This is a genomic window from Endozoicomonas acroporae, from assembly GCF_002864045.1.
Taxonomy (GTDB): domain Bacteria; phylum Pseudomonadota; class Gammaproteobacteria; order Pseudomonadales; family Endozoicomonadaceae; genus Endozoicomonas; species Endozoicomonas acroporae.
This window is the reverse complement of record NZ_PJPV01000097.1, coordinates 1-42,013: the sequence shown is the minus strand read 5'-3', so window position 1 is coordinate 42,013 and position 42,013 is coordinate 1. Positions and strand designations below refer to the sequence as shown.

The following is a 42,013-nucleotide window of genomic DNA, read 5'->3' as shown; positions in this document are numbered from 1 at the left end:
GGCTATGCTCCCTACGTTGCGCCTTGCATAGCAACTGCCCACTTAGCCAGAAATATACGATTCCATTTGGCCAACTACTTAAATGATCGGCTGATTCTCAGCCGATCACTATTCCTTTCTATAAGAATACAAATCCAAGCAGCACCACACCCAGAACCATCCGGTAGATGACAAATGGCATAAGCCCGATACGGTTGATAAATGCCAGGAAGAAATGCACACAGAGCCAGGCACTGACAGCCGACACCAGGGTTCCAAGGGACAGTGTCGGCCAGTCCACCGGCACCGTGCTTTCTGCCAGATCCAGCATCAGCAGGCTACCCGCCCCCAGAATCACAGGAATGGACAGCAGGAACGAGAACCGGGCAGCCGCATCACGGGTAAAGCCCATCATTAACGCGGCCGTCATGGTAATACCAGAACGGGATGTGCCCGGAATCAGCGCCAGCGCCTGGGCAAAGCCAATCAGCATCGCCTGCCTGAAAGACATCTGCTCCAGGGGTTGAATACGCTTGCCTTGCAGATCTGCCCAGCCCAGCAGGGCACCAAAAATCAGGGTGGTACCGGCAATAACCGCAACGGTCCGCATCGCCTCATCCAGCCCCATTTTTTTCAGGGCCAGACCAAATACCACGGCCGGCAATGTGGCAAAAATCAGATACCAGCCAAGACGGCTGTTAACGGTAGCGCCCTTCCCCACCAGAGAGCCCAGCCAGTCACGGGCAATGGCAAAGAGGTCTTGCCAGAAATAGGCAATGACGGCAGCCAGCGTACCAATGTGCACAGCGACATCAAATGCCAGCCCCTGGTCCGTCCAGCCAAGCAACTGAGCGGGCAAAATCAGGTGGCCCGAGCTGGAGATAGGAAGAAATTCGGTAATGCCCTGGATCAGCGCCAGGATAATGGTCTGTAGAGTGTCCATAACGATCCGTCCTTGCTTAACGTTCTGATTTTTTCAGAGCTACCTTATCCCGAAGATACACCGGCATGGCCTGCTCCGCAGGCAGCCCTTTACCCCGTTTAAAGTCGGCAGCAGCCAGCAGGGCTATATCATGGGCCCTGGGCCAGGCTTCAATCTGACAATCAACCACGGTGGCCGACAGTCGATGCCTGAATGCCCAACCAGTGCCCATCCCGAACCAGTACCCATCCATAACCGGTACTACAACGTTTTCTGGCAGGGTCACTATTTCCGCAGCAACCGGCACCATTAAGCCATCCGACTCGGAAAACGCCCCCCAGTAGACCTCATCCATTCTGGCATCAATGGCACTCAACACTTTTGCTGCCTGGTGCTCCCTGAGCCCCTGCTGAGCCAGAGCCGCCAGCGTCGAGACCGGAACCACCGGCAGATCAACCGCAAACGCCAACCCCTGAACCATGGCGGTCGCCACCCTGAGGCCGGTAAATGCCCCTGGCCCCCGACCAAAAGCCAGGGCATCCAGCTGCTTAAGGCTTAAGCCGGCCTGAGCCAGAACGTCTTCAACCATTGGCAGCAGATCACGGCTGTGTCGGCGGGGAGTCAGCTCAAAGCGTTCAATCACATCGCCATCAAGGTTAAGGGCAACAGAACAGGCTTCCGTTGCGGTATCAAGAGCAAGCAGTTTCATGGGGAGTCTTTACTGTTTTGGTGAGTCAGCAACAAGGCCAGGGGGCTATTTTGATAAGACTGGCAGTTCATTACAACCGTATTTTCAGTCATTACAAAAAAGCCGGTGGCGCTTTCTCACACCCCCGACTTTTGTTTTGATCAACAGTCATTGCCGAGGCAACAACATCAGGCAACTATCTCACTCAGGCGAGAACAGGCTTCAGCGCGTCCAGCACCTGCTGTTTGATGTCATCAACAGAGCCGACACCTTCAATGCGGCTGTAACGGGTATCGCCACCCACTTGCTGATAGAACTCAACCAATGGCGCAGTCTGGTCATGGTAGACCCCAAGACGCTTGCGTACCGTCTCTTCTTCATCGTCTGCACGCTGCACCAGGGCTTCACCGGTCACATCATCCTTACCCTCTTCTCTGGGTGGATTAAAGACCACATGGTAAGTACGACCACTTTCCGGGTGCACGCGACGGCCACTCATGCGCTTGACGATTTCTTCATCATCAACCGCGATTTCCACAACGTGATCAATGGCAACACCGGCATCACGCAGGGCTTCTGCCTGGGGAATGGTGCGCGGGAAGCCATCAAACAGGAAACCGTTGGCGCAATCACTTTCAACAATACGCTCTTTGACCAGGGCAATGATGATGTCGTCAGAAACCAGCGCCCCGGAATCCATGACGGCCTTGACCTTGTTGCCCAGTTCAGTACCGTTTTTGATCGCAGCCCGCAGCATATCCCCGGTAGAGATCTGGGGGATACCATACTCTTCCATGATAAATTGAGCCTGAGTCCCTTTACCGGCGCCCGGTGCACCCAGCAGAATAACGCGCATGAAAAGCTCCTGTTGCCAGCCATCCGTTCTCTGCTGCAAGAGATCGTATTATAGAGACATCGTCTGGCTTGGAATGTGACAAATTTATTGACGTATTCAATAAAAAGCGGACAAGCATATACAGCCGGAAGCCCGGTGACAAGTTTGGACTTATCACTGGAACTTGGTACATGGTTTCAATGAGTTTGACGTGTACAATCTCCGTTCACCCTGAGCGTCCTTCGGCTCCGCTCAGGATGCTCGGACGAAGGGTGCTTGGCACGATCTATCAAAGTCCGGAGTTTCCGGCCTTCGACAAGCTCAGGACGAACGGAGTACGGAGGCACTACAGCCCGTCAAACTCATTGTAACCATGTACCAGGAACCAATATTAAAATTACTGCTTTTCAACCACCACGCTACCGATGGAGTAACCTGCCCCGAAAGAGCAAATGACACCTTTATCCCCCGATGTCAGATCCAGCGAGTGTTTATGAAAGGCAATGATCGAACCGGCTGAACTGGTATTAGCGTACTCATTGAGAATCACCGGCGCTTCCCGGGGCTCTGGCTCACGGCCCAGCAGCTTGCGCGCCACCAATTGGTTCATATTCAAGTTTGCCTGATGCAGCCATAAACGGCTCAAATCACCGGGGGTAAGCGCAAGAGACTCAAGGTGATCAGAAATATGCTTCACCACCTGGGGGCAAACTTCTTTAAAGACTTTCCGGCCATTCTGGACAAACAGTTTGTCGGGCTTGCCGACACCGGTTTCATCCGCACGATTCAGAAAGCCAAAGTTGTTACGGATATTATTGGAGAACTGAGTCCACAGGTGACAGCCGAGTACCCGGTAGCCATCTTTCCGTCTGGCAATGTCTTCACTCTCCAGCAATACGGCAGTACAGGCATCACCAAAAATAAAGTGACTGTCCCGGTCACGGAAGTTCAGATGACCTGAACAAATTTCCGGGTTCACCATCAATACCCGTTTTGCAGACCCGCTGCGAATAGCGTCGACGCCAGCCTGGATACCAAAGGTAGCCGAAGAACAGGCGACATTCATGTCATAACCATAACCACCGCCACCGAGAAACTGCTGGATCTCAACGGCAATGGCCGGGTAAGGGCGCTGCATATTGGAACAGGCGACAATAATCATATCCACGCCGGATGGCTCTACCCGGGCCTGGGCAAGAGCCCCTCTGGCGGCATGGAGTGCCATTTCGCACTGGACAGAGATGTCCTCATTGCCACGCTCGGGAATTCGTGGAACCATTCTCTGCGGATCAAGAACGCCTTCCCGATTAACCACGTAGCGGCTAACAATTCCGGAGGCTTTTTCAATAAACTCACTACTGCTTCTGGCCAGCGGTTCCAATTCGCCGGCGGCTATGGCCTCTTTGTTGTTTTCATTCTGCTGGTCGACCCAGGCATTGAATGCATTGACCAGCTCATCATTACTGATGGCCCCCGGCGGGGTATATAACCCGGTACCACTGATCACGACTTCCGGCACAATCACTCCATCACATGCTTATTGTCTTTTATTTTTTGCATCTTATAGCAGGGTAATTACCAAGGGAACTAATAAGTAACCAACCTTATGAAATTATCGTTTCTGGCGTCAGGGCTTACCGGTTCCCCGCTTTTGTCTTGATGCCTCCAGCTCCGGGCTATTCCCCCCAAGACTCCAGTTTCCGGGCTCCTCCTCTTCAATGACCACCCAGACCGCCTGCTGAAAACGATCTTCACCACCTGCTGCAACCTCCACCAGCAGCTTAGAGATTCCATCCATCACTTCCTGTTTCTGGATTTCATTAAACAGCCCCTTGACCGTTTTCACAGAGACAAACGGCATAAGCACTTACCTCACAATAAATATCGACCTTCACAGATTAGCTGAAAAAGGAATAGGGGGAAGATTTCAGAGCCCGTAAAAAAGCACAGAAAGAATGCTCAAATTAAACGAGACCTGCCCAGTATAGTTCGACCGGTTTTAAATCACCTGAAACAACACTGAAAAAGCATCCAGACGATTAAAATCAAGGGGGGGAGGGGGAACTCTTTGAGGTTTATCGAATCAAACCACTGGGGATAACTGACCATATAATGAGAGAATTAGAAAATCTTATGATCTCAATTGCCACAGTTGACCATCCAACGCCCGGTGTGCGCACTGCTCCTGACCCCACCAGCTTATTTAACCATGGCAGATTAATGTTAAGGGCTGTTGATGCTTGCAAGGGCAAATGGCACGGCTGGGAAACAAAACCAGTTACGCTGTTGAGTCCCCATTGCAAAAACCCTTTATCTGAAAATTTGGGAAGACCGGTATTCAGGGCCGCACCATGGGTAGTCACCATGTTGCAACCAGTGGATGCTATCAAGTTAATATGGGCCTATAAAAGAGATGCTTTTTCAGATAGTACCGGCAATTGTCAGCCTTCAGACACACACAGCGAGCGGTTAAAAAAAATCACTGACCTGGCAACGCTTGATACAAAATTAGAAGAAATATATTGCCAGAATAAAACGCTCTTTCCGGACACCACCTCCGGACACATCGGCTGGAAGGGTTATTTGTTCCATCAGTCGTCCCGCAGAAAAAATGCCGACACAACCTACCCGGAGGTTATTTGCCACCTTAATTTTGGCCTGATGCACTGCGGGTATCTTCTCGATTTTACCAGAGAATCAACCTTTGCCCGGGTTGCCAGGATGATGCAGAACATTTTGCTGCTTGAACTGGAAAACAATGCCAGCGCCCTTGAGGAATTTCGTCAACCTGTGCAGCTGTCGGTCTTCGATAGAGAACGGGGTGCGCTATTCCAGCCGGTGAAACTGCAGCGTCATGAAGTGGAGGCGATTTCGGCGAACGCCAGGGCATTCTCTAAATATGCGCATTCCATGGGTTGGGACAGCACACTGTTCAAGGTGCTGTCCAAGTCCGGTGGTGATCGCTTTCTGCAGCTACTGACCAATATTCCGGAAAGTGTCAAAGCCGTGGCAGAGACAGATAAAAATCCGGAACTCATAAAAATATTAACAACTCCGGGTCTATTGGAGTCACATAGCCTGCCTGAATTACTGGCAGCCATAGAACATGCCCGACTACTTAACGTCAATATACCGGTACAGTTCCTGAAAAATATCGTGAACACGACAACTATCTACCTTGGTGAAATAACATATTTCAGAAACCAGGATAAATATCTCTACCTGGAGATGGATTTACTCCCTAGGGATCGCATAAAGGAGCTGAAATCGATGTTTGCCAAGCAAGCGGTGCTCTGCAGAAAGGCATTAACGAACAGATTGTTTGTCCCAATATTATTTAACGGTAATACCAGCGCCGACTACAATCCATTAGTCACCTGTCTTCTGATTGCCCATGGTACCAGGATCAGCTTTCAAAACACCCCCCGTCAAACAATTAATATTCTCTGGCTGTTAATGGCAGCCCGGTATTTCTGTAGAAAGCATTGGTTGACAATGGATGAACTCAGGATCCTCCGCCACGAGCTACTGTGGCAGCTTCTCTGCAGCGAGATGACTCATACGAAAAATTACTTCACCAGTATAAATCCGGGGCAAGTGGCTCCCCCTGAGAAAACACTGAATAACCTTGATACGCTTATGGACAATCTGGAAACGCTGTTAGCCAGACAATCACTAACTACCGACGACAGCTGGGTTGAAGATCAGTGCCGGGAACTGATCGGAGAAGAAATATATGACCAATTCTATCTGGACGACCAGGTCGATGAGCGCAAACTGCAGGACTATCTGCAAAGTGGCCTATCACCGCTGCGATTTAATGATGAACAGTTAATGGACCATATTCGCTACATGAGCACCATACCGCTGAAAGAGTATGAAGCCGGCAGCCATATAGAGATTTCTCACAAAATACGACGGGTACATAATTTCTGTGTTATCCGGTTGCCAGACAAAGAAGTTGGCCCGGGCGAATGGCTGGATGAATTTCTGGCCGCCCCGCCGGACTTTGCGCCAGGTGAACTCCGGGATGTTGATTACTATCCTGCAATCACACGGATAGCGGGTCGGCATTACTACCAGAACATCCATCCCACCAAAGCCAAATTCATACTGGCCGGGAGCGCAGGCTTAAAAACCGGTTTCCGCAAAGTTCATGGTCTGGATCACGCCCTGCGTACACAGCTGGCGACCGAGTTTCTTGTGGAGGTATTGCCTCACGTTCATGCTCCATTTGCGGAGCTACTGAAAAACCAGCCCCTGCTACTGGAATTACTGCCCATTGCCGAGCTGTACCACGATGCGGTTGCCGAAGATGAACATAAAGAGTTAGAAGAGCGTCGTGCTGCTGAACTGTTCCAGCGTGATATGCAGGGTTTGCATCATTACCCGGATGAACTGATCGGGTTAGTAACCAGTGCCCTGAAAAATAAAAACAGTAACAAGATGCAGCCGGTCAGGGCTCCCTTCACCAGTGACCAGCAATGCCCGGCGAGGGAATTACTGCTTCGTCAGGTGCTGCGCTTTGGTGATATCGTCGATATTGTCCGGGTCATCCCCTGCCGGGACGATTTTCCCGCGATCCGACTGACACCAGGTTCTGCAGAGCCCGTAGAGAACCGCCACTTTAACCCGGAAGCCATTGAGTTACTCCGCGTGGTCAATAAACCAGAGTTTACCCTGCTGATCCAGGCAGCACTGCTGAGCTTCAGGCATCTGGCCTGCATTACCGGAGGCTGGCACCACAAAGACGCCAATCCGTTCACCACGCAATACCATTTGCCGGTGGATAACCATCAACGGCGGTTGCTGATTGAACAGGCGTCTGATCCGCAGCAGTGCTTGCGTGATAATCTGGATGATCTGGTCCGGTTGGTGATGGCCGAAAAAGTCGGCATCAAACCCTGCCTGACCGATCACCCCAAACGCTCGGACAACCCGCCCCTCCCCGATTGCTGGGACCCACAAACCGGCTCAGCCGGTGCTTACCGAAGGCTGCACAATGAACAGGAACTGCGACAGATTGAATTACCTGAAAACATGACCCTGACAGAAAAAATTATCGTTGCCGCGGATAAACTGAACAATGAACAGAACCACACAGTGTTCAGGCTATCGTCTGCCACCCGCAATGGTATGCAGTCAGAAATGATGCGGTTGCAGCAGAAGGGCATCCTGCCAGCCATCGGTACACCGCCGCAGTCTGAGCTTGAGCAAATATTCCGGCAACCGGACTGTGTCGGTGCCCGAATACTGCATGAACGAGGGCTTATGGTGGTGTCTGATGAACATGAAGGAAGGATCGTTTATCGAATGCAGCCTAACGGCCAACGACAACAAAGAAAGAGGCGGCACGATGAGCTTAACCATGACGCCTGCTTCCACGATAACGGCCCTGCCCCTAAACAGGCTGCCGTTATGCATTGACAGTTCCCTGCCAGCGGATTTTCAGACCCGTTTGTCGCCGCCGCACAACTGCATGGATGCAGGAGCCATGTGCAGTTGCTGCGCAGGGCAGTCTATTCCCGGTCAGCCTCCCAGACCACTGCATAACTACTAAAAAAGCGGTGTAGAGTGTCAAATCACGGAGCAGAGGAGGAACTATTTGATAGTTATTGAATCAAAAGTACTGAATAAACAGAAATTAATAATCACCTTATGACTATATCTTCAGTTGATCAGACTCCTGCGCCCGGTTCTCGCCCGGCTGATGATATTGTCAGCTTATTCAAGGATGGCAGATTAATGGTTCGGGCTGTTGATGCACGCAAAGGCAAATGGCTCGGCTGGGAAACAAAGCCGGTTACCCGATTAAGTCCTCAATGCAACAACCCCTTAACTAAACATGGTGAAGAGCAGGTATTCAGTGGGGAGTCATGGGTAGTGACCATGTTAGGACCAATAGAGAGGAATGAGGTTGAGCTGGCATGGGCCTATAAGCATGATGCCTTTACCGATGCTCAAGGAGATTTTCAGCCGGACAAAACACATTCCAAACCGATAAAAAAAATCACGGATTACGTCACCCTTAACATCAAGATGGAAGAAAAATATTGGCAGAGCAAAACCATCTTCCCTGATACCATAACCTCCGGGCGTATTGACAGCACAGGTTACCTGCTGCATCAGTTATCCAGCAGGAAAAACATCGAAAAAACCTACCCGGAAATTATTTGCCGCATCAATTTGGGTCTGATGCACTGCGGATATCTTCTCGACTTTAACCGGGAAGCTACGTTTGACCGGGTCGCAGATATGATGCAAAACATTTTACGGCTGGAACTGGGAGATGCCGCCAGTGCCCCTGGGGAATTTCGCCAACCTTTACGGCTGTCGGTATACGATAGCGAGCGGGGTGTGCTATTCCCACCGGTAAAACTGCAGCGCCATGAAATAGAGGCGATTTCGGCAAACGCCAGAACATTCTCGAAATATGCTCAAACCATGGGCCAGGCTATCACGCTGTTTAACGTACTGGTGCAGTCCGGTGTTGATCGTTTTTTGCAGCTGCTGATCAATATTCCGGAAAGTATCAAACCCCTGGCAGAGGCAGAAAAAAATCCGAACCTGATAAAAGTATTATCGACCGAGGACATATTAAGTAGCTTACCCGAATTACTGGAAGCGATAGAAAATGCCCGGTTGCTTAATATCAATCTACCTGTGCAGGTATTGGAAAGATTAATTGATACGTCCCTTTTCCCTGCAAGTGATTTAAGAGACTTCAAAAAACAGGGAAACTGCATTTTCCTGGATAGGGATTTATACAGGGATCGTTGGCAGGAGACAAAACCGACGCTTGGCAAGCAAGCGCAGATTTGCAGGAAGGCACTGATTAACAGGTTATTTGTCCCAATATTGTTGCAAGGTCATTGTGATTATTACTCTGCGCACAACCCATTAGTCGTCTGTCTTCTGATTGCCCATGGGACCAGGATTGACTTTCAAAAGCGCAATGTTGACGTAGCCGATAGCCTGTGGCTGTTACTGGCAGCCAGGTATTTCTGTCTGGAGAATTTGTTGACCCTTGATGAATTCAGGATTATCCGCCACGAGATTCTTTGGCAGATTAGCTGCAACAAGATGGTTTATACGAATGGCTTCATCACAGAGATTCAGCCGGGGAACATGGCGTCCCCTGAGGGAATCCCGAATACTCTGGCTACGTTTATAGACAATCTGAAAAAAGTTTTGGCCCGTCAATCGGTATCCACCGGAGCCGACTGGGTTGAAAATCTGTGCCGGAAACTGATCGGCAAAAAAATATACCAACAGTTTTATCTGAACAAAAATGCTAATGGGCAAAAATTGCTGGATTACCTGCAAAATGGCTTATCGCCGCAGCGGTTTAATGATGAGCAGTTAATCGAGCATTTTCGCTACATGACCACTATCCCACTCTCAAACAATCCATTATTCAGCATCTTAAAGCTTTTTCACCGAGAGCCCAGAGTAAATAATTTCTGTGTTATCCGGTTGCCTGATAAGAAAACCGGCCAGAGCGAATGGCTCAACAAATTTCTGACCGCCCCACCGAACTTTGTGCAAAGTGAGCTTGACCGTATTGACCACTATCCTGCCATCACCCGGGTAGCGGGTTGGCATTACTACCAGAATCTCCATCCCACCGTAGCAAAAATCATACTGGAAGGGGGCAAACCCGGTTCCCGCAAAGTTCACGGCCTGGATCACGCCCTGCGAACCCAGCTGGCGACCGAGTTTCTTGTGGAGGTATTGCCTGACATTCATGCGCCATTTAAGGAACTGCTGAAAAACCAGCCCCTGCTGCAGGAATTACTGCCCATTGCCGAGCTATACCACGACGCAGTTGCTGAAGATGAGCATAAAGATGTGGAAGAGCGTCGTGCTGCTGAACTGTTCCAGCGTGAAATGCAGAGTTTGCATCACTACCCGGATGAACTGATCAGGTTAGTATCCAGTGCCCTGAAAAATAAAAACAGCAACAAGATGCAGCCGGTCAGGGCTCCTTTCACCAGTGACCAGCAATGCTCCGCAGACGAATTACTGCTTCGTCAGGTGCTGCGCTTTGGTGATATCGTCGATATCGTCCGGGTCATCCCCTGCCGGGAGGATTTTCCCGCGATCCGACTGACGCCGGATTCTGCAGAACCCGGAGAGAACCGCTACTTTAACCCGGAAGCCATTGAGCTACTCCGCGTGGTCAATAAACCAGAGTTTACCCTGCTGATCCGGTCAGCACTGGTGAGCTTCAGGCATCTGGCCTGCATTACCGGGGGCTGGCACCACAAAGATGCCAACCCGTTCACCACGAAATACCGGTTGCCGGTGGATAACACCAAACGGCGATTGATGATTGAACAGGCATCTGATCCGCAGCAGTGCATGCGCGACAACCTGGATGATCTGGTTCGGCTGGTGATGGCAGCGAAAGCGGGCATCAAACCCTGCCTGACCGATCACCCCAAACGCTCGGACAACCTGCCCCTCCCCGATTGCTGGGACCCGAAAACCGGCTCAGCCGGTGCCTACCGAAAGCTGCACAATGAGCAGGAACTAAGACAGATTGAATTACCTGAAAATATGACCCTGACAGAAAAAATTATCGTGGCAGCGGATGAATTGAACCACACAATGTCCCTGCTATCGCCTGCCACCCGCCACGGCATGCAATCAGAGATTGAGCGGTTACAACAGAAGGGTATCCTGCCCGCCATTGGTACGCCGCCACAGTCTGAGCTTGAAAAAATATTTCGGCAGCCGGACTGCCCCGGTGCCCGTATACTGAATGAACGAGGACTAAAGGTGGTGTCTGATGAATATGACGGAAGGGTCGTCTATCGGATGAAGCCGAACGACCAGCAGCAACAAAAAAAGGCGGCACGGTGAGTTTAACCATGACGCCTGCTACCGTTAAGGAACAGTCCTGAAATAACTTCGAGATTTCAGTAAGCGCTGCCCGCAAGAGACAGGCCGCCTGTGCTTTTGTAGTTAGCGGCTAGCACATGGTTTAAATGAGTTTGACGTGTACAATCTCCGTTCACCCTGAGCGGAGTCGAAGGGTGCTTGGCACGATCTATCAGAGTCCGGAGTTTCCGCCTTTAGGCCCTATGGGTCCTTCGACAGACCTCAGGACGAACTGAGTGCGGAGGCACGACACCCCATCAAACTCACTGCAACCATGTACTAGCCAGTATTCCGCATACCTGCCGCAATACCGGCAATGGTGATCATCAATGCCTGTTCCAGCTCCTCACCCACTTCCGCATCCTCTCCCGCCATCTTTTCATGGGAGCGAACCCGCTGCAGCAACTCAGCCTGAAGGAAGTTCAGAGGATCCGTGTAAGGGTTACGCAGACCAATGGCTTCTTTGTTCTGCGGGTGTGATGACATCAGCTCATCTCCCTCTTTCAGATCCAGCAGCACTTCAATGGCAGACGACAGCATGCGTCTGAGTTTTTCGCCCAGGTAGCGCAGATGATCGGGCACCAGCTGATCTTCATAATACCGGGCCAGCTGGGCATCGGTCTTGGTGAAGACCATCTCCAGCATTTCCAGACGTGCCTTAAAGAACGGCCAGTCGGTCATCATTGCTTCCAGCACATCCCGGTTGCCATCGTTGACCGCATTCTCCAGCGCTTCGCCACAGCCCAGCCAGGTTGGCAGCATCAGGCGAATCTGTGTCCAGGCAAAAATCCAGGGAATAGCCCGCAGACTTTCCACGCCACCGTTGGGTTTCCTCTTGGCGGGACGGGAGCCAAGCGGCAATTTACCCAGCTCCATTTCCGGCGTTACCGCCCGGAAGTAAGGTACGAAGTCAGGCTCTTCACGAACAATGCCCCGGTACACCTTCACGGAATCCGCTGACAACTGATCCATTACCTCACGCCATTCCTGCTTTGGCACTGGCGGCGGCAACAGGGTTGCTTCCAGTGTGGCGCTGGCATACAGCATCAGACTCTGGACGGCTACTTGCGGGAAGCCAAACTTAAAGCGGATCATTTCCCCCTGCTCAGTCACCCGCAGGCGGTTATTGACCGACCCCGGAGGCTGGGAAAGAATCGCCGCATGGGCCGGGCCACCACCACGGCCAATGGTACCCCCACGGCCATGGAACAAGGTCAACCGGACATCGGCCTCAGCGCATACCGCCGTCACCTCTTCCATGGCACGGTACTGAGCCCAGCCAGCCGCCATCCAGCCCGCATCTTTGGCAGAATCAGAATAACCAATCATCACCATCTGGCCACCATGGCAATAACCGCGATACCAGGGTAATGACAGCAGGTGACGAATACACTCCGCTGCGTTGTCGAGGTCGTCCAGTGTTTCAAACAGTGGTGCGATGGGCATGTCGAAATCCACGCCACACTCTTTCAGCAGCAGAGCCACCGCCAGTACATCCGATGGCTGTTTGGCCATGGAAATCACATAGCAGTTCAGCGCCCTGGAGCCCTCGGCGGCTATGACACGACAGGTGTTTAAAACCTCCTGCACGTCCGGTGATGGCGACCACTTCAGTGGTCCTTTGGTATTCGGCAAGAGAGGTCTTGGGTTTTGCAGCTCTTTCAGCAGGAAGCTCTGCCTTTCCAGTTCTTCCCAGTGCTCATAATCCCCCAGGCCCAGGGCCTTGGTCAGCTCGCTAAGCACCTGGGTATGACGGCCAGACTCCTGACGGATATCCAGTTTAATCAGCGTCAGACCAAAGCAGTATGCCCTTCTCAGGGTGTCCAGCAGAGGACCATCGGCAATAACCCCCAGGCCACAGGCATGGAGAGAGTCGAAACACAACCTTAACGGCTTGATCAGATCTTCATTATCAAGCATGACGCCCGCCGTCGGTGTTACCGGTGCATCCCCGAGTCTGGCCAGACCTCGCTCACACCACTGACGGGTATGTCTCAGTTTTTCCCGCAACTCTTTTAACACAGACCAGTAAGGTTCCCGGGAGTCCCCCACAAGCGCCCGCAGTTCATCACTGCAATCGTTCATGGAAAGCTCACTGATCAATGGTTTCAGGTCCCTTAAAAACAGGTCTGCAGCCATCCAGCGACTGAGCAGCAACACTTCACGGGTCACTTCAGATGTTACAAACGGGTTACCATCGCGGTCGCCCCCCATCCAGGAGGAAAAGTGCACGGGTGCCGCCTCAATTGCCAACCGATGACCGGTGAACGCTTGCAGACGGTCATCCATCTGACGGACAAACTGTGGCACCGCATGCCACAGGGAGTGCTCAATGGTGGCAAAGCCACCTTTTGCCTCATCAACCGGTGTTGGTCGTTTACTGCGAAACTCATAGGTATGCCAGGCCTGAGTAATCAGCTGGCGAATGCGCTGTTCAATGCGCTGCTGTTCGTTATCACTGAGCGACTGGTTTTCCAGGTCACTCAGGCACTGGAATATCTGCTCATATTTCTGAATTAATGTACGACGGGTTACTTCTGTCGGGTGCGCAGTCAGTACCACCTCAACATCCAGCTCCGATGCTTTCTCGGCAATCTGCTGATCGCTGAGACCTTTCTGCTTCAGCGCCTTGAGCAATTCACTGAAGTGATCAGGAACACAGTGGCTGGTTTCACAGTCCCTGGATACCAGGTGGAACTGCTCGGCAATATTGGTGAGATTCAGAAAATGGCTGAAAGACCGTACCACAGGTACCAGCTCATCATCAGGCAGGCTGTGCAGCAGGTCTAACAGGGCCTGCTGTTCATTCAGACCGTCATCACCCTCGGCATCACTGCGGGCCGCCTTGGACAGTTGACGAATAGACTCGATTTTATTGAAGAAGTCCTCTCCCTTGTGGTCCCGGATGACGTCACCCAGCAAGGTACCCAGCATATTGACATTTTGACGCAGCGACGATGGGTTTTCTGTTGGCTTTTCTGACATAGCTCTTTGCCTTTCGATGTTATTCCGGCCCACTTTGCCTCTGTAAGTCTTGGTAAGCCTGACTCGTATTAACCCACGACAATTTACTTGTTAAATGAGTAGAACAAAGCGCAGCCTATACCAGATACACGTAAGAAAAAAGGGAAATCACCTACTCACAAAAAAACCCATACCCTCACAGTAAAACACTCTGCCCCCTTTCAATTTCTTCAATGTTCAACACAGTAAAACACCGTCGTTTTTATCAGCGAAGCACAAGTCGACTGACATGGGAATACTGTTTCGTAAGAACCGAAAACAAAGTACGAAATACTGCGTCTAACCCTGATTCTATCTTGCACAGCAGACTTATAAGCTCTCAGGCAATGTAAGTTTTAACTCTGATTTCTACAACGCTTGTAAATATCCCAGGGGGAAAAATGAAAACTGATGACCAGGAGAAGGTCTCCATTGGAGCCTATATAACACTGGCATTTGCTGTCGTGTTCTTTTCCGGACTCCTGAAGTCTAATGAGTGGTACGGTGTCTTTGACTTCACCACCCTTAACGGCAGCTTTGGCAGGCTGATGAAAGACGCCACGGGTGGCATGGCCGCTTTCCGCGGTGTGGGTGGTAGCGGTGCGGCCGATGGTTTTTTGTTTGCCCTGGGTCTGGTACCAACGGCCATGTTCGCCCTGGGTATGATTGCAGTGCTTGAGCACTATGGCGCGCTGAAAGCTGCCCGTAAAATGCTGACACCTCTGCTTCGTCCTCTGATGGGTATTCCCGGTTCAACCGGTCTGGCCATTATCGGCAGTCTGCAGTCCACCGACGTGGGTGCTGGCCTGACCAAATCCCTGGCGGATGAAGGCGAACTGACTGACACAGAAAAAGATGTCTTTACCGCATTCCAGTTCTCCGGTGGTGCACTGATCGTCAACTTCTTCGGTTCCGGTGCGATACTGTTCACCCTGTCTGACACCACGGGCGCTGCTGTTCCCGGTTCTATTGGTCTGGCCCTGGCCGTGATGTTTATCTTTAAAATCGTCGGTGCCAACATTATGCGCTTCTACCTCAAGACCATTGACAAGAAATTCGGCGAACAAGCAATCACTGCGGAGGCTAACTGATCATGAGTGCTGCACCTGAAAGTAAAAAGATGATCACTGACGTCTTTGTTGAAGGCGCCCGTAAGGGTTGGGGCATTGGTATCGGGAGCATTATCCCAAATATCATGATGGCCTTCGTGATCATCAAGATTCTGTCTCTGACCGGTTTTCTGAATGTTCTGGCCACCGTGTTTGGCCCGATCATGGCACTGTTTGGAGTACCTGGTGAAGGGGCTGCCGTACTGATGGCCGCGGTTATGTCCATGGGGGGTGCCGTTGGTGTTGCCGTAGGCCTGTTGAATGAAGGCGCTCTGCACGCCCGCGATATTGCCATTCTGGCACCTGCTATCTACCTGATGGGTTCCACCATTCAATACGCTGGACGTATTCTTGGTGTTATCGGGACGGAAGGTCGCCGTTACCCTGTCCTGTTTGGCATCTGTATCCTGAACTCCCTGATGGCCATGTTTGTCATGAATCTGCTGGTGTGAATCTTTATTCAACGCTATGATCCGGGTTCAACAATAAAAAAGCCGGGGACTTCCCCGGCTTTTTTTGTCTGGATGACTTTATATTTATGAAGGTAGTTGCCATGAATGAGAAAGACCCATTTGAAAGCCTTGCCTGTAACTGCGTAGAAGTTGGCACCATTATTAAAGAAGACGATACCGTATTGACTATCGATCTTTCTGGCGTCAATGCTGAATCACGATTTGATGCCCTGAAAGAAGAGGCGGCAAAAATCGGTTCCGGCAACTGCAAAATCTCTGCTGAAACCATTGATGAACATGGCCAGACCGTGATTCGTGCCATGTTTGAGTTTGACTGCACCGCTGAAAAACTGATTTTTCAGATGAAGAACGCCTGATTCTCCAGCCAAAAAGACAGTCACCGGGCGAATGGTTTAAACTGTTCGCTGGCTATCCACCTCGCAGTCCTTGCCAGGCCTCCCGAAAATAAGCCAGACATTAACACTCATGCCCAGACCCCTATGCCCCCGATGCCAACGCCCGGAAACGCAGTGTTACTGTTCAGCGCTGAAAGAAGAAACCGCCTGCATGGATATAATTATTCTGCAGCATCCCCGGGAGTCCAGGCACCCATTGAATACGGCTCGCATTCTGGAGCTGGGCATCGGTAATTGCCAGGTATGGGTGGGTGAAGATTTTTCCGATCATACACACCTCCAAACAACGCTGGCAGAAAAGGACTGTTATCTGCTATTTCCCGGGGCTAATGCCCACGCCAGCCAGGATATCCTGCGAACAGCGATGCCGGAAGCACTGATCATCCTGGATGGAACCTGGCGCAAGGCCAAAAAGATCTATTACCGCAACCCACAACTGCAACAACTCCCCAGCATTGAGCTCACCGAGCTTGCCATATCCGACTATCGCATTCGCAAAACACCGGGAGCAGGTGCCTTATCAACAGTAGAAGCAGCGGTTACCCTGCTGCGTCAGGCTAGCCAGGATAGCAAGGCACATCAGCAGCTTCTGGACACATTCAGCCTGATGATTAACCAGCAAATCAACGCCATGGGGCAGGAGATTTTCAAGAAAAATTATCCACAGAGAAATGGTTGACCCACTATTTACGCCACTTGATGTTGCAACCGACACTGGGCTTTTGATCTTCACTGACTGGCAAGCCCTTTAGCAAAGCAGTCATGGCACTGCGAAGATCATCTCCTGTCACCGGTTTACCATTCCCCGGCCTTGAGCCATCAAACTGCCCGCGATAAACGCACTTCAAATCTCCATCAAAAAGAAAAAAGTCTGGCGTACATTCCGCTTGATAGGCTTTAGCCACCTGTTGAGTTTCATCATAAAGATACGGAAAGCCATAGGGCTTTTGGGCCATTAACTCAGGGCGATCCTGGGGGTAATCGGTCACATCATTGGCGCTGATCGCGACAATGCCCAGATCCGTGCCATGAAACTCTTTACCCAATGCCACCAGCGCTTCTTCAATATGCACAACATAAGGACAATGGTTACAGATAAACATCACCAGAAGCCCTTTACTTCGGGCCACCTCAGCCACAGTTTTTTCGGTCCCGGAAAAAACATCCGGCAAACTGAAATCCGGAGCCTGAAAACCAAGTTCAACCATAGAAGAGGGTGTGAGCGCCATGATGTATCACCTTTGTTATTCAACCTGTTTAATGGATATGGTGGTCCGCGACGTTTCTGCAATTCAACGAAATCATGGCATAAGCCATGTCCTGGCACCACAGGGACTGTTTACAGAGGTCAAAACTCTGCTAACTTAGAGTGACAATAATCAATAGTAAGCCTATGGGAAGATCATCCTCGTTCAATCGACAACAGGTGTTAAGTGATGCCCTTGAGCTTTTCTGGTCCAGGGGGTTTTATGCCTGCTCATTGAAGCAACTGGAAGAGGTTACCGATATGCATCCGGGTAGCCTTTATTATCATTTCCAGAATAAAGAGCAATTATTTCTCTGCGCTCTTGATCACTACCTTGAATGGCAGCTGCAACCCAGAATCGATAAGTACCTGGCTTACAGTCCCACGCTATTGGATCTCCGACGCTTTTTTACCTCCGGTTATCGTCATGGTCAGGAGGCCAGCTACCGCAACTGTTGTTTCCTGGTGACCACCAGCAATGAGCTGCATCTACTGCCACCCGATGCATCAGAACGGGTGCAGAAAGGCATCCAGATGCTGCGGACAGGCTTTATTGATTTTATTGAGAAATATACAGAACCGAAAAAAAACAGCAGCGCTACTATTGATCATGAAGTCATCGCCAGCGAGCTTCTGAACCTGTATCTGAGCATTCAGCTGATGGCCAAAGTGAACCCGAATCAGCATGCCCTGGACAAACAGGTCAGACAGAGCCTGAATAACCACTTTACTTCCATCCCGCACCAGTAATGCCTGCCATAATGAATTCAATCCATTACCCATCTTCAGGCCGTGCCGGGAGTTTGTCGAGTAAAGCAAAACACGCAGAATCCCTGTACCATATTGAGCTATCAATTCGGACTTTCCAGCATCAAGTCATGACCATCAAACAGATTATTGTGCACAAACTGGACCTTGCCCATGGTTCAGAGCAGTTACAGCCCACTCCAGCTTCCCAGAGCCTGGTCTCCACCCCCTCTCTGGAGCTGGTACTGGATGACTTGCTGCAAACCTATAATAAAAAACCCGACAAGTGTTATGGTCAGTTCTCTGATCTGGCAGAGGACAGTTTTCCTGAACGCCTGAAGCAATATATGGATCAAAGTTCCGATGAACAGGCCGTCGGTTTTACCCAGTTCACCACAGAAACACTGACCCGCCTTGGGCAAAACCTCAGTGAGGCCGGAGCCATCAATGGTGGCTATGTGATGTTCGCAGACTATCAACAAGGCCTGACCCGTTATCTGCTGCTTTGCATGCTCAGCAGCCAGAACAGTGTCACCATTACTGATGAGCTGACCATTCAGGACACGTCCTACCTGGACACTGCTCGTATGTCCCTGGCCTGTCGCATCAACATTACCGACTGGCAGAAAAACCCGGAAGCGGGGCGCTATCTATCATTTCTTCGACCAAAAGGAGGCAAACGTCTCAGCACCGTATTCCAGGAGGTGATTGGCTGCAGTGAAACCAGCAGCAGCAAAGACGAAGCGGACACCCTTCTCAAGGCAGTGGAGGCTTATTGTCAGGAAGAGCCGGTGGAAGAAAACCGCACGATTGTAAAACGACAGGTTTATGATTACTGCCAGAACAAACTGGACGAAGGGGAAAGTCTGTCAATGCAGGAGCTGACAGGCCACCTCAGCGAAGCTGGCCCGGATGACTTTGCCCGCTTCGTCAACACCGGGGATTATGACATGAGCACCCCCATGTCCCCTGAACGCCGCAAGTTGACCCAGCTGGTACGCTATACCGGGCGAAGCAAGGGACTCAGCCTCTCTTTTGATGCCGAGCTGCTGGGCGGGCAGATTCGCTATGATGAAACCAACGACCAACTGATCATCACCGGGGTTCCTGACAAACTGAAAGCACAGCTTAAGCAGAATTAAGCAGTATCCATACCAGAACAAATTTGCTACAAATAAAGACAAGGGATTGATCTGACGCCCAGGGATGGGTGCCTGCATCACACTGCACACGCTTTTATTCGCAGAGGGTATTCAGGTCTGCTTCCTAGGAGGCTGTCCGAGAATAGCGCCCGTAGCGAGGATGGCAGAAAATTGAGGATAAAAAGTCGGAAATTTTTAGTGAATAGTGGTTCTATTTGCTAAAAATTTCCGACTTTTTAGACCAATTTGCTGCCACCGCAGTAGGGCAGTCTATTCTCGGACAGCCTCCTACAGCGAGCATCCCGCTTGCCGATAAACACCTGATAAAAAACAACCCGGAAGCCACTATGATTTTTCGTGCAGCTTTTCGTGCAGCAACGGTAATCACATTATCCTCAATCCTGCTGGCATTCGGTGTAAAAGCGAGCGAAAAAGAACCCCCTGCCCTATCTCCTGCCACCATTATCCAACAGCAAATAATGCTCAATGACATACTGATCAGCATTCACCGCCTGCAGCTGGATTTTCTCGATCAGGATGCCAGAAACGCGCTGCAGCTGGCACAGCAATCAGTCAACATCACCATCAATACGCTGCCAGAAAGCCTTGATGATCCTGAAGCCAATAAACTGCTGGTCACCGTCGTATCCCTTTGGCCGGTGGTCAACAAACACATTACCTGGCTGAGCACCATTCCAGCCAGCTCTGCCCCCCCTTCTGGAACCTCATTACTGCGGGTACTGGCGAAAATGGATCGCCAGCTGTTGCTGCTGAGGCAAAAAGTCACCAATGTACTGGCTGGAGACAAGGCCAATCTGCGCTTTCTGGAGCAAGCGCTACTGATGCAATACATGACCAGAGACTACCTGAACCTGCTGGTTTCAGAACAAAATACCGAGATCGCCAATACTAACCAAATGCAACTGAAAGCACAGGCCAACCGGTTCCATCAGCGAATGACGGCTTTTAATGATGAGTTAGGTGATCATCCCCACGCCATGGTACCCGTCAAACAGGCAAACGCCGCCTGGTCGTTTATTCACAGCAGCTTTGAGCGGTTTCCGGAACGGAAGATACCCGATCTGATTGTACGTTATGGCAAACGGATTGTGCGCAGGCTTTCTTCCGTCCAACGTATGCTGTAAATAAGCGCTCTCCAGCCACGGCTATCACGTACAAAAGCATCATTCTTCATTCTCTACCATCCCGCTCTCGGGAACGATGCAAGAATAGCTGTCTGACACATGACTCCCCGGCGCCATAATCGTCAGCACTTCAGTTGCCGACATCCTTTCCTGCAAAAAAACCTCCGCCTCTCCCCACTCAAAAGGCACCGTGAACTGATCAGTCACCTTAAACGCCTGCTGATGCAGAAATGGCTGCAGCGCATAGCTGACGGTAATAATCCTGATGCCAGCAGGCAGCTCGGCCAGGCGCTCTGCCAGCCCGGTAATGACATGATCATCAAGATTTGAGCCATACAGGTAGATAATTGATGCGCTATCCAGTGGCGACGTCAGATAGTCTTCACAACGAACATCAATGCCATGCAACCGCATACGCTGGCTGGTACGCTGCAAACGCCAGCAGAACAGTGGAATCTGCTCAATAGCGGTAACCTGACACCCCTTAACCCCCTGCAACCAGATACTGGTAAAACCACTCCCGGCACCAAGTTCAAACACATGATCGTCTGAAGTTACGCCCGATCTTTCCGCAATTAACTCCAGGCTGGTCAAGGGTGTTTCACCGTAGACATAGATGTTCTCTGCCTTGATACGACGTTGGTAACGACGACTGACCGCGTACGGACTATCCAGCAGATAACTGAGCTTCAACCATAACCATGGAAAAACAAACCGTGGGTTTATGCCATATCGCTTCACCTCCATAAAACTCTGTCGCCATTGATAACGCCATTGCCGGAAAGCCAGTAATAACAATTCCCTGTTAAATGCCATGCCTTTGCCTCTGATCGAAAGTGATTTCGAAAGTGCCCTGCCCCTTATATTAATACCAGCCACTTTCCGGAACGCAAAATACTTGATGCCAACCGGGGGTTTTCCCTAATGCTTAATCAGACTGATCTGGCAGGTGGTGGATCGTGGATTCGTAACTCGTTGAGCCGACTTTCACTCATTTGCCAGGGAATCCACTGGCTTAAATCTTCCGGGGGCTTTCTGTCATTGGCAATACATGCCTCCAGATAGCCTGTCAGCCACCGCTGCTGATTAATCTTCCACAGGTTCAGGGTCATTAACGCCGTAAAAAGCCAGGCTGCCAGCTCCGCACTCCACTCACTCCGGCTGCCATAATAGTTCTTTCTACCGACAACCGGACCACGAAGTGTTTGCTCTGCGATGTTATTGTCCATCGGAATATCCAGGTCATGGACAAATCGGCAAAGCCCCTTGTTCACAAGTCTCGCTGGTGACGGGGCAGCGACAATGGCGGGCGTTGTCGGACAGTTACATGTTTTGAGATACCGCTTGCGATGGTAGCGCCGTATATGCGGCTTCACTTGAATCTCAATGACATCGCAATGATCGCAACCCGGGTGTGGCTTAAAAGATAAGCGACAAGTGGCGCAATAACTGTCGTTTCCGGCAGATCAACTTCCTGGTCAACGACCGGCAGGTTTTCATGTTTTCTCCGGCCGTGTTCCTGAGTCCCTGGTTGATGGCCTCGATTACGATTCGACGATGGTCGTGTAGTATTTTTACCCTGCTTTTCTGAATTCTGTTTGGAACGGCTTTTCTTCTCGGTAGAGCGACCAAAGATCATGTGTTTTAAGTAGCTGGCCATATGGAATCATATATTTCTGGCTACTTGGGCAGGTGCTATGCGAGGCACAACGGAGGGAGCATAGCCGTAGCTATGTGACCGGAGTTGTAACGAAGCAGAGTGCCTGAACAAGGAGTCAGAAATATATGATTTCATATGGTTAGCTACTTATTATGGGACAGCTGGGAATGGAGGTCTTTGATTTGCGCTTCAAGCCGAACAATTTCAGCCTCATGTGCCTTTTTCATTGAGGCTATAGTGGCTGTCAGCTCGCGCTCACGTTGCCTGGCTCGCTCGAACATTTCCTGATAATGGTTGGCCTGCCACTTGAGATCAATGTATTCCTGCTTGGTCAAAGTGACTTGAACAAGACTGAAGGGTGTGGGGGCGACGGGTTGGCCAGAAGTGGATTCAGGCGTCTGGATATCAAACATCCACAAAGCATAGTTCAACAGCAGGCTTTTGATGCTTGAATTATGACTTCAGCAAACAGTTACTTTCAAGGTTCAAGACTTAACATAAGAATTTGAAAATTCAAACGTCTAATGACTTTCAAAAGGAAAGACCTGCCCCCGGTTGCAGCCTGCCGCGTTGCCCATGACACCATTCATTGCTTTAACCTGCTTTATGTCTCAAGACTGTGGGTAGGACAAAAATCAGCAGAGAAAATTCCATAAAAAACAGCATATAGAACAAGAGGATTGTCGTTAAAATCCCTGAGTCAGGTACGCACCTAAACGTCTTGCATCAGTCATTGAACGTTTGTTTACCGAAGTTCAAGTGATGGCAACCAACGAATATCTGGCAACTTTCAAGGCACTTATTCCTGGAGGGGTGCGGGTCGTCGCCACCATTTTACGGCCAATAGGCCAATAAAGGTAATGCCACCAGTCAGGCCAGGCTACGGGAGGGTTCTATGACTGCCATCAAAGCGGAGTCTGAAGGTGTTGGGGTAAAGGTATTTATTCAGAAAGGAGAGATCAAACGCGTTGCGCCGAGTTTGGGGCAGTTTGAGGTGGAGGTTTGAGACAATCAAGATTCAAGACCCGACCCCGGTTCCCTTTGACATCGGCACCGTAGTCGATCAAGAGCCGGACTACATGAGGATGTCCGTTCTTTAAGGCGACAGCTAACAGGTGTTCAGGATGACCGGTGGTCACCGAATAATAAAGCCGATTGGCCAAATTCTCGTCCTGGCGCAGGAGCGCCCTCAGCTCGGGCAGATTTCCGGTACGACAGTAATTAAATATCTGGGTTTCACAATAAGGGGATTCGTCAACAAGCGGTCTCATACCGTCTATACGAATCAATGGCAGTGCCGGTTGCCTGCAATCACAACATTGGCGTTGGTCAAGAGCCTTTGCTGACTGTTGTTCACTGTTGAGCCAGTCTGTGATGCATTCCAGGTGGAAAACGTGACGTGCATCGCAAGAGGTTTTGACCAGAGAACGCCCGCCAAGCTGTCCGTAATAGCCGTCGTCACGACTACAGATAGAACATTCAAAGAATAAATTTGCCTCGTTTCTACCGACACCATTCATCGCTTTAGCCAGCCATTTGACTCAACACTGTGGGTAGGGCAAAAATCAGCGGATTAAGTTCCACAAAAAACAGAATTTTTAATAAGACGATTGTCGTTAAAATTCAAAAGTCAGGAGCGAACCTAAAACCTAACCACCTCGCATAAGACATTAGTCGTTTATTAGAAATAGAAGTGATGGCAACCACAAATATCTGGCAACAGTTTAAGGTACTCATTGCTGAAGGGGGGCGGATTTTCGCCACCATTACCGCCAACAATGGCAACGGTACAAGTCAGGCCACCCTCTGGGATGGTTCGATTATTACCGTTAAGGGGGGGGAGTCTGTATGTGTTGGGGAAAAGGTATTTATTCAGAAAGTAGAGATCAAAAGTGTTGTACCGAGTTTGTCGCAGTATGAAGTGGAGGTTTGAAACAAACAAGATTCAAGGCCCGGCACCGGTTCTCCGCGCCATTTTATTGCTCACTGTAGAAGACAGCCTGATGGTTGGGCTCTATAGTCTTCAAGAATTTTCTTGCACTCTGTGTGGCCATCCATTGCCGCTAAGTCAAGAGCCGTCCAGCCATCGTCATCCTCCTTAATTGACCTCAATGCCTTTAGCAGTAAGTAACACCTCGACGATCTCTGTGCGGCCATTACTAGCAGCTAAGTGGAGAGCCGTCCAGCCATCGTTGTCTTTCTCATTGACATTGATTCCACTGGCGGCCACCAGCTCCTTGACGGTTTCTGGACTAGCGTATCTAGCAGCCAAATGGAGAGCCGTCCAGCCTTTGTTATCCTTCTCATTGACATTGATTCCTCTGGCGGCCACCAGAACCTTGACGGTTTCTGCATTGGCGTTTCTGGCAGCTGCGTGGAGAACCGTGCAGCCATCGTCATTCTTCTCTTTGGCCAGGGAGGGGTCAATCTCCAGCAATTTCTGGATGGCCTCTGTGTCGCCTTGACGAACAGCTAAGCGGAGAGCCACAAGTTTCAGCAGCTTGACGGTCTCTTTGTGGCCATTCTTTTCCGCTAAGTGGGCAGCCGTCGAGCCTGTGTTAGTCTTCTCTTTGGCCAGGGAGGGGTCAATCTCCAGCAATGTCTGGATGGCCTCTGTTTTTCCATTACGAGCAGCTAAGTGGAGAGCCGTCCAGCCATCGTCATCCTTCTCTTTGGCCAGGGAGGGGTCAATCTCCAGCAATTTCTGGATGGCCTCTGTGTGGCCATTACGAGCAGCTGCGTGGAGAGCCGTCCAGCCATCGTCATCCTTCTCTTTGGCCAGGGAGGGGTCAAACTCCAGCAATTTCTGGATGGCCTCTGTTTGGCCTTGATAAGCAGCTGCGTGGAGTGCCGTAGAGCCATCGTTAGCCTCCTCTTTGGCCAGTGAGAGGTCAAAGTTCAGCAATGTCTGGATGGCCGCTGTTTTTCCATTACGAGCAGCTAAGTGGAGAGCCGTATCGCCATCTTTATTCTTCTCTTTGGCAATCTCCAGCAATTTCAGGACGGCCGCTGTGTCGCCTTGACGAGCAGCTAAGTGGAGAGCCGTCCAGCCATTTATATCCTTCTCTTTGGCCAGGGAGGGGTCAAACTCCAGCAATATCTGGATGGCCTCTGTTTGGCCTCGATCAGCAGCTTTGTGAAGAGCCGTTTCGCCCTTCTTATTGGTGGCATTTATATTCGCCTTATTTTCAATCAGCTGCCTCAGGCATTCGCCGTGGCCGTTACAAGCGGCCAGATGCAGGGCTGTTTCGCCGTTATTGTTGCGAGCATTGACCTTCTCTCTGTTGATTTCAAGCATCCTTTCCAGGCATCTGCTATACCCCATGGCTGCAGTGATATGTAACGGCGTTTGACCTTCTTCATTGGTTTCGTTGAAGTGCCTCTCGCAGAGAAGAGTGAAAAATTCCAAAGGTCTTTCTCTGGCAGCAGTGTTCAGTGCAGTAAAAATATTTGCACCATGTTGTTCCAGAATGCGTCGGCCCTCGGTGTAGTCTGACAGAAAAGCGATGTTCAAGGCATCGTTAAGGTTGTTCGCTCCCGCTGTGATCAGGCTTCCAAGACGCTGCGTTTGCCCCAGCTCGGTGGCTTCGAGCAGTGCGTTATTAAGGGCAAGTTGGCCTGGTTGAGTGCTGCTCAGGTATCTAAGCAGTTGAGCATCGCCCTTCCGGTCAGCCGTGCGCACTACGTTATTGATATCCGCCCCAGCCTCGATCAGCATATTGAAGTCCTCGGTGCGGCGCTTCTGGGCAGCAATGTACAGGGGGGACTCACCATTGTGCTCGACGGCATTGACATCGGCACCGCAGTCGATCAGGAGCCGGACTAAATCAGTATTCTCGTTCTTTATGGCGACAGCTAACAGGTGTTCAGGATGACCGGTGGTCACCGAATGGTAAGTCCGATTGGCCAAAGTCCTGTCCTGGCGCAGGAGCGCACTCAGCTCGCGCAGATTTCCGGTACGACAGTAATTAAATATCTGGGTTTCACAATAAGAGGATTCGTCAACAAGCAGTCTCACACCGTCTATACGATTCAATGGCAGTGCCGGTTCCCTGCAGTATGCACATTGGCGTTGGTCAAGAGCCATTGCTGACTGTTGTTTACTGTTGAGCCAGTCTGAGATGCATTCCAGGTGGAAAAAGTGACGTCCTTCGCAAGAGGTTTTGACCAGAGAACGCCCGCCAAGCTGTCCGCAATAGCCGTCGTCACCACGACAGATAGAACATTCAAAGAATAAATTTGCCTCGTTTCTACCGACACCATTCATTGCTTTAGCCAGCCATTTGACTCAACACTGTGGGTAGGGCAAAAATCAGCGGATTAAGTTCCACAAAAAACAGAATTTTAACAAGACGATTGTCGTTAAAATTCAAAAGTCAGGAGCGAACCTAAAACCTAACCACCTTGCATAAGACATTAGTCGTTTATTAGAAATAGAAGTGATGGCAACCACAAATATCTGGCAACAGTTTAAGGTACTCATTGCTGAAGGGGGGCGGATTATCGCCACCATTACCGCCAACAATGGCAACGGTACAAGTCAGGCCACCCTCCGGGATGGTTCGATTATTACCGTTAAGGGGGGGAGTCTGTATGTGTTGGGGAAAAGGTATTTATTCAGAAAGTAGAGATCAAAAGTGTTGCACCGGGTTTGTCGCAGTATGAAGTGGAGGTTTGAAACAAACAAGATTCAAGGCCCGGCATCGGTTCTCCGCGCAATTTTATTGCTCACTGTAGAAGACAGTCTGATGGTTGGGCTCTAAGTAGTTGGCCAAATGGAATCGTATATTTCTGGCTAAGTGGGCAGTTACTATGCAAGGCGCAACGCAGGGAGCATAGCCGTAGCTATGTGACCGGAGTTGCAACGCCGCAGAGTGACTGCCCACTTAGTCAGAAATATATGATTTCATTTGGTTAACTACTTATAGTCTTCAAGAATTTTCTAGTCGATCAAGAGCCGGACTAAATCAGTATGTCCTTCCTTTAAGCGACAGCTAACAGGTGTTCAGGATGACCGGTGGTTACCGAATGGTAAGTCCGATTGGCCAAAGTCTCATCTTGGCGCAGAAGCATTTTCAAGTTGGTCGTATCCCCAGTACGGCAGGCATTAAATATCAGGGTTTCACAATTAAGGTGATTCGTCTTCAAGTGGTCTCATACCGTTCATACGGATCAATGGCAGTGCCTTTTTCTGGTTACATTCACCGCATTGGCGTTCATCAAGCCTTTTTACCTTCTGCTGATCACTGTCAAACCATCGGGTAATGCATTCCAGGTGAAAAACGTGAGGTATCGGATTGCAAGAGGTTTTGACCAGTGAACGCCCACCATATTCTCCTCTGATATACCCGTCATCACCACATAGAATACAATTGAAGGATAAATCTGTCGCATTATCGACACCGTTCATCGCTTTAGCCTACTTTGATGACTCAAAACTTTGCCGTGAAAGAAAAATTGCCACGGAGACACAGAGGCACGGAGACAAGATAAAGTTTTACCTCTGTGTCTCCGTGCCTCCGTGGCAATTTTCTTTCACGGCAAAGAGGACACAAATGCCCATGGCGCGTGAAAATAGTTTGCGCCACCCTCAGGGGTGAAAAATGGTTAAGCAAAATATTTTTCACGGCAAAGAGCACGAAGGGAAAGGAAATTTCTTCTTTGTGCTCTTCGTGACCTTCGTGGTTCCGTCTTTAACTTCTCGAAGAGGTGAGTAGGCGCTTAATGTCTACCTTAAGAAGCCCTGTTAACTGAATGACAATGGTGTTCACTGGTTTTGCAAATCCGGCCGAAAAGTTTGATAAATCGGTCAAAAACCATCCCATCACCTTTCCGCCGATCTCAGAATGTACTATGTTTGGGCTGAAGAAAGGGAGTTATGACCATGAGCCAGAGTACTTCTGCACCTGTCGCCGATAAAAAGCCCATTGCCAGTTCCGCCCAACAATCCAAACGGCTGTATCCTGAAGACCAGCAGCGGGTTGATCAGTATTTAAAGGAAGGGGTTAATGAAGTCGAGCGTTCGCCATTCAGACCTCTGCGCCTGATGGCCTGGCTAACGGTTGTTATTGTTGTGCTTGGTGTTTTAAGCCGGATCATCGGCTACCTGGTTTTACCTGACTGAGAGGATGACCTGCAACCAGAACGCAGGCAAAAAAATAGCCATGAACAGTAAGTTCGGCTCTCCGGTGAAACAATAACAGCCCTTATAACAGCCATACATAATTAATAGAAAAAACTGGAATCAATGTGAAGAACAAACTCCATAGAATCGTGATCGTTGGTGGTGGTGCCGGGGGGCTTGAACTGGCCACCGGCCTGGGCAGGAAACTCGGCAAAAAACAGCGCGCTGAAATCATCCTGATCGATGCCAATAATACCCATTTCTGGAAACCACTCCTGCACGAAGTGGCCGCTGGCTCCCTTAATGCCTTCGAAGATGAATTAAGCTATCTGGCACAGGCCAAATGGAACCACTTCAAATTTATTCCCGGCAAGATGGCCAGCCTGAATCGCGCAGAAAAGTCCATCGGACTCAGCCCTGTTAAGGATGCCAGCGGTCACGAGGTTGTGCCTGCCCGCACCCTGGCCTACGATCAGCTGGTTATTGCCGTCGGCAGTACCGCCAACGACTTCAATACACCCGGTGCCAGAGAGCACTGCCTGTTCCTGGATAACCGTCAACAGGCAGAGAAAATCCACACCACTCTGATTAACCACTATCTTCACGCCCAGGCAAGCAATAACGAAAGCACCAGGCTTCGCATTGCCATTATTGGTGCCGGTGCCACTGGCGTGGAGCTGGCCGCAGAACTCCATTTTGCCGCCATTGAACTGGCCCACTATGGACTGGATGCCATCAAGCCGGAGGATCTGGAAGTAACCATCATCGAGGGAGGCGCAAGAATACTGCCTGCACTGCCGGTTCGAATCAGCAACAGTGTTCAAAAGCAGTTAAGCAAAATGGGGATTCGGGTAATGACCCGGCAGATGGTGAGCGAAATCAAGGCTGACGGGGTAACCACCCGTGATGGTGAGTTTATTGAATCCGACCTGAGAATCTGGGCAGCGGGGATCAAAGCACCTGAGTTTCTGTCCGATATAGACGGCCTGGAAACCAACCGGATCAATCAACTGGTTGTCCGTTCCACCTTACAAACGACGCTGGACGATCAAATCTACGCCATGGGCGACTGCGCAAGCTGCACCCTGACCGATAGTAAAAATGAACATATTACTATCCCTCCCCGGGCACAGGCGGCCCATCAACAGGCATCCCTGCTGGCCAAAAGCCTGATAGCCCAGGCCAATGGCGCCACAGCGCTGGAATTCAATTACCAGGATTACGGCTCCCTGATCTCCCTGAGCCGCTTTAGTGCCGTGGGCAATCTGATGGGTGCCATTACCGGCGATATGATGATTGAGGGAACACTGGCCAAATGGTTTTACATCAGCCTGTACCGAATGCACCAGATGACGCTCTTTGGCAAGCTGAGAACCGGAACATTGATTCTGAAGGACCTGATCAGCAGGACAACCCGACCACAGCTTAAACTTCACTAACAAAAAAGCCGCAGGCAAAAAGTTCACCAACGGCTATAAAACTGGAAAATGGTGGGTCGTGTAGGATTCGAACCTACGACCAATTGGTTAAAAGCCAACTGCTCTACCGACTGAGCTAACGACCCATGTCTACACCAGCCACAGGCTGATAGACAGAATAAGAACTCCTCGTCCACAACTGACTGCGAACCAGAGAGGCGACGATATTACCCATCCCCATAGAGCTTGTAAAGCCCATAGGACGAAAGTATCACTCAGTAATTCCCGCAATCCGTCCCATAATAAAGTGATCTGCCATAACTGTGGAGCAGTTCACTGCACGGTAGAAATCCTGAAATCATCCAGCGTTCTTTAACTCGCCATCAACCAGCGTAACCACATCATCAGCCTTTAAACCAACGGCACCTCGTACGACCACCCGATCACCGGGATACACATCCCCACGTATCGTTACATACAGCTCACTGCCAGACAGCACTTCAATAGCTACAGGCTGCGCTTGATAAACCTCGCTTTCCCGGATGACTTTAACAACCTTATGCCCATCACCGTCCATGACCACGGCATCCCTGGGAACCCTCAATGCTTTCAGCGGTTTTTTCAGTGGTATGGCAACCTTCACCGGAGCACCGGGAGCCCAGTTAACGTCAATCGGGCTCAGCCGCACCTCCATTAACCTGGACTTTGAATCTGCCGACCCCGCCCGGGTAATCAACTGTGACTGGTAAGTTTTTTCACCGTCGCGGATATCCAGCAAGTTTTGCTCATCCAGATAGCCTGACAGCTCAATGGGTACCTGAACCTTCACCTCAATCCGTCCGGTATTAATCAGTTGAACAAGGGGGTCACCAATAGAGACAAATTCACCAGCGGCCGACATTCGATCATTAATCACTCCGGCGAACGGCGCTCGTATTTTTGTTCTTTGCAACTGATCAAGCGCCTTCTTATGATTCACAGTAGCCAGCTGCCAATCCAGTTTGGCAATACGATAATCATGTTCCGCTGTATCCAACACACTTTTTGAAATACTTTTCTTCTTATGCAATGCCTGAAGACGCTCAAGCTCTTTATTCAAATACTCAAACTTCTCACGGGCCCTGAGCATTGCCAGCTCTTGACTGTCCACTTCCAGTGTTAGCGCTGCATCATCCACTCTGGCCAGCAGATCACCTGCTTGCAATGGTTGTCCAAAATCCGCCAGCCAGACAATTCGACCACTCACTTCTGCACTGATCCTGGCACTCTCCCGGCTGATTACAGAGCCGTTCAACCAATGAACAGGGGCTGAATAATGAGTTTCCACCACAGCCGTGGTCACGGCAGTAGAACTGAAGCTAACGGGAGCAACCAGCATCAGCAGGATCAACATACCGTTCAGACGTAATAGTTTCATGCGCTTGGCTCCATTTTGGTATCAGCCACCTCTTTTTCACCGACCCGTAACAGGCTCGGCAGCAGCACTAATGTAAAGACCGTACTGATGGTCATGCCGCCAATAATCACTGCGGCCAGCCCACGATATATTTCACTGCCCGTTGCAGGACTTAATAACAGCGGCAACATGCCAAAGATACTGGTCAAAGTGGTCATAAATATCGGGCGCATCCGGGTAACCAATGCCTGCTGGACCGCCTGTTTTCTGTTCATTCCTGAACGCTCACCACTTCGGGCCTGATGAACCAGTAGAATGGCATTATTCACCACCAGCCCCAGCAGAATAATAAAGCCGACCATGGTCAAAAGATCCATAGGTTGAGCAGTAATACCATTCAATAAAACCATCGCCAGCAAACCACCCACCGTGGCCAGTGGCAGCGTCAGGATGACCAGCAGCGTGTCTCTGAAGGACCTGAATAACCCCCAAAGCAGGATCATTAAAATCAACAGTGCAAAGATAAAAATATTCAGTAAGTTGTTAATCGCTTGCTTAAGGCTATCAGCATTACCGGAAATTTTTATCTGGCCACCGTCTTTAATCCCGTCTTTAATCAATTGAGAAGCTTTCGGGACAATGGTCTGCTCGACAAAATCCAGTGTGTCTTCCAGGGTCATATCATCAGTCGGTGAAATTGACAGGGTCAGTGTCCGTCGCTGATCGACCCGGCGAATACTTTCCGGCCCCAGTCTCGACTCGACCGACAACAGCTCACCAAGAGGAACAACAAACCCGGCGGGGGTCATCAACGGCGTCATTTCCAACACCTGGGGGGAGCGGATTTCATTGCCGCGCATAATAATGTCCAGGCTCTCCTGGCCATCAAAATATTCTCCCAAATGAATGCCTTCTCCCAGACTCTGTATGATCACTGGCAGACTGCCCCGGTACCAACCCACTTCAGAAAGGCGACGATCATCCGGCAAAAGCCTCAGTTCCGGTGCTGTGAAATCCAGCCCGGGAAAAGGCCGTACATCAGCACCGGGCAACTCCTCCTGAATTAGCCCAATCACCCGCTTTGCTACGGTATAAAGCCCGGGAAGGTTATCTGACTGAAGGTCGAGGTTAACGCCATTACCGTTGCCATAATTGCCAAACAAGTTGCCCTGGCGGGCAAAAGCCGTTGCATCGGGAATATCATTGACAATGTCCTGTCTGACCAACCTTTCCAGCACTTTCACCTGGCTCTGGTCTTTCGCTCGAATCCCCATGGTTGCGCCACCGGGCCACAGAATAAAGTAATAATTTTTCAATGCTGGCTCAGCAGTACCTTCCATATACGGTTTAAGCCGTTCAATCAGGAGTGGAACCACCTCCTCCTTAACCGATGAAACACTGGTTCCCGGAGAAAAATTAAACCAGACGTCGACAGCATCCCGTTTAACTTCCGGCAGATAATCCATTCGGGGCATAGCGACACGGGTTAATACGATTGGCAGCCCCATCAGCACAACAATAATCAGCCAGCGGCGACGGCTGGTTGAGGTCAGGCGAACAATCCAGTCACTTATTCCCTGCCAGATATGGCGGTAGTGGTCTTTAAATTCCTGTTGTGGTAACCACCGTGCGGCAGCGGTGGGCAGCACAGTCATGGCAATCAACAGTGAAACAGCCACCGAAACCGCAATGGTCAAGGCAAGGTCAGCAAACAGCTGCCCCTCCACATCATTCAGAAGCATAACGGGCAGAAAGATAGCGATCGTCGTCAGTGTTGATGCCAGCAGTGCGCCCCATACCCTGGACGACGCCACTTCCACCGCTTTAACTGGTTCGATATTACTGTTCTCCCTCTGTCGCACGATGCTTTCCAGCATCACAATGGCCGCATCCAGTACCATACCAACAGAAAATGCCAGCCCGGCCAGAGAAATAACATTTAAGGTACGGCCTGTGAAAAACAGAATACCCAAAGTAATCATCAGGCACACAGGGATCGACATGGCAATGATCAACGTTGCCCGCCAGCGCCGCAAAAAACACCAGAGAACGGCAATGGCCAGCAAAATCCCAAAGAGCAGGTTGGTACTGACCATATCCAGGGCGCGCTGAATAAATACCGAAGCATCAAAGGACTGAACCATCTTCACCCCTTCAGGCTCCAACACATCGTCATTCAGTTTTTTAACTGCAGTCTTGATACCCAGTAATGCATCCAGGGCATTGGCACCAGACTCTTTGAAAATCTGCATGCCAATGGCCGGGTTGCCATTCTGAATGCGCAGCGTTCGCTCCTTACCCCGGCTTATGGAAATATCTGCCAGATCACGAAGGTACACGGGCAAACCGTCACGCCAGGACACCACCATGTCACCCAGCTGGTCAATCTCATATTTACCCGCCAGCCGCAGTTTATACTCACGGCGCCCGATATTCAGGGTACCGCCGGAAACATCAAAACCGGTGGCTACACGAGCTGCCAGCTCAGGAATAGTGACCCCAAGCTCTGCGGCACGCCATGGGTCAAAAACAATATCCAGCTGCTGTTCCCCTTCGCCACGGACAGCGACACCAGCAACACCGGGAATACTTTCCAGCACCGGTTTCACCCGGGAATCAATCAGCCCCTGATAGCTTTTAATGGAACGATCATTGCCCGGTAACTGCTGAAGAAAAAACCAGGTCAGGCTGTCATTGGAGCCATTATTATTGACAAACGGTCCACGGATATTGTCTGGCAGGCCAGAAACCCGATTCAGGCGATTGATCACCTCAAGCAGGGTTTCCTGCATGTCCGTGCCCAGGGCAAATTCCATATCAATTTCAACACGTCCGCTGCCTGAATCACTTTCCATCATCTTCAACCCTGGCAGACCTTTAAGCGCCTGTTCCAGTGGATCTGTGACTTCTGATTCTATCTCCTCCGGTGCCGCTGCCCTCCAGAACACCTCTACCGACAGATGCGGACGATCAATATCAGGAAACAACTGAATGGGCAGCTGACGTATACTCATCAGGCCAAACATGAAAGTCAGCGCAACCGCAATAGCAATCACTGCCGGGTTGTGGATGGAGAAGCGGGTCAGATTCATATTACTTTAGTTCTTGTTTTTATCTCAAAAAATCTACATATAAAGGTGATAGTCTTTCTGTTGTCTCCCCATACTGAGATCAACCAGCTACACGTTCAGTTCCTTCATTCGATAAGCAATTCTCCAACCACGCAATGCTCAACTAACCGCCCCTCCTTCATCTCCACACGATATGCTGAAGCACCGCGCCTTGAGGACACTACTCGAATCAACTCGCCATTGAGGTAATGAAGACCAACCCCGTCATCTGCTGCAATACCCGGGGAAAGGCGACCGTGTTTAATCAATCCCTGATAGGCAGGTCTTCGGTTTTCTTCACCGTCATAGTGTGGACAATGGCTACCAGATAAAAAGCCCAGGCATGGGTATGGCTGCAAATCACCGCCAAAGGAATCAGTAACCCCTGCTTCAAACCAGCAGATTGAACCGGCACTTAACCCACACAGCACGGTTCCACTGTTCAATGCTTTTTTCAGCGCCTGATCAACACCATGAAGCTGCCAGATAGCCAGCATATTGACCGTGTTTCCGCCGCCAACATAGATCACATCCTGTGAGCAAAGAAAAGCCTCAATATCCCGGCCATCTCTTCGGAACAGCTCAAGATGACAAGGTTGACACTCCCGTTGAGCAAAACGCTGATAAAAACGAGTAATATAACTCTCACTGTCACCGGATGCTGTGCCTAGAAAACAAATCCTCGGATTATTTCCACCTTGCCGAAGGATATAATCATCCAGTACCGGTGAAGACTCCATGGAAAATCCACCGCCACCAAGAGCGATAATCTGCTGACTACTCATAAATTCACTGTCTTTTATTAATTCTTGTATTTCAGGGTAAGCATCTGATTTTGACCAATCCCGTTGGTGGCAACTTTTTATTATAATCGGGCACTTCCAGCCTCCTCAGGCTGAAAGTGCCCGATAACGTACCTGCCACTGGTTCCCTAATCTGCTCTTTGATTTCTGGCAAAAAGTCATACAAGCTCAATTACCGTTTGTTAATCCTGCCCATATGGTAAACACCAACATACTCACCGTTTCGAAAAGCATAATCCGGTGACTCGCCTTCTACCTGAAAACCAAATTTTTTATAGAGCTTAATTGCAGGTTCATTATCCACGAACACCGTCAATTCCATTCTTCGCAGGTTCAGCCAGTTATCTGCCAGATCCACCATGGCTGCCATCAAGGCACTGCCAACACCCTGCCCCTGGCTGTCATCACGAACGGCCATTCCGAGATAACCTACGTGGCGTCGTCGCGGATTGGGTGGGTTATCCAGAAACAGATAACCAACCACTTTCGAATCTATTTCTGCCACGTATTGATGGACACTTTCCCGATTGCTCTTCTCCAGGCGGTTTTCCCAGAGCTGCAGAGATGGTCGTGGGAGCTGCATTGTACCGGAATAAGCCCGCTCTCCCTCGTAGAGTTTTCTGAGATGATCCGCATCGTTCATTTCTACGGATCTGATAATAATTTCAGCCATTGAGCAAGCTCCTTTTTAAATGGCCTCCTGTACCTGACAGGAGGCAAAAGCACGATTGGTATTACCAGATCTTTACCCGGTCTTCTGGTTTGCGGTACATACCATCACCTTCTTCCACCTCAAAGGCTTTATAGAATTCATCAAGGTTGGATAACACTCTCGCCCGATATTCACCCGGGGAATGGGGACCCACCACTAACTGCTGGCGCAAAGCCTCCTCACGGGATTTAATTCGCCAGATCTGCGACCAACCCATAAAGAAACGCTGCTCTCCGGTAAAACCATCAATCACTGGTGACTCTTCACCATTAAGCGACAACTGATAGGCTTTCAAGGCAACACTCAAACCACCAAGATCGCCAATGTTCTCACCCAGGGTCAACTGGCCATTAATGCTGATATCATCGAACGGTTGAAAGGCGTTGTATTGATCCACCAGCCTGGCACCACGGGCCTTAAACTGCTCAAGGTCTTCCTCACCCCACCAGTTTCTCAGGTTGCCATCACCATCATACTTTGCCCCCTGGTCATCAAACCCATGACCCAGCTCGTGACCAATAACCGCACCAATGGATCCGTAATTCACCGCATCATCGGCGGCCAGATTAAAAAACGGTGGTTGCAGAATGGCTGCCGGAAAAACAATCTCGTTGTTCACCGGATTGTAATAGGCGTTCACGGTCTGTGGTGTCATAAACCACTCACTGCGATCCACCGGTTGACCCGCCTTTCCGGCCATTGTTGCGTACTGCCACTGACTGGAGCGCATCAGGTTGCCAACCAGGTCATCCGGTTTAATGTCCAGCGTTGAGTAATCACGCCATTGATCGGGATAACCAATCTTTGGCGTAAATTTACTCAGTTTGATCTTGGCGGCAAATTTGGTTGGCGCACTCATCCAGGGAAGATCGTCAATGGAAGCCTCAAATCCCTCAATAACGTTATCAACCAACACTGACATTCTGGCTTTTGCTTCCGGTGGAAAGTACGTTTTAACGTACTCCTTACCCAACAGTTCGCCAAGGACATCATCCGCTGCGTCAACACCCCGCTTCCAGCGTGGTGCAGGCTCCTCAATACCTCTTAACGTTCTGCCGTAAAAATCAAAACGTACCTGGGCAAAGGGTTCACTTAAAGACGACGCATAACTGTTTAATGTATGGAATGTCAGGTAGTTTTTCCATGTCGAGATATCAGTACCACTGATAATGGACGACAGTTTTTCAAAGTAGCCCGGCTGACGCACAATGACCTGATCAACATCAACACCGGCCTGCCGGAGATACCGGGAAAAATCAAAATCCCCCATTAATTGGTTGGCATCAGCTACTGTCATTTTGTTGTAGGCTTTGATCGGATCACGTCGCTCCACGCGAGACCACTGAACTTCAGCCAGCCTTGTTTCCAGCGCCATAATCGCTATTGCCACTTTTTCGGGCTCTGGTTGACCCGCCAATACCAAAAGTTCGGTCATGTAATCCTGGTATTGTTGCCGGATAGCCTTATATCGCTCCCCCTCTGCCAGGTAGTAGTCCCGATCAGGAAGCCCCAAACCGGATTGACTCACATAGAGTGCATTCACTTCAGATTGTCGTGCATCATTATTGACGTACCAGCCTAATGGGGTGGTGATGCCCCTGGTCCCCAGATCAGCCAGAAGCCCGGGCAAATCCTGGTGGGTATTTATACCAGCGATTCGGGAGAACTCAGCTGCTAAAGGCGTTACCCCAAGCTTATTGATACGCTCTTCATCCATATAGCTGGCATAAAAATCCCCCAGCTTCCGTGCATCCTCATCAGCCGCCGATTGTCTGTTTTCTGCCGCTGCTTCCAATACTTTCCGAAGGGCTTCCTGAGACTCGTCATAAAGTTTGCTGAAGGCACCATAGCGTGATTTGTCTTCCGGTATCTCTGTTTTATCAAGCCATTGACCATTCACATAACGATAGAAATCATCCTGCGGACGCACGGACGAATCCATATTGTCATACTCAATACCAGAAATCTCAGGGGCCTGAGCTACTTCCTCGTGCTTCTCAAGAGAATGATGGGAGCTAACTGCACAGCCTGTTATTAACGCGGTACCGACAACAGCAACTGTCAGGAGTTTCAACTTCATAGGCTTAACTCTTCGTTTCCTGATCCATATGGTTTAAACAATCAGTGTATAATTTCGGTTCATTTTAAACGACGATATCTGTCTGTTTGCAAAAATACGGTTGCAAAAGGCCTGATAGACTTTAACTAACCAGCGACAACCTGTCAGACTCCTGCACTACAACATCCTGCTGTGCCTTAAACATATCCCGATACAACCCCTGCTCTTTCAGCAGTGACTGATGAGTTCCCCGCTGAACTATTTTGCCTCGCTCCATCACCAGAATCAGATCTGCGTCTTCAATAGTGTTCAATCGGTGGGCAATCGCTAACGTCGTTCTGCCCTGCCTCAGGGTAAACAACGACTGTTTGATAGCCAGCTCGGTTTCACTATCAATATTGGCAGTGGCTTCATCCATGATCAGAATCGCAGGGTCCTGAGCCAGCGTTCTGGCAAACGACAGCAGCTGTTTCTCACCACTTGACAGTGACTGCCCACGCTCACCCATTTTCTCTTCATAGCCATCATGAAGCTGCTCTATAAAACCAGATGCCTGAACCCGGTTAGCCGCTTCTTTCACTCCCTGCTCGGATATTTCAGACTTTCCCAGGTGAATGTTCTCAGCAATGCTGCCCTGAAAAACAAAAGGTTCCTGAAACACCAGCCCAAGGCTGTCTCTCAAGGCCTGTTCCGAGAATAAGGCCAGGGGCTGGTCATCTATCAGCACTGAACCTTTCTGGTGGTCATAAAACCGCATTAACAGGTTAACAATGGAACTTTTACCACTGCCGGTATGGCCAACCAGCGCGACAAATTGCCCGGGCTCAACGGTAAAACTGATACCATCCAACGCCTTGTTAACCCCATCATAAGACAGCTCAACATCACGAAACTCTATACGACCACGCTGAATAACCACACCATTCTTACGCTCCGGTCTATCCTCAACCGGTTCATCCATCAACTGGAAAACCCGCTCAGCAGAAACCACTGACTGCTGCCAAACCTGCATCTGCATGGTGATATGGGTCAATGGCTCAAACATACGATCGAGATAGTTGATAAACGCATAAAGCAACCCGATCTCTACCGGCCCGCTCAATGCCTGACCAGTAAAGCCACCGACCATTAATGCAAGCGCCAACATGGCAGCAAAATGGACCATTGGCCTCAAGAGCACGCCATTAATGATCACCAGACGATTCTGAATCCGCTGATACTCTTGACACGTATCTTCAAACTGCTGACTGACCCGCTTCTGCTGACGCAATACCTGAATAACCGACATCCCCTGTATGGATTCATTAATCCGGGTATTGATATCACTGAGCACAGCGCGGGATGCATGAAACACCGGATGGCTGTATTTCTGATAAAGATAAATACAGCCAACAATAATGGGCAGAATAGCCAGACAGAATAGTGCCAGCCGAACATCCAGCAAAAACATGGCGATGATGACGCCAATAATGGTGACAACACCTTTGATGGTATCGGGCAGTGCCTGAACGAACAGGTCCCGAACGGTTTCTGTATCGTTAGTCACCCTTGACACCAGCTTGCCCACCGGCTCCCGGTCAAAAAAAACCATCGGTAACCGGAACAGGTGATTAAACACTTGACGACGAATATCGTGTACTACCGACAGCGCCACTTTTTGAAACAGCATGGCTTCAAACCAGCTCATCACGGCGGCCATCAGGTACATTGCCATAAAACCAACCGCTAACAGGATCAGGGCATTCTGATCCCAGTCACGGGGAACCACATGGTCATCAATAAACGTTTTCATTAATACCGGCGCATAGAGCGTGGCACCGGTACCCAGTAACATAAGCAACAGACTGAGCACCAGCTGCCGCCGGTAGGGTCTTCCATAATTCAACAGCCGTATAAACTGCTGCTTATTGTTCTTATTCCTTTCCAACACGTTTCCACCCAGTTCCCAAGGCCCGGAAGACAGAGTTAAGTAGCTAACCATATGGCCAGCTACTTAGTCACCCTGATGTTTTTATTTCCAGAGACTGACGTTTAAATATTCTGGCGTACCAGCCATTCCCGGCGATCAACTCCCTGTGCGCCCCTGATTCGCTGATCCGGCCTTGATCAAGCACCACAATCTGATCCGCCTTGTTCAAGTTAGTCAGTCGTTGGGTAATCAGAACAATGGTTTTCTGTTGACCTGATGTTATCAAGTTGTCGAGAATTCTCGCCTCAGTCTGCATGTCCAGAGAGCAAAAAGCATCATCAAACAGCAGAACATCCGCATCCAGCAGTAATGCCCGGGCAATGGTCAGCCTTTGCTTCTGGCCACCGGACAGGTTGACTCCTTTCTCACCAAGCATGGTTTCATAACCATCTTTAAACTGGACGATGTCGTCATGGACACAGGCCAGCCTGGCAACCCGTTCAATCTCTGCACGGCTGGCCAACGGTTTTCCAAAAGCAATGTTTTGTGCAATGGTCGCAGAAAACAAAAACGGCTCCTGAGCCACCAGGGCGAAGCGGCTTCTGAGCTGATCCAGCGAGAACTGTTGATGATCAACACCATTTAACTGAATACTCACGGCAGCATCGTCGTACTGTCGTAACAGCAGCCTCAGCAAGGTGGACTTCCCACTGCCAGTTCTGCCACAAATACCGACAAACTGCCCTTTCTTCAGAGTCAGTGCCAACTGCCCCAAAGCCTTTTTATCTGCGCCAGGGTAAGTGAAGCTTTTAATGTCAAACCGGATATCACCATCCAGTCTTTTAACAGTCTTGAATTCACTATCAACCACACCGGGCTTTTCGCCCATCAGTGACTGAAGGCGGTTGAGCGAGGCATTCCCCCTTTCCACAATATTGAACAGCCAGCCAAAGGCAAACATTGGCCAGACCAGTAACCCCAGATAGATGGTAAATGTCGTCAGTTCACCCAGGGTCATCAGTCCACTGTCAATGCGCCATGCACCAAAACCCAGACTTCCCAAAACAGAAACACCCACACAAATGGAAATCGTCGGATCAAACATCGCATCAATCCGGGCCACTTGCATATTGGCAGCGACGGTAGTTTCTGATTGAGCTGCGAACTTCTGCATCTGTGAATGGTTCAAATCATGAGCCCTGATCGCCCGCACTCCGGAAACCGCTTCCTGAACCCGGTTATTGAGATCGGAAAACGCCTCCTGGGCCAGCTTGAATCGGGAATGCAGTAAGCCCGCATACCTGAACATCAGCCAGGCCATAACCGGGAAAGGCAGCAGCGCAGCCACGGTCATCTCCCAACCGCACACCAGAACCATGGCAATAATCACCGCAGAACCGGCAATCATGGAGTCCACCAGAGTAAGCACACCCTCTGCCGCGGTCATTTCAATGGCTCTTACGTCATTGGTCCCGTGAGCCATCAAATCACCGGTATTGTGTCGCTGATAGAACTCCGGCGACATCCGGGTAAGGTGATGAAATAAACGCAGGCGCATTACCCTGCCCAGCTCAATCGCTCCACCAAACAACATAATCCGCCAGCCATTTCGCAGGGCGTATATGGCAAGACCAATAAAGGCAATAAGCAGCGATGACTGCAAAACACTGGCAAAAGTAATGCTGCCCTGCTGCACCTCATCGACGAGATCACCGATAATCCAGGGCGGCAATAACTCTGCAAGAGACACCAGAATCAGAAAAAGTACACAACAGCTGTAACGCAGCCAGTGTTGCTTAAAGAACCATCCCAGGTTCCAGAAAATAGACATGTATCCCCCAATGCCTTTTAACTACTAAATTCAGCCGATAACAGGCTAAGAAATGAATACGTCAGGGTCATGTATTCACCAACCAGTCAAAACCGATGGGAACAGCAATACTGTTCGAGACAAGACAGCTGACAACAACACTTGGTTTGATTGAAAGAAAACAGCGTTAATAAGATGTGCAGCTATCCTAAGTAGTTGGCCAAATGGAATCGTATTTTCTGGCTAAGTGGGCAGTTACTATGCAAGGCACAACGTAGGGAGCATAGCCGTAGCTATGTGACCGTAGTTGTAACGCCGCAGAGTGACTGCCCACTTAGTCAGAAAATACGATTTCATATGGTTAACTACTTATGGCAGGGGGTTTAGCAGACCACCCATACTGTCCACAGCGACAAGTCCATGGATGCACACAATGGCAAAC

Annotated in this window: 34 protein-coding genes and 1 tRNA gene; 13 read left to right on the top strand and 22 right to left on the bottom strand. The window is 50.1% G+C overall.

Annotated features, from left to right (window positions below; genetic code table 11):
* Positions 1-118: 118 nt before the first annotated feature.
* The 5 genes from CX664_RS16295 to CX664_RS16275 all read right to left on the bottom strand — a co-directional run bounded on the left by CX664_RS16295 (position 119) and on the right by CX664_RS16275 (position 4,285).
* Entirely contained in the window at positions 119-922 is an 804-nt protein-coding gene (locus tag CX664_RS16295) for an undecaprenyl-diphosphate phosphatase (protein WP_101747765.1), read from the bottom strand.
* Positions 923-938: 16 nt separating this feature from the next.
* Entirely contained in the window at positions 939-1,610 is a 672-nt protein-coding gene (gene tsaB / locus CX664_RS16290) for a tRNA (adenosine(37)-N6)-threonylcarbamoyltransferase complex dimerization subunit type 1 TsaB (protein ID WP_101747764.1), read from the bottom strand.
* 184 nt (positions 1,611-1,794) lie between these two features.
* The gene (adk, locus tag CX664_RS16285; protein ID WP_101747763.1) at positions 1,795-2,445 is read right to left on the bottom strand and encodes an adenylate kinase; all 651 of its coding nucleotides are present in this window, start codon (positions 2,443-2,445) and stop codon (positions 1,795-1,797) included.
* A 376-nt stretch (positions 2,446-2,821) separates the two neighbouring features.
* Positions 2,822-3,943, bottom strand: coding sequence for a beta-ketoacyl-ACP synthase III (locus CX664_RS16280; RefSeq protein ID WP_101747767.1), 1,122 nt, complete (start codon positions 3,941-3,943; stop codon positions 2,822-2,824).
* Between the two features lie 108 nt (positions 3,944-4,051).
* Positions 4,052-4,285: a tautomerase family protein gene (locus tag CX664_RS16275; protein WP_163373103.1), complete on the bottom strand. Its 234-nt coding sequence runs from the start codon at positions 4,283-4,285 to the stop codon at positions 4,052-4,054.
* Positions 4,286-4,788: 503 nt separating this feature from the next.
* Between CX664_RS16275 and CX664_RS16270 the strand changes: the two genes are divergently transcribed.
* Together CX664_RS16270 and CX664_RS16265 are read left to right on the top strand one after the other, a co-directional pair.
* Entirely contained in the window at positions 4,789-7,851 is a 3,063-nt protein-coding gene (locus tag CX664_RS16270; protein ID WP_180966524.1) for a hypothetical protein, read from the top strand.
* 231 nt (positions 7,852-8,082) lie between these two features.
* Positions 8,083-11,292, top strand: a complete 3,210-nt coding sequence (locus CX664_RS16265) for a hypothetical protein (RefSeq protein ID WP_101747760.1) — start codon at positions 8,083-8,085, stop codon at positions 11,290-11,292.
* Between the two features lie 297 nt (positions 11,293-11,589).
* Here CX664_RS16265 and ppc read toward each other — a convergent pair whose 3' ends face one another.
* On the bottom strand, positions 11,590-14,295 hold the full coding sequence (gene ppc, locus CX664_RS16260; RefSeq protein WP_101747759.1) for a phosphoenolpyruvate carboxylase: 2,706 nt from the start codon (positions 14,293-14,295) through the stop codon (positions 11,590-11,592).
* A 419-nt stretch (positions 14,296-14,714) separates the two neighbouring features.
* On the opposite strand from ppc, the gene CX664_RS16255 reads away from it, so the two are divergent.
* The 4 genes from CX664_RS16255 to CX664_RS16240 all read left to right on the top strand — a co-directional run bounded on the left by CX664_RS16255 (position 14,715) and on the right by CX664_RS16240 (position 16,969).
* Positions 14,715-15,404: a nucleoside recognition domain-containing protein gene (locus CX664_RS16255; RefSeq protein ID WP_101747758.1), complete on the top strand. Its 690-nt coding sequence runs from the start codon at positions 14,715-14,717 to the stop codon at positions 15,402-15,404.
* 2 nt (positions 15,405-15,406) lie between these two features.
* On the top strand, positions 15,407-15,874 hold the full coding sequence (locus tag CX664_RS16250) for a YjiG family protein (protein ID WP_101747757.1): 468 nt from the start codon (positions 15,407-15,409) through the stop codon (positions 15,872-15,874).
* 86 nt (positions 15,875-15,960) lie between these two features.
* Positions 15,961-16,251: a DUF406 family protein gene (locus tag CX664_RS16245; protein ID WP_101747756.1), complete on the top strand. Its 291-nt coding sequence runs from the start codon at positions 15,961-15,963 to the stop codon at positions 16,249-16,251.
* Between the two features lie 109 nt (positions 16,252-16,360).
* Complete coding sequence (locus CX664_RS16240) at positions 16,361-16,969, top strand: tRNA-uridine aminocarboxypropyltransferase (protein ID WP_101747755.1); 609 nt, start codon at positions 16,361-16,363, stop codon at positions 16,967-16,969.
* A 4-nt stretch (positions 16,970-16,973) separates the two neighbouring features.
* Here CX664_RS16240 and CX664_RS16235 read toward each other — a convergent pair whose 3' ends face one another.
* The gene (locus CX664_RS16235) at positions 16,974-17,519 is read right to left on the bottom strand and encodes a thioredoxin family protein (RefSeq protein WP_101747754.1); all 546 of its coding nucleotides are present in this window, start codon (positions 17,517-17,519) and stop codon (positions 16,974-16,976) included.
* A 164-nt stretch (positions 17,520-17,683) separates the two neighbouring features.
* On the opposite strand from CX664_RS16235, the gene CX664_RS16230 reads away from it, so the two are divergent.
* The 3 genes from CX664_RS16230 to CX664_RS16220 all read left to right on the top strand — a co-directional run bounded on the left by CX664_RS16230 (position 17,684) and on the right by CX664_RS16220 (position 20,570).
* Entirely contained in the window at positions 17,684-18,286 is a 603-nt protein-coding gene (locus tag CX664_RS16230; protein WP_101747753.1) for a TetR/AcrR family transcriptional regulator, read from the top strand.
* Positions 18,287-18,414: 128 nt separating this feature from the next.
* On the top strand, positions 18,415-19,425 hold the full coding sequence (locus tag CX664_RS16225) for a nucleoid-associated protein (RefSeq protein WP_180966523.1): 1,011 nt from the start codon (positions 18,415-18,417) through the stop codon (positions 19,423-19,425).
* A 347-nt stretch (positions 19,426-19,772) separates the two neighbouring features.
* Positions 19,773-20,570: a hypothetical protein gene (locus tag CX664_RS16220; protein ID WP_101747751.1), complete on the top strand. Its 798-nt coding sequence runs from the start codon at positions 19,773-19,775 to the stop codon at positions 20,568-20,570.
* A gap of 39 nt (positions 20,571-20,609) precedes the next feature.
* Here CX664_RS16220 and CX664_RS16215 read toward each other — a convergent pair whose 3' ends face one another.
* The 5 genes from CX664_RS16215 to CX664_RS25785 form a co-directional block, all read right to left on the bottom strand.
* A complete protein-coding gene (locus CX664_RS16215; protein ID WP_101747750.1) occupies positions 20,610-21,386 on the bottom strand; it encodes an SAM-dependent methyltransferase in 777 nt (258 codons plus the stop codon).
* A 116-nt stretch (positions 21,387-21,502) separates the two neighbouring features.
* A complete protein-coding gene (locus CX664_RS16210; protein WP_180966522.1) occupies positions 21,503-21,946 on the bottom strand; it encodes an IS66 family transposase in 444 nt (147 codons plus the stop codon).
* Positions 21,943-22,230: a hypothetical protein gene (locus tag CX664_RS16205; protein ID WP_101747748.1), complete on the bottom strand. Its 288-nt coding sequence runs from the start codon at positions 22,228-22,230 to the stop codon at positions 21,943-21,945. Before CX664_RS16205 ends, CX664_RS16210 begins: the two co-directional genes overlap by 4 nt.
* A 143-nt stretch (positions 22,231-22,373) precedes the next feature.
* The gene (locus CX664_RS16200; RefSeq protein WP_146000065.1) at positions 22,374-22,661 is read right to left on the bottom strand and encodes a hypothetical protein; all 288 of its coding nucleotides are present in this window, start codon (positions 22,659-22,661) and stop codon (positions 22,374-22,376) included.
* Positions 22,662-23,189: 528 nt separating this feature from the next.
* On the bottom strand, positions 23,190-23,750 hold the full coding sequence (locus CX664_RS25785; protein WP_146000064.1) for a hypothetical protein: 561 nt from the start codon (positions 23,748-23,750) through the stop codon (positions 23,190-23,192).
* A 176-nt stretch (positions 23,751-23,926) separates the two neighbouring features.
* On the opposite strand from CX664_RS25785, the gene CX664_RS16190 reads away from it, so the two are divergent.
* Positions 23,927-24,163, top strand: a complete 237-nt coding sequence (locus CX664_RS16190) for a hypothetical protein (RefSeq protein WP_101747745.1) — start codon at positions 23,927-23,929, stop codon at positions 24,161-24,163.
* A 165-nt stretch (positions 24,164-24,328) separates the two neighbouring features.
* On the opposite strand, the gene CX664_RS16185 is transcribed toward CX664_RS16190, so the two are convergent.
* Positions 24,329-26,497, bottom strand: coding sequence for an ankyrin repeat domain-containing protein (locus CX664_RS16185; protein ID WP_101747744.1), 2,169 nt, complete (start codon positions 26,495-26,497; stop codon positions 24,329-24,331).
* A 175-nt stretch (positions 26,498-26,672) separates the two neighbouring features.
* On the opposite strand from CX664_RS16185, the gene CX664_RS16180 reads away from it, so the two are divergent.
* Complete coding sequence (locus CX664_RS16180) at positions 26,673-26,858, top strand: hypothetical protein (protein WP_101747743.1); 186 nt, start codon at positions 26,673-26,675, stop codon at positions 26,856-26,858.
* Positions 26,859-27,358: 500 nt separating this feature from the next.
* Here the strand turns inward: CX664_RS16180 and CX664_RS26490 are convergent, their stop codons facing one another.
* Complete coding sequence (locus tag CX664_RS26490; protein WP_180966521.1) at positions 27,359-27,640, bottom strand: hypothetical protein; 282 nt, start codon at positions 27,638-27,640, stop codon at positions 27,359-27,361.
* A gap of 474 nt (positions 27,641-28,114) precedes the next feature.
* On the opposite strand from CX664_RS26490, the gene CX664_RS16170 reads away from it, so the two are divergent.
* Positions 28,115-28,354 carry a DUF3094 family protein gene (locus CX664_RS16170; RefSeq protein WP_101747766.1) on the top strand — a complete coding sequence of 80 codons (240 nt, stop codon included), beginning with the start codon at positions 28,115-28,117 and terminating at the stop codon, positions 28,352-28,354.
* A gap of 125 nt (positions 28,355-28,479) precedes the next feature.
* Positions 28,480-29,793 carry an FAD-dependent oxidoreductase gene (locus CX664_RS16165; RefSeq protein ID WP_101747741.1) on the top strand — a complete coding sequence of 438 codons (1,314 nt, stop codon included), beginning with the start codon at positions 28,480-28,482 and terminating at the stop codon, positions 29,791-29,793.
* 49 nt (positions 29,794-29,842) lie between these two features.
* On the opposite strand, the gene CX664_RS16160 is transcribed toward CX664_RS16165, so the two are convergent.
* The 8 genes from CX664_RS16160 to CX664_RS16125 all read right to left on the bottom strand — a co-directional run bounded on the left by CX664_RS16160 (position 29,843) and on the right by CX664_RS16125 (position 41,592).
* Positions 29,843-29,918 (bottom strand) — tRNA-Lys (locus CX664_RS16160).
* 212 nt (positions 29,919-30,130) lie between these two features.
* Positions 30,131-31,189 carry an efflux RND transporter periplasmic adaptor subunit gene (locus tag CX664_RS16155; protein WP_101747740.1) on the bottom strand — a complete coding sequence of 353 codons (1,059 nt, stop codon included), beginning with the start codon at positions 31,187-31,189 and terminating at the stop codon, positions 30,131-30,133.
* A complete protein-coding gene (locus CX664_RS16150) occupies positions 31,186-34,260 on the bottom strand; it encodes an efflux RND transporter permease subunit (RefSeq protein ID WP_101747739.1) in 3,075 nt (1,024 codons plus the stop codon). The genes CX664_RS16155 and CX664_RS16150 overlap by 4 nt, the downstream gene beginning before the upstream one ends.
* 104 nt (positions 34,261-34,364) lie before the next feature.
* On the bottom strand, positions 34,365-35,063 hold the full coding sequence (locus CX664_RS16145; RefSeq protein WP_101747738.1) for a Type 1 glutamine amidotransferase-like domain-containing protein: 699 nt from the start codon (positions 35,061-35,063) through the stop codon (positions 34,365-34,367).
* 190 nt (positions 35,064-35,253) lie between these two features.
* Complete coding sequence (locus CX664_RS16140) at positions 35,254-35,754, bottom strand: GNAT family N-acetyltransferase (RefSeq protein WP_101747737.1); 501 nt, start codon at positions 35,752-35,754, stop codon at positions 35,254-35,256.
* A 61-nt stretch (positions 35,755-35,815) separates the two neighbouring features.
* On the bottom strand, positions 35,816-37,873 hold the full coding sequence (locus tag CX664_RS16135) for a M13 family metallopeptidase (RefSeq protein ID WP_101747736.1): 2,058 nt from the start codon (positions 37,871-37,873) through the stop codon (positions 35,816-35,818).
* 121 nt (positions 37,874-37,994) lie between these two features.
* Positions 37,995-39,782 carry an ABC transporter ATP-binding protein gene (locus CX664_RS16130; protein WP_219622212.1) on the bottom strand — a complete coding sequence of 596 codons (1,788 nt, stop codon included), beginning with the start codon at positions 39,780-39,782 and terminating at the stop codon, positions 37,995-37,997.
* 67 nt (positions 39,783-39,849) lie between these two features.
* Positions 39,850-41,592, bottom strand: a complete 1,743-nt coding sequence (locus tag CX664_RS16125; RefSeq protein ID WP_101747734.1) for an ABC transporter transmembrane domain-containing protein — start codon at positions 41,590-41,592, stop codon at positions 39,850-39,852.
* Positions 41,593-42,013 lie beyond the last annotated feature (421 nt).

Excerpts from the sequence above, each read along its gene's own strand:
- CX664_RS16180 (WP_101747743.1), top strand. The coding sequence starts at position 26,673 with ATGGCAACCACAAATATCTGGCAACAGTTTAAGGTACTCATTGCTGAA.
- CX664_RS16275 (WP_163373103.1), bottom strand. The coding sequence starts at position 4,285 with ATGCCGTTTGTCTCTGTGAAAACGGTCAAGGGGCTGTTTAATGAAATC.
- CX664_RS16250 (WP_101747757.1), top strand. The coding sequence starts at position 15,407 with ATGAGTGCTGCACCTGAAAGTAAAAAGATGATCACTGACGTCTTTGTT.
- CX664_RS16255 (WP_101747758.1), top strand. The coding sequence starts at position 14,715 with ATGAAAACTGATGACCAGGAGAAGGTCTCCATTGGAGCCTATATAACA.
- CX664_RS26490 (WP_180966521.1), bottom strand. The coding sequence starts at position 27,640 with ATGAACGGTGTCGATAATGCGACAGATTTATCCTTCAATTGTATTCTA.
- CX664_RS16245 (WP_101747756.1), top strand. The coding sequence starts at position 15,961 with ATGAAGGTAGTTGCCATGAATGAGAAAGACCCATTTGAAAGCCTTGCC.
- CX664_RS16190 (WP_101747745.1), top strand. The coding sequence starts at position 23,927 with ATGGCAACCACAAATATCTGGCAACAGTTTAAGGTACTCATTGCTGAA.
- CX664_RS16215 (WP_101747750.1), bottom strand. The coding sequence starts at position 21,386 with ATGGCATTTAACAGGGAATTGTTATTACTGGCTTTCCGGCAATGGCGT.
- ppc (WP_101747759.1), bottom strand. The coding sequence starts at position 14,295 with ATGTCAGAAAAGCCAACAGAAAACCCATCGTCGCTGCGTCAAAATGTC.
- CX664_RS16125 (WP_101747734.1), bottom strand. The coding sequence starts at position 41,592 with ATGTCTATTTTCTGGAACCTGGGATGGTTCTTTAAGCAACACTGGCTG.
- CX664_RS16150 (WP_101747739.1), bottom strand. The coding sequence starts at position 34,260 with ATGAATCTGACCCGCTTCTCCATCCACAACCCGGCAGTGATTGCTATT.
- CX664_RS16235 (WP_101747754.1), bottom strand. The coding sequence starts at position 17,519 with ATGGCGCTCACACCCTCTTCTATGGTTGAACTTGGTTTTCAGGCTCCG.
- CX664_RS16270 (WP_180966524.1), top strand. The coding sequence starts at position 4,789 with ATGTTGCAACCAGTGGATGCTATCAAGTTAATATGGGCCTATAAAAGA.
- CX664_RS25785 (WP_146000064.1), bottom strand. The coding sequence starts at position 23,750 with ATGAATGGTGTCGGTAGAAACGAGGCAAATTTATTCTTTGAATGTTCT.
- CX664_RS16240 (WP_101747755.1), top strand. The coding sequence starts at position 16,361 with ATGCCCAGACCCCTATGCCCCCGATGCCAACGCCCGGAAACGCAGTGT.
- tsaB (WP_101747764.1), bottom strand. The coding sequence starts at position 1,610 with ATGAAACTGCTTGCTCTTGATACCGCAACGGAAGCCTGTTCTGTTGCC.
- CX664_RS16295 (WP_101747765.1), bottom strand. The coding sequence starts at position 922 with ATGGACACTCTACAGACCATTATCCTGGCGCTGATCCAGGGCATTACC.
- CX664_RS16155 (WP_101747740.1), bottom strand. The coding sequence starts at position 31,189 with ATGAAACTATTACGTCTGAACGGTATGTTGATCCTGCTGATGCTGGTT.
- CX664_RS16205 (WP_101747748.1), bottom strand. The coding sequence starts at position 22,230 with ATGGCCAGCTACTTAAAACACATGATCTTTGGTCGCTCTACCGAGAAG.
- CX664_RS16220 (WP_101747751.1), top strand. The coding sequence starts at position 19,773 with ATGATTTTTCGTGCAGCTTTTCGTGCAGCAACGGTAATCACATTATCC.
- CX664_RS16140 (WP_101747737.1), bottom strand. The coding sequence starts at position 35,754 with ATGGCTGAAATTATTATCAGATCCGTAGAAATGAACGATGCGGATCAT.
- CX664_RS16135 (WP_101747736.1), bottom strand. The coding sequence starts at position 37,873 with ATGAAGTTGAAACTCCTGACAGTTGCTGTTGTCGGTACCGCGTTAATA.
- CX664_RS16185 (WP_101747744.1), bottom strand. The coding sequence starts at position 26,497 with ATGAATGGTGTCGGTAGAAACGAGGCAAATTTATTCTTTGAATGTTCT.
- CX664_RS16145 (WP_101747738.1), bottom strand. The coding sequence starts at position 35,063 with ATGAGTAGTCAGCAGATTATCGCTCTTGGTGGCGGTGGATTTTCCATG.
- CX664_RS16230 (WP_101747753.1), top strand. The coding sequence starts at position 17,684 with ATGGGAAGATCATCCTCGTTCAATCGACAACAGGTGTTAAGTGATGCC.
- CX664_RS16225 (WP_180966523.1), top strand. The coding sequence starts at position 18,415 with ATGACCATCAAACAGATTATTGTGCACAAACTGGACCTTGCCCATGGT.
- adk (WP_101747763.1), bottom strand. The coding sequence starts at position 2,445 with ATGCGCGTTATTCTGCTGGGTGCACCGGGCGCCGGTAAAGGGACTCAG.
- CX664_RS16265 (WP_101747760.1), top strand. The coding sequence starts at position 8,083 with ATGACTATATCTTCAGTTGATCAGACTCCTGCGCCCGGTTCTCGCCCG.
- CX664_RS16170 (WP_101747766.1), top strand. The coding sequence starts at position 28,115 with ATGAGCCAGAGTACTTCTGCACCTGTCGCCGATAAAAAGCCCATTGCC.